We start from the raw sequence: 56084 nt of genomic DNA on the forward strand, positions 1-56084 counted from the left end.
CTGGTCCGGCAGAGGCCGGAACCTCCACCGGGATTGCTGCGGTGTCAGAGGCTCCGGCCTGCGCCGGAGCAGCGGCCAAAGGTGGGCTTACTTCATCACCGGGATGGAGAATTCGGCCCCATCCTTGATCCCCGACGGCCAGCGGGACGTCACCGTCTTGGTCTTGGTATAGAAGCGGAACGCGTCCGGCCCGTGCTGATTGAGATCGCCAAAGGCCGATTTCTTCCACCCGCCGAAGGTGTGATAGGCAAGCGGCACCGGGATCGGCACGTTGATCCCGACCATGCCGACATTCACTCGGTTGGCAAAATCACGCGCCGCGTCCCCGTCACGGGTGAAGATCGCGGTGCCGTTGCCATACTCATGATCCATTGCATAGCCGAGCGCCTCCTCATAAGTTTGCGCGCGCACGGTGGACAGGACAGGGCCAAAGATTTCCTGTGTGTAGATGTCCATATCGGTGGTCACATTGTCGAACAGGCACGGCCCGACATAGAACCCCTCCTCATAACCTTGCAGTTTGAAATCGCGACCATCGACGACGAGCTTTGCGCCCTCTTCGACCCCGCGATCAATCAGGCCGCGCACGCGACGCTCCGCATCGCCCGTCACAAGCGGGCCGTAATCCACATCATCGCCTGCGGTATAGGGGCCGACCTTGAGCGCCTCCACTTTCGGGATCAGCTTTTCGATCAGGCGGTCGGCGGTCTCATCCCCCACCGGCACGGCGACGGAAATGGCCATGCACCGCTCCCCGGCAGCGCCGTAGCCTGCCCCGATCAGCGCGTCTGCCGCCTGATCCAGATCGGCATCGGGCATGATGATCATGTGGTTTTTCGCGCCACCAAAGCACTGCACGCGCTTGCCGTTGGCACAGCCCCGCTCATAAATATAGGCGGCAATCGGGGTGGAGCCGACGAAACCGACCCCGGAGATATCCTCGTGATCGAGGATCGCATCGACCGATTCCTTGTCCCCATTCACGACCTGAAGGATGCCATCGGGCAGCCCGGCTTCCTGCATCAATTCAGCCAGCATCAGCGGTACGGACGGATCCCGCTCCGACGGTTTGAGGATAAAGGCATTGCCGCACACGATCGCCGGGCAGAATTTCCACATCGGGATCATCGCGGGGAAGTTGAACGGGGTGATCCCCGCCGCGATGCCTACGGGCTGCTTCATCGAATAGATGTCGATGCCCGGCCCCGCGCCATCGGTGTATTCCCCTTTGAGAAGATGCGGCGCGCCGATGCAGAATTCCGCGACCTCAAGGCCACGGATCACGTCGCCCTTCGCATCGGGGATCGTCTTTCCATGCTCACGCGAAAGCGCCTCTGCGAGTTTGTCCATATCCCGGTGCAACAGGCGGACGAATTCCATCAGCACCCGCGCGCGGCGCTGCGGGTTGGTCGCGGCCCATGCGGGCTGCGCGGCCTTCGCGCCAGCGACGGCTGCGTCCATCTCCGCAGCATTGGCGAGCGGCACTTGCGCCTGCACCTCCCCGGTTGCGGGGTTGTAGACATCCGCGAACCGGCCGGAAGTGCCCGCAACGCGCTTGCCGTCGATGAAATGCCAAAGCTGTTCCATGGAATGGTCTCCTCAACCTGAATTATGTTTGGCCGCATCCTACCCTTGCGCATTTGCAGAGTGGAGAGGTAATTTGCCAAAGTAATCCTGCATTTTTGCAAAGTGGAATGGCGATGCGCTGGGATGATCTGAGGGTGTTTCTGGAGGTCGCGCGGCAGGGTCAGCTTTTGTCCGCCGCACGCGCGCTTGGCATGGATGCGGCCACGGTCGGTCGGCGGATTGCGGCGCTGGAACAGGCGCTGGACGCAAAGCTGTTTGACCGCTCCCCCAAGGGCTATGCGCTGACGGAGGCCGGGCGGCGCCTGCTTGATCCGGCGAGCCATATGCAGACCGCCGCCCTGCGCGCCGGGCAATCCGTCGGCGGCAGTGATGAGCAATTGTCGGGCACGGTGCGGATCGGTGCGCCCGAAGGGGTCGCGACCTATATCCTTGCACAGGCCTGCGCCCGATTGGCGGAGAGCAATCCTGACCTGCGGATCGAATTGGTCGCCCTGCCGCGCGTGTTCTCCCTCAGCCAGCGGGAGGCGGATTTGGCCGTTTCCGTTTCGCCACCCAATGCGGGGCGGTTGCGGGTGCAGCGTGTGGCGGATTACGGATTGCACCTTTATGCCACGCCGGAGATTGCGGCCCGCATCCGCACCCTTGATGATCTGCGGCACGAGCGGATGGTCGGCTATATCTCTGACATGATTTTCGACAAGGAGTTGGACTATCTGCCGCTGATCGCGCCCGATCTGGTGCCGCAACTGACCTCAACCTCCATCGCCGTGCAGCAACGATGGGCGCTCGCGGGGGCGGGAGTTGGTGTTTTGCATGATTTTGCCGTGCGGGACGAGGCGCGGCTGGTGCGCGTGCTGCCCGAGCAGGTGAGCTTTACCCGCTCATTCTATCTGATCCGGCATGAGGACAATCTGCGGGTCCATCGGATCAGTCGTGCGGCGGATATCCTGACAGAAACCATTCGGCGGGAACTTCGCGGGAGGGACAGACTCTGAAGTGTTGGCCTGCTCGGTATGGGCCACCCATCCCAGCCTCACGCAGGGACCAACACTTCAGGGACGACTTTGTCGTGACGGGCTTTGCCCATCCTGTCCTGAACCGTTGGCACCTCCTGTGCCGGTTCGATTGGGCGACGCGGCCTCGCTTTATCCCACCTCGCGCCTCGCCCGATGCTGTTACAACGAGCCGTGTTTCAGATTGGTTCCGCGGTCCCGAATGAAAACGCAGCGCATGGTTAGCATCTGCTTAACGCGCTAGAAGAGGAAATCATCCGCGCCCCAATCCTCCAGCCGCAGCCGCTTGCCATCCCAACTGTCCACCACGAGCTTTTCTGCACCGATAAAGATATTCGCGCCGTCCCGGTTGGGCCGAATGTCGAGCGCGTCAAACCCGGCCAGCCCGTAATCGCGCAGGTCGATCCGGTCCAGCCCATCCTGAAAATCGGTGATCCGGTCCGTGGCATTGTCGCGATGAAAAATGAATGTATCGACCCCGTCACCGCCGGTCAGAATGTCCCGCGCGCGCCCATCGGTGAGGAAATCATCGCCCGCGCCCCCTTCAAGCACATCTCGCCCACCGCGCCCGTCGATCACATCGTTTTGCGCCCCGCCGGTGATCGTGTCTGGCGCGCGGTCCCCGACAAGCCGCGCATGAACCGGGCTGAGTTCCAACGTATAGACGCTCACCGCGCCTTCCACACGGTCAGTGACGGCGATGCGCAGCACCTCCCCCGGCATCAGCGCAATGGCGGACGGATCGGTGAGCGCAGTATCGTGGTCGTCCCAGATCACATCAAGCAGCGACAGACCCCCATCATGGTGCAATTCCAGAAGGGTCAGCCCATGATCCGCGCCCGCTGCCACCAAAACCGTGCGCCCGCCAATCACCGCCTGTTCCAGAACATCAATCCCGGCAAATCGCGTGTCGTGGGTGTCGGTCAGTGTTTCGCGATGCACCAGCCCGCCGCGCTCCCGCACCTCGAATACGCTGATCGTGTTGGAGCCGCTCGCGCCGACAATGACAAAATCCCGGCCATCGACCTCCGCCGTGGTCAAAACGGTGGGAAGCCACGCGGGAAAATCCCCACCCGGCGTTTCCACATCGCGCAAGCGCGCGTCGCCGTGATCCGTGACGTGATAGCTGACAATGCCACCATCCACGGCAGAAATGGCGAAGATCAGGGATTTGCGCGCGGTCTCCAGCGCGTCCAGCGCCACCACATCGCCAAGGGGCAAAAGCCCGCTATCCGCGATCCGGGCATGAAGGCCAAGCGCGGATCCGTCCCAGCGGTGCAGGGCAAGGCCGGATTGGCCGCTGGCCGCACTCACGACCCAATCGCCACCGATCGTGGCGGTGATCGCGGCCAGCCGCCCCTCGATCCCCATGTCGCGCAGCAGCGCGCCAGTGTCGATCAGCCCGGTGTCCCGCCCGAGGCTGACCTGCCCCAAACCGTCGACGCGCGTCAGCCCATCGACACCGCGCGCGAGCGGGTCCGCCGACCAGTCCGCATCCGCGATCTGCCCATCGGGCGACAGCGTGAGACGGCCAAAGCCTTCCTCCCCGCGTGAGGCGACCAGCAGGCTCAGCCCGCCGCCCGGTAATTCGGAAAACAACACACCCTCGGGCGCGGCGAGGAGCGTATCCTCACTGTCCCACAGGGTCCAAAGATGCGATAGCATCGGCCCACCCATTCGCTTCCCACGCGCGAATGGCCCTGCACGCACCCCTGCGCGCCAGCCCCCACCCGTGGCCATCATGCACCTCCCCAGGTGCACTTCGGCCAAATTGGCGCAGAGCCATTACCGGCGCGTTAACAGGCCGGACAGATTGCTTGGATGGTTAACAGGTGCTGTGGATCAATGACCGCCGCCCAGGCTCCCAGTCTTGACCGTGTAATTGACCGCGATGCCGTAATCCGGGTCATCGTCACTGTCCACGATAAGCTGACCGGCGCGGTTCAGCAGGCGGTGGCAATCATGGCTGAGATGGCGCAGTTGCAGCGCCTTTCCGGCGGTCTCATATTTCACCGCCAGCGCGTCAATGGCCTGCAAGGCAGACTGATCCGCAACACGGCTGTCCATGAAATCCACGATCACGAGAGAGGGATCATTTGCCGGATCAAAAATCTGGCTGAACCCTTCGGCTGACCCGAAAAAGAGCGGGCCCTCGATCTGATACACCTTGGCCCCTTCGGGCGTGGTGTAGCTTTTGGCGCGAATGCGCGTCGCGTTCTGCCACGCGTAAACAAGGGCTGAGACGATCACCCCCACGATAACGGCAATGGCAAGGTCGGTCAGGACCGTCACCACCGTGACCAACACGATAACAAAGGCATCCGCCTTAGGAATGCGGGTCATGATCCGCAGGGAGTTCCACGCAAATGTGCCGATCACGACCATGAACATCACGCCCACAAGGGCCGCGAGCGGGATCTGCTCAATCAGCGGCGACGCGACAAGGATGAAGGTCAGCAGGAACAGCGCGGCAGAAATGCCCGACAGGCGCGTCCGCCCGCCGGATTTCACGTTGATCATGGACTGGCCGATCATGGCACAGCCCCCCATGCCCCCGAAAAAGCCGGTGATGATGTTGGCGCCACCTTGGGCCATGCATTCCTGAGAGGCACCGCCCCGCTCCCCGGTGATCTCTCCCACAAGGTTGAGGGTCAACAGGCTCTCGATCAGGCCAATCGCGGCGAGGATGAGCGCGTAGGGCAGGATGATCTCCAGCGTCTCCAGTGTCAGCGGCACCATCGGGATATGGAACAGCGGCAGCCCCCCTTCGATGGACGCAAGATCACCGACACGCGGCACCGGGATGTCGAAAACGATCACGATGATCGCGACAATACCGATCCCGGCAAGCGGCGCCGGGATCGCCTTGGTCAACTTGGGCGCACCCCAGATGATCGCCATGGTCAGGCCAATAAGCGCCAGCATCGCATAGAGCGTCGTGCCGCTCATCCATTCCGGGCCGCCCTCGCCCGGCACCTTGAACTGGGTCAGCTGGGCCAGGAAAATCACGATGGCCAGCCCATTGACGAAGCCCAGCATCACTGGATGGGGAACCAGCCGCATGAACTTGCCGAGTTTGAAGATACCAGCGAGCACCTGAAAAATGCCCATCAGCACGACGGCGGCAAAAAGGTATTCCACACCATGCACCGAGACGAGCGACACCATCACCACGGCCAGCGCGCCAGTGGCACCCGAAATCATCCCCGGTCGCCCGCCGAAGACGGCTGTTACCAGCCCAACGATGAACGCCGCATATAGCCCAACAAGCGGGTGGACCCCCGCAACAAAAGCAAAGGCGACCGCTTCGGGCACAAGTGCCAGCGCGACGGTCAATCCGGCCAGCACTTCGATGCGGATGCGACCGGGGGAAAGCTTTGCGGAATTGATTGCATCGGAAAGGGGCTGCCCGCCGAGGGCGGCAAGCGTCGGCTTAATCACATCAGGCTCCATCGGGGAGAAGGTGGGGAGGGTTGCCCGCTAACTACACGCATGGTCTGTAATAGCAACCCCATGCAGGACGTCCCCGCCTGAGATGTTGCATTTCTGCAAGGGCGCGCTCCCGCACGTCGCTGACGCTCCCTTTGGGCCGGGCGCCGCGCCTTGCGGCGCGGCGGTGCCTCCGGCGGGGTATATTTGAAGAAAGTGAACCACTACCGACTGACGTCGGTAGCATCGGGGCTGTGCGCCGCAAGGTACTGAAGTATTAGGTCATTCGTGACATTCCCGCTGGTCGTGCAGAAATACCCGCGGGCCCAAAAATGCTTGCCCCAGTAGCGCTTCTTGAGCGCCGGGAACTCTTGCTGCAACCGCCGCGACGACCGCCTCTTGATCCGGCGCATCACATCCCGCGCGCGGACCCGAATGGCACCCTCCAGCACCTTGTAGCGATACTTGGTTGACCACACCACGTGATAGCGATGGTGGTACACGCCGTGAGCCTCGAAATCATAAGCGGTCATTGGTATCCTGGGGAAAAAGAGTCGCGCTGAAGCGCGGCTTCTTCGTCTAAAGACGAAGGCTTCAACCAAATAAGGAACAGTGAATTGGGACGAGCGGAGCAAGAGCAGCCCCCGCGATTCGGCCGTGGGTCAAGGTCCGAGGAACGAGCGGCCTTGACGCGCGGGCGAATCGTAAGCCCACAATCGGAAGCGTGATTTGAGGAACACTCCTGTTCCTCAAACGCTTCATGACAGGCGAAGCCCCAGCGCCGAAGGCGCTGCCGGGCCCAAGGGCTTTTGATGCATCTTTGATGCAGCACAAGCGTGCGGGAGTGCTTTCGGCTGGACCTTCCGCAAGGTGTGATTGAGACTGCTTCTTTCTGACAAGGAAGGAGACAAACATGCGAGCATGGAGTGATGTAGCAGCAGACCTCGTGGCCGTAGCCGCCGGACGGGCGCCCGCAGATACGGTGATCCGCAACGGCGCATGGGTCAATGTCCACAGCCGCGAGGTCATCCCCCACACCGATATCGCCATCAAAGCCGGGCGCTTTGCCTATTGCGGTGCGGATGCCAGCCATTGCATCGGGCCAGACACGCGGATCATAGATGCAGGCGGGCGCTATATGATCCCCGGCCTTTGCGACGGGCATATGCATATCGAAAGCGGCATGCTGACCGTCACCGAATTTGCCCGCGCCGTGATCCCGCATGGCACCACCTCCATGTTCGTCGATCCGCATGAGGTCGCCAATGTGCTCGGCCTGCGGGGGGTGCGGCTAATGCATGACGAGGCCATGGCCCAGCCGATCAATGTCTATGTTCAGATGCCGTCCTGCGCGCCGTCCGCTCCGGGATTGGAGACGACCGGCTTTGAAATTTCGCCCGAGGATGTGGCAGAGGCCATGGCGTGGCCCAACATCATCGGACTGGGGGAGATGATGAATTTCCCCGGCGTCGTGAATGGCGATCCAAAGATGCTGGCAGAGATTGCCGCCACCCAAATGGCGGGAAAAACCGTGGGCGGGCATTATGCCTCACCCGATCTGGGGCCCGCCTTTTCGGCCTATGTCGCGGGCGGCCCGGCGGATGATCATGAGGGCACGCGGGAGGAGGACGCGATTGCGCGGGTCCGGCAGGGGATGCGGGCGATGCTGCGGCTTGGCTCTGCATGGTATGACGTGGAAAGCCAGATCACCGCTGTCACCGAAAAAGGGCTCGATCCGCGCTCCTTTATCCTCTGCACCGATGACTGTCATTCCGGCACGCTCGTTAATGATGGGCATATGAACCGGGTGGTGCGACACGCGATTGCCTGCGGCTGCGATCCCCTGATCGCGCTGCAAATGGCGACGATCAACACCGCCACCCATTTCGGGCTGGAGCGGGAAATCGGGTCGATCACGCCGGGCCGCCGGGCGGACATGATCCTAACATCCGATCTGCGGAGTCTACCGATTGAGACAGTGATCGCCCGAGGGGAGGTCGTGGCCAAAGATGGCGACATCCTGTGTGACCGCCCCGATTTCAGATGGCCAGAGGACAGCCGTGGCACGGTAAACATGAAAGCCGATCTCACGGCAGAAGCATTCGATATCGCCGCACCGTCCGGGCGCAACTCCGTCCGCGCGCGTGTGATCGGCATGGTGGAGAACCAAGCCCCCACAAAAGCGTTGGAGGCCGACCTGCCGGTCGTCGATGGCTTGGTCGGCATGGACCGGGCCAAGGATGTCTGCCAGATCGCGCTGGTTGAGCGGCACCGCGCGACGGGGGGTGTGGTCAACGCGTTCGTCTCGGGCTTTGGCTATGATGTTGATTGCGCGGTTGCCTCCACCGTCGCGCATGACAGCCACCATATGATCGTGATCGGCACCAACAAGGCGGATATGGCCATCGCGGCAAACACGCTGCGCCGGGTGGGTGGCGGCATTGTGGTCATCAAGGACGGCAAGGAAATCGCGCTCGTCGAATTGCCCATCGCCGGGCTGATGTCCGATGCGCCCGCGCGGGATGTGGCCGCTGCCGCCGACCGGATGGTTGCTGCCATGGCGGAATGCGGCTGCACGCTCAACAATGCGTATATGCAGCATTCCCTTCTGGCGCTGGTGGTGATACCTGAACTGCGTATCTCAGACCTCGGATTGGTGGATGTCACGAAATTCGAGCGAACCGACCTTATCGTCGGATAAAACAAGAAAATAAGAGGTACGACCATGCGCCTGCCCGGCCCGCTTTCTGATCTGGAAATCCTGCATCCGGTGCATCACTCCGATGCATCATTCGACACGCCATCTCAGGCGGTGGATGAGATTTGCGCACGCTATGATGCGGCAACCGCGTTCCTGCGGGATCATTTCGCGGATGTCATGGCAACCGGAAAGGTCGCGGGGCGCTATCGCGCGTTCTACCCCAAGCTCACGGTGACAACGACCAGCTTTGCCAAGGTGGACAGCCGCCTTGCCTATGGTCACATGTCCGAGCCGGGCACCTATTCCACGACCATTAGCCGCCCCGACCTGTTTCGCAATTACCTGACGCAGCAGATCGGACTGATCGTGCAAAACCATGGCGTGAGCGTCACCGTTGGCACATCCGACACGCCAATTCCGCTGCATTTCGCGCTGCCCGAAGGCGCGCATGTGGAAGGCTCCATCGAGGAGCGCATCCAGCGCCCGTTGCGTGACGTGTTCGACGTGCCTGACCTTAACGTCACCAATGACGATATCGTCAATGGCACCGCTGGGATGGATGCAAACGGGGAGCGCGCACTGGCGCCCTTCACCGCTCAGCGGGTGGATTATTCCCTCGCGCGGCTCGCCCATTACACCGCCACCAGCCCGAGCTTTTTCCAGAACCATGTGCTGTTCACGAACTACCAGTTTTATATGGATGAATTCGTGGCCTTCGCCCATGCAGCCCTTGAGCGCGGGGAGTATGACAGCTTTGTCGAACCGGGAAACCGGATCACCACGCGGGAGGGAACGACCGGCACGCTGGCGGGCAAACTGCCCCAGATGCCGACCTATCACCTGACGCGCGCGGATGGGTCGGGCATCACGATGGTCAATATCGGGGTCGGACCGTCCAACGCCAAGACGATCACGGACCACATCGCGGTGCTGCGCCCCCATGCGTGGCTGATGCTTGGTCATTGCGCGGGGCTGCGGCACAGCCAGAGCCTTGGCGATTATGTGCTGGCCCATGCCTATGTCCGTGAGGATCACGTTCTGGATGACGACTTGCCCGTCTGGGTGCCGATCCCGGCGCTGGCGGAGGTGCAGGTCGCCCTTGAGGACGCGGTGGAGGAGATCACGGGCCTGCGCGGCTATGAGTTGAAGAAGATCATGCGCACCGGCACGGTCGTCACCATCGACAACCGCAACTGGGAATTGCGTGACCAGTCCGGCCCCGTCCAGCGGCTGAGCCAGTCGCGGGCCATTGGGCTTGATATGGAAAGTGCGACGATCGCGGCCAATGGGTTCCGGTTCCGCGTCCCATACGGCACGCTTTTATGCGTCTCGGACAAACCGCTGCATGGCGAATTGAAACTGCCCGGCATGGCGACCGATTTCTACAAGCGGCAAGTGGCGCAACATCTGCTCATCGGCATCCGCGCGATGGAGAAGTTGAGCGAGATGCCGCTGGAGCGTTTGCACTCGCGCAAACTGCGCAGCTTTGAAGAAACCGCGTTCCTCTAGGCGAATTCACGCAAAACAAACGGTTTTCCACAGCCACTTGCTTTCAAACCGCTAAAAATACGGAAAAAACCATTGTATGACCCGGGCAGTTAGGGTCAAGTATGGCAAGTCCGCTTAGGGGGCGGCGAGCATGACTACAAAAAGGACATAGACATGGCACAGAAACCGATGACGAAAACACAGCTGGTAGCGGCTCTCGCCGAAGCAATGGACAGCGACAAGGCCTCCGCCAACCGCTTCCTCGACAGCCTGTCTGAGATCGTCTCGAAAGAAGTTGCAGATGGCGGGGCAGTGACGCTGCCGAACCTCGGCAAATTCGCCTGCCGCGAGCGCCCGGAGCGCATGGTGCGCAACCCCGCGACCGGTGAGCAGATCAAGAAAGAAGCCGACCGCACGGTGAAATTCACCATCGCGAAGGCACTCAAGGACGTGATCAACGGCTAATCCCGGATCATATCTGACGGTAAGGGCCATCCTTCGGGATGGCCTTTTTCGTTTGGGGACCGGTGGCGGGCCGCGCTCAGGCCGGGTGTTTTGCGAACACCTCCGCCATGAGGGTTTCGAGCGCCTCTTGATCGTCCTTATCGAACGCGTCGGGCGTGTCGCTGTCCACATCGAGCACCGCAATCAGCGCGCCAGAGGCGTCAAAGACCGGCACCACAATCTCTGACCGGGTGGAGGAGGCGCAGGCGATATGACCGGGGAACGCATCCACATCCGGCACAAGCTGGGTGCGCTCCTCCCGCGCGGCCGCACCACACACACCGCGCGCAAACGGGATCACCAGGCAGCCATGCCCGCCCTGATAGGGGCCGATCTTCAACAGCCCCGGAGACACAACACGGTAAAACCCGGTCCAGTTGAAATGGTCAAAACTGTGGTGCAATTCGCAAGCAACCGTCGCCATCAGGGCAATCGGATCATCCTCCCCTTCACACAAGGACCGAATTGCGGCATGTACGTCGGCGTAGCGCGGATGCATGGAAGGCTCCCTTTCGTTTGGTCCGCAAAAGGATCATGAGGCCCGATCATGCACAAGCCCCTTTCACCCTCCTTGCCGACACCCCTGATCCGCAGCGCGGTGACCGCAGCATTGGCGGAGGATCTGGGCCGTGCGGGGGATATCACGACCCTTTCCACCATCGGGCCGGATGCCCGGGCGACCGCGGTGATGAACGCGCGAGAGGCCGGCGTGATCGCGGGGATGCCACTTGCGGCGGAGGCATTCGCGCAGGTGGGGGAGGGGCTGGTGTTTGCCCCGCTTGTGTCGGATGGGGACCGGGTGGAGGCTGGGCAGGACATCGCGCGGATCACTGGCCCCGCGCGTGCGCTTCTGAGCGGGGAGCGGGTGGCGCTCAATTACCTCATGCACCTGTCGGGCATCGCAACCCATACCGCGCGGTTCGTGGACCGGATCGCGGGCACCGGCGCGCGCATCTGCTGCACGCGCAAAACGACACCCGGCCTACGCGCGGTGGAGAAATACGCCGTGCGGTGCGGCGGCGGCGCGAACCACCGTTTCGGACTTGATGATGCGATCCTGATCAAGGACAACCACATCGCCGTCTGCGGCGGGATCGCCACGGCGCTTGAACGCGCGCGGGCCTATGCAGGGCACCTAGTGGCGGTGGAGATTGAGGTCGATACTCTCGATCAGTTGCAAGAGGCGCTTGACGCGGGCGCGGACGCCGTGCTGCTCGACAATATGGCGCCCGAAACCTTGCGCGAAGCCGTGGCGATGACCGCCGGGCGCGCGCGGCTGGAAGCCTCCGGCGGTGTGAATTTTGACAGCGTGCGCGCGATTGCGGAGACGGGCGTGGATTACATCTCCACCTCTCGGATCACGATGGCGGCAGGCACGCTCGACATTGGGCTCGACATTCGGATTGAGGAGTAAATTATGGATTTCAACGCGTTAAAACCACAAGCGACACTCACTGAGCTGTTTGATGCGGACCCGCAGCGGTTCAGTCGCTTCAGCGCACGGTTGGATGACATCCTGTTTGACTATTCTCGCACGACCCTGACCGACGACACACGCGCCGCGCTGCTTGCGCATCTGGAGGCGCAGGATTTCGGCTCCAAGCGGGAGGCGATGTTTGCAGGTGCCAAGATCAACACGACCGAGGATCGGCGCGTGCTCCATACCGCGCTGCGGATGCCGGAGGGCAGCACGCTCATCGCAGATGGCGAGGATATCGCAGCAGAAATCCTGTCGTCCCGCGCGGCCTGCTACGCTTTTGCCGAGGCGGTGCGCAGCGGGGCCTATGCCAATGGCGCGGGCGAGCCGTTTACCGATGTGGTCAATATCGGGATCGGCGGCTCCGACCTTGGGCCGCTTTTGGTCGCGGAGGCGCTGAAACTGCACATGACCGGACCGCGCCTACATTTCGTGTCGAATGTGGACGGCGCGGCGCTGACGGATGTGTTCAACACCTGTGATCCGACGCGCACGCTGTTCATCATCGCGTCCAAATCCTTCTCGACCATTGAGACGATGGAGACGGCGAAAGTGGCTCTTGCCCGGCTCAAGGGGATTGTCGCGGATGCGAGCGTGCATTTCGCGGCGCTCACGTCGAAACCCGAAGCCGCGAGCGCGCAATTTGGCATCCCGGCGGAGCGGTGCTTTGGCTTTGGCGATTATGTGGGCGGGCGGTATTCCGTCTGGTCCCCGATTGGCCTGCCGCTGATGATCGGGCTTGGATCGGATGTATTCGGGGATTTTCTGGCCGGTGGGCATGAGGCCGACAGCCATTTCCGCGAAGCGCCTTTGGCGGAGAATATCCCGGTTTTGATGGCGCTTGTCGGGGTTTGGCACCGCAATGTCTGCGATTATGCCAGCCGCTGCGTGGTGCCTTACGACCAGCGGCTCGCGCTGTTGCCGCAGTTTTTGCAGCAATTGGATATGGAGAGCAACGGAAAGCGGGTCACGGTGGAGGGCGCGCCGGTCGCCCATGCGACCTCTCCCGTGGTGTGGGGCAGCGCGGGCACGAACGCGCAGCACGCCTATTTCCAGATGCTGCACCAGTCGAACGACGTGCAGCCGGTGGAATTCATGGTCGCGGCAGAAAACCATTCCGAAGGATTGGACGGGCTGCAAAACATCCTTCTGGCAAATTGTCTGGCGCAAGCGCAGGCATTCGCCCGCGGGCGCAGCACGGATGAGGCAAAGGCGCTGATGATCGCGGATGGGATGGATGAGGCAACGGCGGATGCGCTGGCCCCGCACCGCACCTTCCCCGGCAATCGCCCCTCCACCCTGACGCTGTACCGCAAATTGACCCCGCGCACGCTGGGCCGATTGATCGCGATGGCGGAGAACCGGGCCTTCACCGAAGGTGTGTTCTGGGGCATCAACAGTTTTGATCAATGGGGTGTGGAGCTTGGCAAGGTGCTTGCCACCGCGATGCTGCCCCATGTGACGGGAGAGGCGGACGCACCCGATCCGATGATGGCCGGGGCGCTGGCACATCTGCGGGCATTGTAGAATTTCGCTCACGCGAAATGCCTCCGGCGGGAGGTATTTATGGAAAAAAGAAATCGGCAGGCGAGTCGGAGAAATGTGATCACAAGAAAAAATGTTGTGATCACATTGGTGCAAAATCCGCCCCTGCCCTGTGGAATCGCGACCTTCCGTCGCGATTTCGTACTGTCTTTGCGTGACGCGGCGGCATAGAACGGTATACAACCGCTTCAGTAGCTCATCGCAACAAAGAGGGACCTTCATGGCTGACGTGAACCGGGGCAATCGCCCGCTTTCCCCGCATCTTGGTATCTATCATTATTACATCACCATGATCGCCTCGATCACCAACCGGATCGCCGGGGTGGGACTTGCCGTTGGGGCATTGCTTGCGGTGTGGTGGCTTTTGGCGGCGGCAACGGATGCTGCCTATTTCGCGACCGTCGATGGGCTGGTGACCTCGATCATCGGGGATATCGTGATGCTGGGATCGCTGTTCGCGCTGTGGTGGCATTTCTTTGGCGGGTTGCGGCATCTGTATTGGGACACCAATCGCGGCTTTAACCTAGATGTGGCCAACAAGCTTTCACTCTATTCCATGATCGGGGCGGTGGTGATGACCATCATCAGCCTTCTGATCATTCTGTAAGCGGAGGGGATCATGGATTATCGCACGAACCGCAAACGGGCTGCTGGCCTTGGCTCCGCCAAGGATGGTGTTGAGCATTACTGGCAGATGAAGGTCACGAGCTATGCGCTGGTGTTCCTCACGCCCCTGTTCATTTTCACCTTTGGCCGTTTGCTGGGTGCCGAGCACGCGCAGGTCGTCGCGGCGTTTGGCAATCCGTTCAACGCGGTGGTCGCCATCCTGATGATCGGGGTGAGTTTCTACCATCTGAAACTCGGCTTGCAGGTTGTGATTGAGGACTATGTGCATGGGTCGGCGCGGATGCCGTCGCTTCTGGCCAACACGTTCTTTTGCTACGCGCTGGGTGCTGCCGGGATTTTCGCCGTGGCGAAGATCGCCTTTGGCGTCTGATCGGGGATACGGACTATGACTGCTTATACTTATGTTGATCACGAATATGATGTCGTCGTTGTCGGCGCGGGCGGGGCTGGCCTGCGCGCGACGCTCGGCATGGCGGAACAGGGGCTGCGGACAGCCTGTGTGACCAAGGTGTTCCCGACACGCTCCCACACCGTGGCTGCTCAGGGCGGGATCGCGGCGTCGCTGTCGAATATGGGCCCTGATAGCTGGCAGTGGCATATGTATGACACCGTCAAAGGCTCCGATTGGCTGGGTGATACGGATGCGATGGAATACCTCGCGCGTGAGGCCCCGAAGGCCGTTTATGAGCTGGAGCATTACGGCGTGCCGTTCTCCCGCACCGAAGATGGCAAGATTTACCAGCGCCCGTTCGGCGGCCACACCACCGAATATGGTGAAGGCCCCCCGGTGCAGCGCACCTGTGCTGCGGCAGACCGGACCGGCCACGCGATCCTGCACACGCTCTATGGTCAGAGCCTGAAGAACAACGCGGAATTCTTCATCGAGTATTTTGCGACCGACCTCATCATGTCCGAAGATGGCGTGTGTCAGGGTCTGATCGCGTGGAAACTGGATGACGGCACGATCCACCGGTTCAACGCAAAGATGGTCGTGCTGGCAACCGGCGGCTATGGCCGGGCGTATTTCTCCGCCACCTCCGCGCATACCTGCACGGGTGACGGTGGCGGGATGGTCGCGCGGCAGGGATTGCCGCTTCAGGACATGGAATTCGTGCAATTCCACCCGACCGGCATCTATGGCTCCGGCTGTTTGATCACCGAAGGCGCGCGGGGCGAAGGCGGCTATCTGACCAACTCCGAAGGTGAGCGGTTCATGGAGCGGTATGCCCCGACCTATAAAGACCTCGCCTCCCGCGATGTGGTGTCCCGCTGCATGACGATGGAAATCCGAGAAGGGCGCGGCGTGGGGCCGGATGGTGATCACATCCACCTACACCTTGACCACCTGCCGCCAGAGACGCTGAACCTGCGCCTGCCGGGTATCTCCGAAAGCGCGCGTATTTTCGCGGGTGTGGACCTGACGAAAGAGCCGATCCCGGTTCTGCCGACGGTGCATTACAACATGGGTGGCATCCCGACGAATTACTGGGGCGAAGTGCTGAACCCGACCGCCGATGATCCGGATCGTATCCAGCCGGGTCTGATGGCCGTGGGCGAGGCGGGCTGTGCGTCCGTCCATGGGGCGAACCGTTTGGGCTCGAACTCCCTCATCGACTTGGTGGTGTTTGGCCGGGCGGCCGCGATCCGGGCAGGTCAGGTCGTGGACCCGTCCACCCCGAACCGACCACTCAATGAGGCATCGGTGGAGAAGGCGATGGAGCGGTTCGACCGGTTCCGCAATGCGGCAGGCGCCAAACCGACCGCCGAAATCCGCCTCGACATGCAAAAGGCGATGCAGGCCGACGCCGCCGTGTTCCGCACCGACAAGACGCTCGCGGAAGGGGTCGAAAAGATGACGGCCATTGCCGGGCAAATGGCTGATGTGCAGGTCACCGACCGCTCCCTCATCTGGAACTCCGATCTGATGGAGACGCTGGAACTGGATAACCTGATGCCGAACGCGCTGTGCACCATCGTGTCCGCTGAGGCGCGCAAGGAAAGCCGTGGCGCACATGCGCATGAGGACTATCCCGACCGCGATGACGAGAACTGGCGCAAGCACTCCCTCGCCACGATGGACGGGGAGACCAAGGTCAACCTGACCTATCGCGGCGTGCATCTTGATCCGCTGACGCCACAGGATCAGGGCGGCATCGACATGAAGAAAATCGCGCCCAAGGCGCGGGTTTATTGAGGAGAGACGATCATGGTTGAATTCACGCTCCCCAAAAACTCCCGAGTCAAGGTCGGCAAAAGCTGGCCCAAGCCGGAGGGTGCCACTAATACCCGCGCGTTCAAGGTCTATCGTTTCGATCCCGATAGCGGAGAAAACCCGCGCGTCGATACCTATCACGTCGATCTCGACACCTGCGGGCCGATGGTTCTGGATGCGCTGATCAAGATCAAGTCAGAGATTGATCCGACGCTGACCTTCCGCCGGTCCTGTCGCGAAGGGATTTGCGGCTCTTGCGCGATGAATATCGGCGGGATCAACACGCTTGCCTGTATCCACGGGATTGACGAGGCCCCGAAAGGTGACATCGCGATCTATCCATTGCCGCATATGCCGGTCGTGAAGGATCTGATCCCGGATCTGACGCATTTCTACGCCCAGCACGCCAGCATCATGCCGTGGCTTGAGACGAAATCGAACACGCCCGCGAAAGAGTGGCGGCAGTCGATCGAGGATCGTGAAAAGCTCGATGGGCTGTATGAATGCGTGATGTGCGCATGCTGCTCCACCTCCTGCCCGTCCTATTGGTGGAACGGTGATCGGTATCTTGGCCCCGCGGCCCTGCTGCACGCCTATCGCTGGATCATCGACAGCCGCGATGAGGCAACAGGGGAGCGTCTGGACGAGTTGGAAGACCCGTTCAAGCTCTATCGCTGCCACACGATCATGAACTGCGCGCAGACCTGCCCGAAGGGACTGAACCCCGCCAAGGCAATCAGCGAGATCAAGAGCCTGATGGTCGAACGCCGGGTTTGATTTTGACTTGAGAAAGGGCGGTGCGGGGCATTCCCGACACCGCCCTTTTTGTGTCCGGCGGCGACATAAGCCTGTCCGTGCGGTCGCCCGAGGGGGCCGCAAGAACGGTTGTGTTACATGATTAATCCCTCACCCCCGAACGACCTACACGCCCTGCGGAGCGGTTGAGATGCGGCCGCCTGACGGCGGGCGGCCGCACGGACTGGCGCCTTCGGCGTGATTCCAGTCCGGTAAGTCGTCGTATCGCAGGCTCAGCCCTTCACGAACGCGCCCGACAGCGCGTCGTCGATCAGCTTGATGCTTTCGTCCATACCGTAAAGCGCCACAAACCCGCCAAAGCGCGGCCCTTGGGATGCACCCAACAGCACCTCATAGATCGCCTTGAACCACTCGCGCAGCGGCTCGAACCCGTGCTCTTTACCGACCGCGAACACGACCGTTTGAAGGGCCTCCGGCTCCACCTCGCCGTCATAGTTGGCCAAACGGTCACGCAGGTCACGCAGCGCGGCTTCCTCTTGCGCATCGGGCATCCGGTACACTTTCTCCGGCTTCACGAAATCCTGGAAATAACGCACGGCATAGCCTGCCGCCGCATCAAGGCCGGGATGGGTTTCGGCATTCGCCTCTGGCGCATAACGGCGGATAAAGCCCCAGAGCGTTTCCTTATCCTCAGCATTCGCGACACTCGCCAAATTCAGGAGCATGGCGAAGGACACGACCATATCGGACGCGGGCACATTGCCCGAATGGATATGGAACACCGGGTTCGCGACCTGCTGCGCGGGTGTCTGATCGGGGAAGGCGCGCAATTGCTGGTGATATTCGTCCACCGCCTTCGGGATCACGTCGAAATACATCCGCTTTGCCGTTTTCGGCTTTTGGTACATGAAATAAGACAGCGACTCGGTCGCGGCATAGGTCAGCCATTCGTCGATGGAGAGGCCGTTGCCCTTGGATTTGGAGATTTTCTCCCCGTTCTCATCAAGGAACAGTTCGTAGTTGAAATTCTCTGGCGGTCGGCCCCCAAGGACAGAACAGATGCCCGCATAAATCTTGGTGTTGGTGGAGTGATCCTTGCCATACATCTCGAAATCAACGCCGAGTGCTGCCCAGCGCGCGCCGAAATCGGGCTTCCATTGCAGTTTCACATTGCCACCCGTGACGGGAAGGGTCACGTCCTGCCCGTCCTCCTCATAGGTGATGGTGCCGTCCTTGGCATTCACCTCTTTCATCGGGACATAAAGCACCCGCCCCGTGGTGGGGGAGATCGGCAGGAAGCAGGAATAGGTCTGCTGGCGCTCTTCGCGCAGGGAGGCGAGCATGATCTTCATGATCGCGTCATACCGTTCTGCCGCGCGCAGGAGGATGTCGTCCATCTTGCCGGAGCGGTAATACTCCGTCGCGCTGATGAACTCATATTCGAACCCGAACGTGTCGAGGAACCGGCGCAGCATCGCGTTGTTATGATGGCCAAAGCTTTCATGAGTGCCGAACGGGTCCGGCACGTCCGTCAACGGGCGCTGAAGATGCTCATCTAGCTGGCGCGGGTTCGGCACGTTGTCCGGCACCTTGCGCATCCCGTCCATATCGTCTGAGAAACAGATCAGGCGGGTGGGGATATCCGACAGCATCTCAAAGGCGCGGCGCACCATCGTGGTGCGCGCCACTTCGCCAAAGGTGCCGATATGCGGCAGGCCCGAGGGGCCATACCCCGTCTCGAACAACACATAGCCTTTTTCGGGCGGCGCCTTTTCATAGCGTTTGAGCAGGCGACGTGCTTCTTCAAAAGGCCAGGCCTTCGATTGCATCGCTTCGTCGCGCAGGGTGCTCATTGTCTTGTGTCCTAATTGGTAAACGGATTGTGCATCGCACATGAGGCGCAGACCTATTGCGAGAGGCGGGCGCGGTCAATATACCCCGTGTGAAACACAAGGAGTGTCCCCATGGTTGAAAGCCCGATGAGCCCCGCAGACGCGCTGGTTGCCGTCATGATCGCGACATCTGCCGCGGATGAGCAACTGTCCGACAAGGAATTGCGCACCATCGAGCAGCTTGTCAGCGTGCTGCCCGCCTTCAAGGGCTATGATACCGAACGTATCCCGGTGGTGTTTCAGGTCGTGTTCGACATTTTTGACGATATCGACGGGATCGACGCGCTGATCGGGCTGGTCAAGCAATCCTTGCCCGCAAAGCTGAATGAGACAGCCTATGCGCTGGCCTGCGATATCGCGGCGGCGGATGGCAAATTGGAAGCCTCCGAATTGCGGCTGTTGCAGATGCTGCGACAGGATCTTGAGGTCGATCGGTTGACCGCCGCCGCGATTGAGCGGGGGGCAAGCGCCCGGCATCGGCGCATCCCCGAATAAGCCGCTCCGGTCCGTCCCGCGGGGTGGAGAGATGCGCGCTCGCCGCGCGGGCGAGGTATTTGTAGAAAAAAGAAGACGGGGCGTGGCGCGCGGGTGCCGCGCCCTATGTCATTTTGCGCCGGGTCACGGTGATGGACTGCGCGTTTCGGTATTTGTGGCGGCGGGCATACATATAGGCCCCGAACCGGGCCATGAGGCCACTGCGTATCCCTGCGTCGATAACGATCCGGTCGGTCCAGATCGCGCCCGGCCCGCCCGGCTCCACCGTCAGGGTATGGTCCCATCGTGTCACGCCCGCCCCGCGCTCCCGGCTTTGGATCAGGCGGTTTTCCCGGTCCACCGTTTCGACATGCATCCGGTAATCCTTATTCCTGATCACGCCCCAGATGGTGACATCAACGACAAGCGTTTCGCCCTGCTCAATGGGTCGTTCCGGCAGGCCGTCATAGGTGGCAAGCCCATTCATCGCATCGGCCATTTCCTGCGGGTTGAGGGCCGCGGCGAAGATATCATCCGGGTCACCGGGATAGATCGCTTTCACCGTGAGTTCGACAGGCATCGTCATTCCTTATTCAGGGGTCATGGGATGATCGCCCCAAGGCTCCACCATCCCCGCAAGGGCTGCCATCGCGCCGGGATGCAGTTCCAGCGCCAAAAGCCGGTCAGGGTTGGTGGGGGGCGGATATTCCAGTGCCGTGGCCAAGGACCGCTGAAAGCCGAACCGGCTGTAATAGGGCGCGTCGCCCACAAGGATCACGCGGCTCCACCCGGCATCGCGGGCACGCTCCAGCGTGTCGCGGATCAGGAGACCGCCCAGCCCCTCCCCCTGCCGGGTGGAGTGCACGGCAACCGGGCCAAGAAGGAGGGCGCCCTGCCCGCCGGCCCGCACGGGCCAATACCGGATCGCCCCCACCACCGCATCATATTCATCGCGCACCAGGCGGCTGAGATCCGCGACGGGCGGCCCCGCGCGCAAACGGTAACTGCTGAGCGCCTGCCGGCCAGGGGCAAAGCAACTGTCGTAGAGGTACTCGACCTCCTGATAATCAGAGGCGGTTTCGGGCAGGAAGCGGAACATAAGACGGGCTCTTTTCAGACATGGACAAATCGCGCGGTGCGGCGGATTTCCGTCGTCGCAAGTGATTTGCCATGGCCAAGCCTCTTTCCGTTCCGTGGTGGAAGCGGTAGCACGGGGCCATCCGATCCGCAAACCCTGACAACACGGGAGACGCCACTTGTTTTATCGCCCAGAGCACGGCCATGGCCTGCCGCATAATCCGTTCAACGCGATTGTCACCCCTCGCCCGATTGGCTGGATTTCCACACGCTCAAAGGACGGGCGCGAAAATCTGGCGCCGTATTCGTTTTTCAACGCAGTCGCCTATGTCCCGCCGCAGGTGATGTTTGCCTCCACCTCCGCCAAGGAGGATCGGCATATGGGCAAGGACAGTGTCGCCAATATTGATGAGACCGGCGTGTTCTGCGTCAACATCGTGGAATACGAGATGCGCGACAAGATGAACGTCTCAAGCGGGCCATATGATCAGGATACGGACGAATTCGCCCTTGCCGGGATTGAGCGGGTGGCCTGTGAGACGATTGACTGTTCGCGGGTCGCGGGTGCGCCTGCGTCGCTTGAATGCAAACTGACGCAGATCGTCAAACTGCCGGGGGAGGCGAATTACACCGTTTTTGGCGAAGTCACCGGTGTGCATATGCGCGATGACTGCCTGACCGATGGCATTTTTGACGTGCTCAAATTCAATCCCCTCGCGCGGATGGGGTATCGTGACTATACTGTCGTGCGTGAGCGGTTCAGCCTCACCCGACCCGGAGAGTAAATGCTGCGCGGCGTATTGTTTGATTGCGACGGCGTGCTCGTGGATAGCGAGCCCATCACCAACCGTGTTTTGCGCGACAGTCTGGCCCGCTATGGGCTGGACATGCCGCAGGCTGAGGTGGAGGCCCGCTTTATCGGCGGCACGATGAGCGGGGTCCGGGCGGAGGCGATACGACTGGGCGCCAACCTGCCCGACGACTGGGTACAGGACGTCTATGACGAGGCCTTCGCCTGTCTTGAGGCAGAGGTGGAACTGATCCCCGGTGTTCTGCCCATGCTGGCGCGATGTGAGGCGCTGGGGCTCGCAATGGGCGTCGCCTCCAATGGTCGCACGGTCAAGATGGAGATCACCCTGCGCCGTACCGGATTGGCAGAACGGTTCGCGGGCCGGACCTTCAGCGCGCCCGAAATCGGCAAGCCAAAGCCCGCGCCCGATGTGTACCTCGCCGCTGCGATGGCGCTGAACCTCTGCCCACAGGAAACGATCGTGGTGGAGGACAGCGCGACCGGTGTTGAGGCCGCGATTGCCGCCGGGATGCGCTGCTTTGCCTATGTGCCCGAAGGCGACGGCGCACGACAAGCCGCGGCAGGGGCCACCGTGTTCCGCAATATGGACGCCCTGCCCGCCCTGTTCCTATGACCAAGCTGCCGACCATTGCGGGGCTATGGGTCGGCTCTGATCTGACATGGCTTGAACAGCTTTGCCTGCAAAGTTTTCTCGATCATGGGCATCCCGTGATCCTCTACACCCTCGGGCCGGTTGGTGGCATTCCGGGGGGCGTTATCCAGCGCCCTGCTGAGGACGTCTATGGCCCGCCTCCCTTTGACATCAGCGACAATGACCGGCAGCGTGTGGCGGTCTATTCCGATCTGTTTCGTCTGCACCTTATGCGGGACACGGCCCATATCTGGGCTGATCTCGATGCGCTTTGCACCCGGGCGATTGATTTTGACACGACCTACCTTTTTGCGGAGCCGAATGGCCCGACGACACCGATTGGCATTCTGCGCCTGCCCTCTGCGTCGCCTGCCTTGGCCGGGATGTTGGACTATGTGCTCAGCCCCAACCCGACCCAGCCGTGGCGGGGCGCGAAGCGGCACAGGGCCAATGCCGAACGGATCGCGCGGGGGGAGAGATGGGGGATTGAATCCCTGCCATGGGGATGCGCAGGGCCGCGCGCGATGACCCATTTCCTGACCCAAACGGGGGAGGTCGCCCATGCGCTGCCCTCCCATGTGTTCTATCCGCTTGGGGTCGATCAGCTTTGGATGCTGCATGACCCCAACGTGATCGACCCTGAGGTGGAGCGGACGGGCAGCCATTCCGTCCATATCTATGGCCATCAGAAGAAGCTGTTGGCCAATCGTGCAGGCGGATTGCCGGTGCCCGGCTCATACCTCGACAGGAAATGCGCGGCCCATGGCATTGTGCCGACCGATGCGCCGATTGTGCCTCTCGTCTGGATGTGAGGTCAGACGGTGATCCCCTGATCCGCCAGCCATGCCATGACCGCCGGGCGCACGGATTGCGCGCCGCTGCACCGCGCCTCGTCTATGACGCGCCGCGCCTCTTCGATGCTGACGCGGCGGATGAGGTGTTTGACCGGGCCGATGCTCGCGGGGCGCATGGAAAGCGTGTTGATCCCCATCGCGGCGAGTGCCATGGCCTCCACCGGGCGGCCTGCATCCTCCCCACAAAAGCTGACGGGCGTGCCATGGGTGGCGGTCCGATCCGCGATCTGGCCAAGGAAGGTCAGATAGCTCACGTTCAGCGTGTCATAGCGGCGGCGGACACGCTCATTCTCCCGATCCGCGGCAAAGAAGAACTGCTTGAGGTCATTGCCCCCGATGGACAGGAAATCCGTCAGTTCGAAAAACGCATCGGGCGCGAAGGCAAGGCTGGGCGTTTCCAGCATCGCGCCAATCTCAAGGCTTTCGGGCACCGTATGGCCCAGATCCTGTTCGCGCGCGTATTCGTCGAGCACGATCTGACGGGCGGCGCGAAACTCATCGAATTGCGCGACCATGGGAAACATGACGCTCAGCGGGCGGCCATTGGCACCCCGCATCAGGCTTTGCACCTGCATCCGCATCACGCCGCGCCGGTCCAAGCCCAGCCGGATCGCGCGCCAACCCATCGCCGGGTTCGGCTCATCTTGGGGCTTGAGATAGGGCAGCACCTTATCCGACCCGATATCGAGCGTGCGAAACACGACGCGCTGGCCTTTGGCCGCATCCATGACACGCCCGTAAAGCTCGGCCTGCGCCCGGCGCCGGGGCACGGTGGAGCGGATCAGGAATTGCAACTCGGTTCGGTAAAGGCCAACGCCCTCCGCCCCCGATCCAACAAGCGACGGCAAATCCGCCATCAGGCCTGCGTTCATCATCAGCGTGACCCTGCGCCCGCAAGTGGCCAGCGCGGGCTGATCCCTGAGTGCGGCATAGGCGTGTTGCGCCTCCGCACGCATTGCGACCTTCTCATGGAACGCGTTGCGCACGGTTTCTTCGGGCCGGAGGTGGCACAGGCCCTCATCCCCATCGACGAGGATCGTATCCCCGTTGAGCGCCTGCCGCGTGATCTTGGCCGCTTGCAACACCAGCGGGATCGCCAGCGCGCGCGCCACGATCACGGCATGAGACCCGACAGAGCCTTCCTCCAGCACCACACCGGAGAGTTTCTTGCCATAATCCAGCAATTCCGCCGGGCCGATATTGCGCGCGACCAGAACCGCGTTTTTCGGCAATTCGGCCTGCGCGGTCTTTGCCTCCCCCGCCAACAGCCGCAAGAGCCGGTTCGACAGATCATCCAGATCATGCAGCCGATCCCGCAGATAGGCATCGGTCATCTTGGCCATGCGGGTGCGGGTCGCGGATTGCTCTTTCTCGACCGCGACTTCGGCGGCAAGGCCATTGTCGATTCCGGTCTCGATCCGCGCGATCCAACCCTTGTCCCGCGCGAACATCGCATAGGTTTCAAGCACTTCAAGCGCCTCTGACCCGCGCTCCACGCCATCGGCGGCCATCAGGCGGTCCACCTCGCCGCGCAACTGGTGGAGCGCGGTATGAAGCCGCCGCCGCTCGGCCTCCGGGTCATCGGCGACGGGGTTGGCGACAAGGATTTGCGGCTCATGCAGCACGACCGTGCCTTCGGTCACGCCCTCTTGCCCCACGACCCCGCGCACAAAGAATGGGAACCGGTGCGGCGCGGCCATCGCCATCGGCCCGTCGCCGACAAATGTGCCAAGCTCGGCCATTTCCGCGATCACCATCGCGATGATTTCCAGCCCGTGGACCTCATCCTCGGAAAAGGCGCGTTCCTCACTTGATTGCACGACCAACACGCCAAGGCTTTCGCCAAGCCGCTGGATCGGCACCCCGAGAAAGCTGGAAAACACCTCTTCGCCTGTTTCGGGCATGTAGCGGAAACCGGGCGTTTTGGGCGCGTTCGCGGTGTTGAGCGGGAGGCCGCGATCGGCCACTTGCCCGACAAGCCCCTGCCCGACGCGCAGCCGCGTCTGGTGCACCGCTTCGGCCTTCAGACCTTCGGTCGCGCATAATTCTAGCGTCCGCTCGTCGCGGCGCAGATAGACAGAGCACACCTGCGTTTCCATCGTCTCCGCAATCAGGGTGACGATGTGATCCAGCCGCTCCTGCCCGCCGCCTTTCGACGCCATGACATCTCGCAACTTGGAGAGGAGGAGCCGGGAACCGCCCCTTTTATCCGCAGGGGCGATCATCCGCTTTATCCCGCTTTGTCCAAATCAAACGTATCGTGGAGTGCCTGCACCGCAAGCTCAAGGTATTTGCGATCCACCAGAACGGACACCTTGATCTCACTCGTGGTGATGACCTGAATGTTCACGCCATGATCGCGCAGGGCGGAAAACATCTGGCTGGCCACACCGGCATGGGACCGCATCCCGATCCCGACGATGGACACTTTCGCCACATCGGTATCGGCCTTGAGTTCCTTATAGGCGATCTGACCCGTTTCGGTGGCCTGTTTGAGGGCGACGCGCGCGCGCTCCACCTCATCCACCGGGCAGGAGAAGGTCATGTCGGTCAGACCATCTTCTGAGATGTTCTGGATGATCATATCGACATTGATCCCCGCCGCCGCCAGTGGCCCGAAAATCGCGGCGGCCACACCGGGGCGGTCCTCCACGGCCAAGAGGGTCATCTTCGCCTCATCGCGGCTGAAGGCGACGCCGCTGACAACATTGGATTCCATGATATCCTCCTCGTCGCACACTAGGGTGCCGGATGCGTCTGTCACATCCTCAAAACTCGACAGCACGCGCAGGCGCACCTTATAGCGCATCGCCAATTCGACAGAGCGGGTTTGCAAGACCTTCGCGCCGAGCGATGCCAGTTCCAGCATCTCCTCATAGGCGATGCGGTTCAGCTTCCGCGCCTTGGGGGACACACGCGGATCGGTGGTATAGACGCCATCCACATCGGTGTAGATGTCACAGCGTTCCGCGTCGAACGCAGCGGCAAAGGCGACGGCGGTCGTGTCCGACCCGCCGCGTCCTAGCGTGGTGATCCGGCCCTCGGGGCTGATCCCCTGAAAGCCTGCCACAACGGCGACCCGCATCCCCTCATCAAACTTCTGATCAAGGTTGTCTGACGGAATTTCCTCAATCCGCGCGATCCCATGGGCGGAGGTCGTCTTGACCGGCACTTGCCAGCCCTGCCAACTGCGCGCATCGACGCCCATTTCCTGCAAGGTGAGCGCCATCAGACCGCTGGTCACCTGCTCCCCGCTGGCAACCACCGCGTCATATTCCCGCGCATCATACAGCGGGGAGATTTCGCGCACCCAACCGACAAGCTCGTTGGTCTTGCCCGACATGGCGGACACGATCACGATGACATCGTACCCGCGCTCGACTTCCGCGCGCACTTTTTCGGCGGCATTCTTGATGCGCGCCAGATCGGCCACAGAGGTGCCGCCGAATTTCATGACCAAACGGGGCATTGTGCCGTTCCTGTATCGTCAGTTCCCTTGAAATCACAGCGTCTTTACCCCGCCACCGGTGTCGCTGCAAGCGTCCGCCCCCAATGCGGGGCATAAACCCATTTCACTTTCTTCAAATATGCCCCGCCGGAGGCAAGAATACTCTTATTCCATGAGAAAACCCCCCGGCCTTGCGGCGCGGGGGGCTGACTTGTGGGGTTAAGCGAGCTTAACCAGTCTGTATCGGTTGGGTCTTAAAGAAGGCCCTCGCGCTGCAATTTCTTCCGAGCGAGCTTACGCTGACGCCGTACGGCCTCGGCGGACTCACGCGCTTTCTTTACAGAAGGCTTTTCATAATGCTGCCGGAGTTTCATTTCCCGGAACACACCTTCGCGCTGGAGCTTTTTCTTCAAGGCGCGGAGCGCCTGATCGACATTGTTGTCGCGAACCTGAACCTGCACTGACTTTCACCACCTTTCTAGGTTGGATGTTTCGCAATATTTGCGTGTGCGCTATGTAACGGGGTGTGGGGCACGAGTCCACCCCGCGCAGACGGATGGGAGCATGACATGACCGAACAGCACAAAACCGAAAGCGATCACATCGCTGAGGCGCGCGCCAAACTGTTGGACGCGGCACTGATCCATGTGGTGTTTGACGGCTGGTCCGATGCGACCTTGCGCGCCGCGATCTCTGACAGTGGAGTTGAGCCGGGGCTGGCGCGGATCGTGTTCCCGCGCGGCGGCGTCGATATGGCGCTTGCGTTCCACTATCAGGGCGACGCGCGGTTGCGCGACGATCTTGCGCAGGGCGCGCTGGAGGATATGGGCATGACCGCCAAGATCACCCATGCCGTGCGCCGCCGGCTTGAACTGGTTGAAGGCGACAAGGAAGCCGTGCGCCGGGGTGCGTCCCTCTTTGCGCTTCCGATCCATGCGGGCGACGGGACAAAGGCGCTGTGGCACACCGCAGACACGATCTGGTCAGCGCTGGGGGACACATCGACCGATTACAATTGGTACACCAAGCGGGCGACCCTCTCCGCCGTTTATTCCTCGACCGTACTGTATTGGCTGGGGGATGAAAGCATGGGTCAAGAGGCAACATGGGCGTTTCTGGATCGCCGCATCGCCAATGTCATGCAGATCGAAAAGGCAAAAGCCCAGTTCCGCAAAAGCCCCCTTGCAGGGATTTTCAACGCGGGACCGGGCCGTATTCTGGATCGGCTGAACAAGCCGGGCACGCGGGGCGATATGTCCCTGCCCGGCAAGCTGTCTTAGGAATTGAAGATCGCGAGAAAGATCAGCACGCCGATGGAAATCGCCGCAATGCGGATCACCCAAGCGATAAAGCCCTCGAACGTCTTTTCCTGAACGCTCGTGTCCATCGTGCCATGCACATGTTCCTGATCGGCCATGTCGATTCTCCCTTAATCCCGATTTGCCACTTCATAGCGTCAGGCTGTTGCCATTGCAAAGGGGCGTCGCGTCGCGGCAGCGCTAATCTGTGGCACAAGCCGGTTCAGGCGACCTCCCCCAAGAGAAGCAGCAAAATCGCCCCGACGATCATCAAAATGCCCGCGATCTGCCCACCCGTGACCTTCTCCCGAAAGAAGAACACGCTGGCCAGAAAGGTAAACAGCAACTCGACCTGCCCCAAGGCACGCACATAGGCCGCGTTCTGCAAGGTGAACGCCGTGAACCAGCAGACCGAACAGGCCATGCCCACGGCCCCAACCGGGGCCGCCTGCCGCCAATGGCGCAGCACGCGCATCAGCTCCGCCCGGTCAAATGCGACGAACCACGCGCCCATCATCACCGTTTGCAGCGCCAGAGCAACGGCCAGCGTATAGGCTGCCGCGATCACGAAATCCGGGTGATCCAGCGCCAAAACAGCGCCGCGATAAAACACCGACGATGCGCCCAGCAGCATGGCGCATAACAGCCCCACCAGCGTCACCCGCTCCGTCATGCCACGTAAAAGCGCACCAGGGGTCAGCCGCGCCTCCGTCATCGCCAAGAGCATTGTCCCCAGCGCCCCAATCCCGATCGCGACCAGCCCGATCGGCCCCACTGTATCACCCAAAAGCACCGCACCCAGCCCCGCGATCAGCACCACCTCCAACTTGGAAAAAGTCGTGCCGACGGCAAAACTGCGGAAATTGAACATCCACAACAGCACCACGGTGAACAGGATCTGAGACGCGCCACCCAGCGTGCAATACACAAGGAATGTGAGGTTCGGATCGGGCCGCACCCCGCCTGCGGCCTCCAGCCCCCAGACATAAAGCACCGCTAGGGGCAGCGCATAAACAAACCGCGCATAGGCCGCACCGGTGGTGGACAGCCGCCCCTTGATCGCCTTTTGCATAGCCGACCGCAGGTTTTGCAGGAAAGCGGCCATGATGGTGAGCGGGATCCACAGCGCCATGCTTTAGCTCCGCATCTGCCAGCGCCACGCGCCATCGGGGCCAAGCGTGCGGGTCGTCTCCCCTAATGCGTGCAGATGGTTCATATGCGCGACTGCTTCCACCAGCGCGAGGCCATAGCTGCCCTTGTCGATCTTGCGCCGGAACAGCAGCGTGAAACAGTCGGTCGCGCGGCGCGGCTCTGCCAGAAAGGCGCGCAGCCGGGCGATGCCCTGCACATGATTGTCGATCAACTGATCCAATCGCGCGGCCACGCCGGTGAAGGGTAGCTTGTGCCCCGGTAGCACCAGCTCCGTCCCGCTCACCAGCCCGCGCAGGCGCTCACAGCTTTCCATCCACTCGCCCACCGGATCGGCCTCCGGCTCAGTCGCGTAAACGCCAAGGTTGGGAGAGATGCCGGGCAGGATCTGATCCGCGCTCAGGATCAGGCCGTCCTCGGACCATAGCGTCGCCTGTTCGGGCGCGTGACCATGCCCGATCTCCACCCGCCAGTCGCGCGCGCCGATGCGCAGCAGGTCGCCCTGCTTTATCCGGGTAAAACCGACCGGAATGGGATGGACGACATCCGCGAAATTGAAGGGGCGCTCCGCCTTACGCTCGGCCAGCATCTCCTCCGGCATACCGGAGCGGCGGAAGAAGGTTTCGGCCTGCGCGGTCATCTGAGGCTGTTGATCTAGTGTTAGCATCCGCCCGAAAAGCCATGCCGTGCGCGTGGCCCAAATCTCCGCCCCCTGCTCGGCAAACCAGCCTGCAAGCCCGATATGATCGGGATGGTGATGCGTAAGGATCACTCGGCGCACGGGCTTCCCGGCCAAGGGGCCCGCCAGCAGCGCCTCCATCGCCGCACGACAGGCGCGGGTGTTGATCCCGGTGTCGATCAGGGTCCAGCCGTCGCCATCCTCCAGCGCATAGAGGTTCACATGATCAAGCGTCATCGGCAGCGGCAACCGCGCCCAAAGCACGCCCGGCGCCACCTCAATCACGCTCCCCGGTCCGGGCGCGGTGTCATAGGGAAAGCGGATCAGGTCATCGGGGGCGGGTGTCATCGGCGCGGTCCTTGTCATCTGACGTCAAGGTCATATCGGATTTCCGGCCCGTGTCGAGCCTTGGGCGCGGAAAGTGACATTAACGCCCGATCTCGGGCGGACAGGGCGTGCGGCGCGGGCTAATGTGACGGCATGTTGTTTGATTTGCCCGACGATGACACGCTTTATGCCGCGCTGGTGGCGCGCGATCCGTCCTATGACGGGCGTGCCTTTGTCTGTGTGCGCACCACGGGGATTTTTTGCCGCCTCACCTGCCCCGCGCGCAATCCCAAGCGGGAGAACTGCACGTTTCAGGAAACCGCCGGGGCGTGCATCGCGGCGGGCTATCGCGCGTGCAAACGCTGCCATCCGCTCGCCAATGCAGCACTCGCGGAGCCGCATGTCGCCGCCCTGCTCAAAGCATTGGAAGCGCGCCCGACCTATCGCTGGGGTGAGGGGGATGTGCAGCGGATGGGGTTTGACCCCTCCACCGTGCGGCGCGCGTTCAAGCGGCATTTCGGGATGACCTTCCTTGATATGGCGCGCCAAACCCGGCTGCGACATGGGTTTACGGCGATGGGGGAGGGCGCGCGAGTGATCGACGCGCAAATGGAGGCCGGGTTCGCCTCACCGAGCGCGTTTCGCGCGGCCTTTGGCAAGCTGATGGGCGTGGCCCCCGGCGCGTTCCGCGATGATGGGCTTTTGCGCGCAAGCTGGATCGACACGCCGCTGGGGCCGATGCTGGCGATTAGCGATGCGTGCGCGTTGCATCTGCTGGAATTCATGGATCGTAAGGCGCTGCCGGGTGAATTGCGCAAACTGACACAGGCGGCAAAAGGAGCCATCGGGATCGGGCGATTTGTCCCGACCGATCAGATAGAGCGCGAGTTGGAGGCGTATTTCGCCGGGCGCGATCCGCGCTTTACCGTGCCGCTGGCCATGGCGGCCTCTCCATTCACCCGGCAGGTCTGGACCGCGCTGTGCGATATTCCTGCTGGGCAGACGCGCAGCTATGGCGATCTGGCGCGCGAGATTGGCCGCCCCACCGCGACGCGCGCCGTCGCCCGCGCCAATGGGGCCAACCAGATTGCCATCGTCATTCCCTGTCACCGGGTGATCGGGCAGGATGGGACGCTCACCGGATATGGCGGTGGGCTATGGCGCAAACAGCGCCTTATCGAGATCGAACAGGACTACCGAACAGGAGAGTATTCATGACACAGGCCGAAAAAGCAGCCGCCTTCGCCGCCCTTCATGTGAAGGGCACGCCGCTTGTGCTCTACAATATCTGGGATGCTGGCAGCGCGCAGGCCTTGGCCAAAGCGGGGGCCAGGGCGATCGCGACGGGCAGCTGGTCGGTCGCGGCGGCGCAAGGGTTCGCGGATGGGCAGGCGCTCCCGATGGCGGACGCGCTGCGCACGGCGCGCCAGATCGTGACGGCGGTGGACCTGCCCGTCACGATTGATTTTGAGGGCGGTTATGCTGAGGCGCCGGTGGCGGTGGCCAATAACGTCTCTGCGCTGCTCGATACCGGTGCGGTCGGCCTCAATTTTGAGGATCAGCGCGTCGGCGGCGAGGGCCTGCACGACATGGCGGAGCAGGCCGCACGGATCACCGCGATCCGCGCCATGGCCGACGCGCGGGGTATCGCGCTGTTCATCAATGCCCGCACCGATCTGTTTTTAAAGGCCGACCGCGCGGATCACGCAGGGTTGATAGAGCAGGCCATCGCGCGCGGTCATGCCTATGCCGATGCGGGGGCCAGCGGGTTTTTCGTGCCGGGTTTGCAGGATATCGAGTTGATCGAACAGGTCTGCGCGGGCGTGTCCCTGCCCGTCAACGTGATGCACCTGCCGGATCTGCCGGATACATCAACGCTCGGCTCAGCAGGCGTCGCGCGGATCAGCCATGGGCCATTCCCCTACCGCGCCGCTATGGCTGCGCTGGGTTTGGCTGCCAAAGATGCCATGGGTGGCTAACCAACGGTCGCCGCAGCACGGGTGAAGGCCGCGATCAAATCCGCGTCCTTCACGCCGGGCGCGCTCTCAACCCCTGACGACACATCCACCTGCCGCGCGCCCGTCAGATTGCAGGCACGGGCCACATTGTCCGGCGTCAGCCCACCGGCCAGCATCCATGGCACAGGCCAGCGCCGCCCCTGCAACAACGTCCAGTCAAACGCGAGACCATTGCCGCCGGGCAGATCCGCACCGGGGGCAGGTTTCGCGTCGATCAATAGCTGGTCGGCGACCGTGGCATAGGCATCAACCGCCTCCAGATCATCGGCCACACGCACCCCGATCGCCTTCATCACCGGCAGACCATGCCGCGCGCGCAATTCGGCCACACGCTCTGGGCTTTCGCTGCCATGCAACTGAAGCATATCAAGCGGGACAGCGGCGAGGATCGCATCCAAAAACGCATCATCGGAGTTCACGAACAAGCCGACCTTGGCGACACCCAAGGGCACCTCAACGGCGAGCGCCCGCGCGGCCTCTATCGTCAGGTTGCGGGGCGATTTCTCAAAGAAGACAAAGCCGACATAGGCCGCTCCGGCATTGGCCGCAGCCATGACCCCTTCGGGCGTGGTCAGCCCGCAAATCTTGACACGCATGATGGCTTACTTCAGCAGCGCGAGGACATCATCCTCATCATCGCCGGTTTTCGCGCGGAGGGATTTGACTTCCTGCTCCAGCACTTTCGCCTCTTTCTTGGCGCGGCGGGCCTCAGACCGGATTTTCCACTCGCGGATATATTCAACGGAATAGCCCAGCGCGAACCCGCCCCCGGCCATCACGATCATCAGCACAAACAGCGGCACATCGCCCGTCACCTGGAAAATCCCGGCAAGCTGGTCTGGCATCAATTGGAGGGTCACAGTATCGCGGTTGGCCACGGCCAACAGGATCAGAAACAGCGCAAGCAGCGCGAGCAGGATCAGGCGAGCGAAACGAAACATCATTGTCCCCGTGCAGGCTGCGCGGGGTCAGTCAGCGTTCAGACGCTCGCGCAGCAGTTTACCCATCTTGAAGAATGGCACATATTTCTCTTCTACTTCAACTTGCTCACCCGAGCGAGGGTTCCGTCCGACGCGCGCATCGCGCTTTTTGACGCTGAACGCGCCAAAGCCGCGCAACTCAACCCGTTTTCCGTCGGCAAGAGCTTCGATGATTTCGTCAAAAACCGTGGCAACAATCCGCTCGACATCACGGTGATAGAGGTGCGGATTCTCATCGGCGATCTTTTGGATCAGTTCAGACTTAATCACGATGCAACTCCAAGTGGGTAAGATATACAAATTTTCACGAGAATTGGGCACCCGTCAATCCGTGGGGTCGTTACCGTAGGGTCGAAAACAGGCGAAAGCCCTCCCGCGCCCTTAAATCTCTATAAATTTCCGCGAAACCCGACAAATTTCCAACATAATCAAGCCAGCCCAAGTCTGGCTCAGGCAGGCTGACTACCCGGATCGGCAGACCGTCAAGCCGTGAGTCGCGCTGCTCCAGCCATGATTCGGCCTCCCGCAGGCCACCGATTTGGTCAACAAGATCAACATCCAGCGCCTGCCGCCCGGTAAAGGCGCGGCCATCCGCGACCATGTTGAGCGCATCGCCCTCAATCTGCCGCCGCGCCTCCACGAGGCCACGGAACCAGTTATGGGCGTCCGCGATCAATTCGCGCTGCGCGTCCAGTTCTTCCTCACTCGCCGGGCGGAGGGGGGACAGGCCGCCCTTTACATCGCTGGAGCGCACGGTCTGCACCTCAACCCCGATCCGATCCAAAAGACCCGACACATCCGGGTATTCAAGGATGACACCAATAGAGCCGGTGAGCGTATTGCCGCGCGCGATCACATGATCCGCCGCGATGGACGCGATATAGCCACCAGAGGCCGCGACCTCTCCCATCACTGCGACGACGGGTTTTTCTGCGGCCACATGGCGGATCGCGTCAAAAATGCCTTCGGCCCCCACGGTCGTGCCACCGGGGCTTTCTACATAGAGGATCAGCGCGCGGGCGTCGCGGTCTTCGGCCAGATCAGCGATCAACTGATCCCGGTCGGGGTCATTGAAAATCGTGCCAAGGACGTAATGCTTGGCGATATAGGGGCCGGTCGGTTCCTGATCACCAAAGGCAACGCCAAGCAGGATGCTCCCGCCAATGAGCACGCCAAGGGTCAGGCCAACGCCCTTCCAAAAGCCAAAACGGCGCCATTTCCGGCGCCGTTCCTCATAGATGTCAGAGTTCAGCGACAACGCTTACTCGTCGGTCTTTTTCAGCGCCGCGCCAAGGATATCACCCAAGGATGCGCCGGAATCGGAGGAGCCATACTGCTCAACCGCTTCTTTCTCTTCTGCGATCTCACGCGCCTTGATGGAGAACACCAGACGGCGGGATGCCTTGTCGATATTGGTGACGCGCGCGTCGACCTTATCGCCAACGGAGAACCGCTCAGGGCGCTGCTCGGCACGATCACGGCTGAGGTCGGACCGGCGGATGAAGGATTTCATACCGTCGTAATCCACTTCGATGCCGCCATCTTCGATCTTGGTCACTTCGACAGTGACAACATCGCCGCGCTTCACGCCGCTGACCGCATCCGCGAACGGATCACCGTCCATCGCCTTGATCGAGAGGGAGATACGCTCACGCTCAACATCCACCTCGGTGACCTTCGCCTTGACGATGTCGCCCTTGCGGAAGTCCTGGATCGCTTCCTCACCGGACCGCTCCCAATCGAGGTCGGACAGGTGCACCATGCCGTCGATATCGCCTTCAAGGCCAACGAACAGACCGAATTCGGTGATGTTCTTGACCTCACCTTCCACTTCGGTGCCGGTCGGGTACATCGCGGCGAAGTTCTCCCACGGGTTGCCTTGGGTCTGCTTGAGGCCAAGGGACACGCGGCGCTTGGAGGTGTCGATTTCCAGAACGATGACTTCCACTTCCTGAGAGGTGGAGACGATCTTGCCCGGATGGACGTTTTTCTTTGTCCAGGACATTTCGGAAACGTGCACGAGGCCCTCGACACCCGGCTCCAGCTCCACGAAGGCACCGTAATCGGTGATGTTCGTCACGCGGCCAGTCCACTTGGACTCGAGCGGGTACTTGGCTTCAACGCCTTCCCATGGATCGGCCTGAAGCTGCTTCATGCCAAGGCTGATACGCTGGGTGTCTTTGTTGATCTTGATGACCTGTACCTTGATCGTCTCACCAATGGCGAGGATCTCGGATGGGTGGTTCACACGGCGCCATGCCATGTCCGTGACGTGCAGAAGCCCGTCAACACCGCCCAGATCGACGAATGCGCCGTATTCGGTGATGTTCTTCACCACACCGTCAACCGCATCGCCCTCTTTGAGCTTGGCAACGATTTCGGCGCGCTGCTCGGCGCGGCTCTCTTCGAGCACGGCGCGGCGGGACACGACGATGTTGCCACGGCGGCGATCCATCTTGAGGATCTGGAACGGCTGCGCCAGACCCATCAGCGGGCCAGCATCGCGCACGGGGCGCACATCAACCTGAGAGCCGGGAAGGAACGCAACCGCGCCGCCCAGATCGACGGTGAAGCCACCCTTGACGCGGCCAAAGATCGCGCCTTCGACACGCTCTTCTTTTTCATAGGCCTGCTCAAGGCGGTCCCATGCTTCCTCACGGCGGGCTTTCTCGCGGCTGAGGGCGGCTTCGCCCCGCGCGTTCTCGACCCGTTCAAGGAACACTTCCACAGTGTCACCAACCGCGATTTCGGGTGGCTGACCGGGTTGTGCGAATTCTTTAAGATCGACGCGGCCTTCCATTTTGTAGCCGATGTCGATGATCGCCTGACCGGCTTCAATAGCGAGCACGGTGCCTTTGACGACGGACCCCTCATCGGGGGTCACCAGTTCGAAGCTGTCGTTCAGCAGCGCTTCGAATTCTTCCATAGATGCCTGAGCGGCCATATGGCAGTTCCTTTCAAATCGTGTTTTTACTGGCCGAGCGGTTGGTTCCGCCGGTCTTTCGTGAACATTAGCCTTCGGGGAGTGTTTGCACGAAAAGCGGCTGGCGCAGGGAAGTCCCTCCGATCCATCCGATTCTCACTATGCAGGCCATCGCCCCAGCGACGCTGGCTCTATACGCATAACCGACTGGATGGGCAAGGGTTTGGGCCTGTTTCGGACCGGAATTGCGGCGAAGGCGCTGCTCTGGCTCTCACCCGCCCATAAAGGGACCGCCAGAGCGGCTTCAGGTTTTGCTCAGCTTTGCCTCGATATGCGCGATGGCGCAGTCCAGCGCCTCTGCCGCGGTCAGGGATGTTGTGTCGAGTTGCAACGCATCCGCTGCCGCGATCATCGGGGCGGCATCGCGTGCAGCATCCCGCGCATCCCGCTCTGCCAGTTGCGCCGCGACATCCTCATAGGTCACGTCGTGGCCCGCGAGGTGCAATTCTTCATAGCGGCGCTGCGCGCGCACGGCATCAGACGCGGTGACAAACAGTTTCACATCCGCGTCCGGGCAGATCACGGTGCCGATATCACGCCCATCCAGCACCGCGCCGCCCTCCCGCCGGGCGAACCCGCGCTGCCAGTCGAGCAAGGCCGCGCGCACCGCAGGGATCGCGGCAACCCGGCTTGCGGCGGCTCCGGCTTCGGCCGTGCGCAAATCATCGCGGGCGAGGTCCGCCTCGGTCAGTGCTTTGGCCGCAGCGATCGCCTCAACCTCCCCCACCGCATCGGCGGCACCCGCCGCGATCAGCGCACGCCGCCCCGTCGCGCGATAGAGCAGCCCCGTGTCGAGATGCGCAAAGCCGAACCGTGCGGCCACTCCGCGCGAAATCGTGCCCTTTCCAGCCGCCGCCGGGCCATCAATCGCCACAGTAAAGCGCATCCCTTGCTCCTATTGGGTCGTCAGGTTCGGATCGTCTGCCGCCGCGGTCGGCAGGCCATCGGTGATCTCGTAATAGTCGCCCTTATCGGCGGTGAAGATATGCCCCGCCAGCGTCAACCCGGTCTTGCCCCGGATGGTTCCGGCAAAGATCGACATGTTCGCGCTCGTCTCCGTCTCCCAAAACAGGTTGGAGCCGCAGATGCCGCAAAATCCGCGCCGCACGCCGGTGGAGCTTTCGTACCATGTTACCTGCCCCGTGATCGTGATGTGCTCCCGCAGGGCAGCGGTGGCCGCAACGTGATGCCCGGAGGACACCCGGCATTGCGTGCAATGACAGGCGATGACAGGGCGCAGCGGGCCAGCGACGGTGTAGTGTACCGCTCCGCAGGCGCAGCCGCATTCGGCGCTCATGCCGCGCCTGCTTTCGCGGTGCGGTCTTTCCAGTGTTCGACCGCGATGCTCAGGACAAGGCAGGTCAACACAACGCCATAGGTGATGAATTTAAAGATCGTCACGGTGCTGGCAGCGGCGACCTGTTCGGGCGTGATGATCATCGCGCCGGACACGAGCATATCGGCCACGCGGGCATTCTCCAGCAGGTCAAACCCGGCCATCGCCACGGCCCCAAGAATGAACGCGCCCCGCGATCCCCAAGAGGCGATGTTGATCGACCGCAGCGTCAGCCCGATCACGAACAGGGCCATCAGCACCGGAAAAATCGTGTCGATCTGGCGTTGCGGACCAAGATAGACCCGCAGCCCATGCGGATCGAGCGCCTTGAGATAGGCGCGTGCCTCCTCATAGCTATAGCCAAACCGCGCATCGAAAATCCGCTGCCCTTCAGCGGCTTCCAGCAGGATCGGGCCGGTCACCAATTTCATGATGGCGATCATCACCAGAATGAGCGCACCCAGCACCCAAAGCGACGCGCGACGCGCGCTCATGATGCCACCCGTTCAACCTGCGCGCCCAGCCCGGTCATGAGCGCCTCGAAAATGGGAAATGACGTGGCAATCGCACCGCCATCGTCAATGCGCGCGGGCGTTTGCGACGCCATACCAAGGCACATGAAGCTCATCGCGATGCGGTGATCGAGATGGGTCGCCGCCATGCCGCCCCCTGGCACGCCGCCCGGCCCCATACCGTGCACGATGAGCGTATCCTCGTCCTCCTCGACGGTGACGCCCATCGCCTCCAGCCCACGGGCCATCGCATCGATCCGGTCGGATTCCTTGACGCGCAGTTCCTTGACGCCACGCATCACGGTTTTGCCATGGGAGAACGCAGCGACCACGGACAGGATCGGGTATTCGTCGATCATGCTCGGCGCGCGCTCCGGCGGCACGTCGATCCCTTGCATTTTATCCGAGAATCGCGCGCGTAGATCGGCGACAGGCTCCCCGCCCTCCAGCCGCTCATTTTCATAGGTCAGGTCGGCCCCCATCTCTCGCAAGGTGGTGTAAAGGCCCGCGCGCGTCGGGTTAAGGCCAATGCCCGGCACCAGCACATCCGATCCCTCGACGATCAGTGCGGCACAAACCGGGAAAGCGGCGCTGCTGGGATCGCGCGGCACGGCGATTGTCTGTGGGGTCAACTCCGGCTGGCCCGTGAGCGTGATCACCCGGCCCTCCTCCGTCTCCTCCGTCGTGATTGTGGCGCCGAAACCCGCGAGCATCCGCTCGGTATGATCGCGGGTCGCTTCCGCCTCGATCACCACGGTGTCGCCGGGCGTGTTGAGGCCCGCGAGCAGCACCGCCGATTTCACCTGCGCCGATGGCATCGGCGTGGTGTAGCGGACAGGCACGGGCGTCTCCGCTCCTACCAGCGTAAGCGGCAACCGCCCGCCGCTGCGCCCGACAGATTGCGCGCCAAACAGCGCAAGCGGATCGGTCACGCGCCCCATGGGCCGCTTGTTCAGGCTCGCATCGCCGGTGAAGGTCACGCTGATCGGATGGGTGGCGACAGCCCCCATGATGAGCCGCACGCCGGTGCCGGAATTGCCGCAATCAATCACCTGATCCGGCTCCGCAAACCCGCCGACGCCCACGCCATGCACGGACCACGCGCCGGGGCCATGCTGGATCACATCCGCGCCCAAGGCCTGCATCGCCTTGGCGGTATCGAGCACGTCCTGCCCTTCGAGAAGGCCCGTGATTTTCGTCTCCCCCACGGCCATCGCGCCGAAGATCAGCGCGCGGTGCGAAACGGACTTGTCCCCCGGCACATCGGCCACGCCCGAAAGCGCGCCGCCTTTGCGGGACATCATGGGAATGGGCGCACCGTGGCTCGACATGGGGTAGGCTCCTGCGGTCAGTCTTTAGAGACAGCGCATAGCATTGCGCTTGGCGAAAGGTCTATCCCGGAAACGGCAACAGAGGTCCAGCGGCCGCCCGAGGGGGCCGCCATGACGGTGGCGCAACTTGTTTTATGGCGTGGCCAACTCCGATCTATCCGCTTGTATCCAACGTCGAAAAGCGGCCGCCTTGGGGGCGGGCGGCCGCTGGACCGACGCGCTGCGCGCTTGATTCCGGTCCAATTGGATCACGCCGGCACCGCCGCCCTGTTCTCCCGGATGGGCAAATGGACCAGCGCGGAGAATGCCCCAACACCCACACCGACCCACCACACCAGCGTGTACGACCCATGCAGATCGTAGAGCGCGCCGCCCAGCCAGACGCCAAGGAAACTGCCCAACTGGTGGGAAAAGAACACGATGCCGTAGAGCGTGCCCATATAGCGCAACCCATAGATATGTGCGATCAGGCCAGAGGTCAGCGGCACCGTCGCGAGCCACAGCGACCCCATCGCGATGGAGAAAAGGATCACCGTCGTTGGCGTCATCGGCAGCAGGATGAACAGGGCTGCAATCACCGTCCGACCGGCATAGATCCCCGCCAGCAGGTATTTGCGCGGAAAGATATTGCCGAGCTTTCCCGCCACCAGTGTCCCCACGATATTGGTCAACCCGATCAGCCCGATGGACCACGCACCAAGTGTAAGCGTGTCGCTGACCCCCATCGTATCAAGGAACCCGCCCGGCGCGATTGGGCCGCAGACCTCTGCCACAAACGCAGGGAAATGGGCGGTGACGAAGGCCAACTGATAGCCACAGGAAAAGAAGCCGACAAAGATCAGCACATAGCTTGGATCCCGGAATGCCCGGCCAAGGATCTGACCCATCGTTTCCTCAACGACCGGGCCGGTCTCCGCCTTGGCCGGGGCGCGCATGAACGGAAGCGCGAAAAGCGCCACAAGAATGATGACCGCAAACACGGTGAACACCTGCATCCAGTCCATGTAGGCCAGCAATGCCGCCGCCACCGGGGGGCCAACAACCTGCCCGCCAGATCCTGCCGCCGTCGCCACGGCAAGCGCCATGGAGCGGTGCTCATCCGATGCCGCACGCCCCACCATGGCGAGGATCACGCCAAACCCGGTCCCGGCGACGCCAAACCCGATCAAAAGGTTCAGCCCCTGCATCCCGGCGGGTGTCATCGCATAGGCCGACAGCGCCAATCCCAGCGCATAGACTAGCGCGCCCAGTATTATCGCCTTTCTGTCCCCGAATTTTTCAGCAATCGCGGAAAAGATCGGCTGCCCGATCCCCCAAGCGAGGTTCTGAATCGCGATGGCGAGCGAAAATTCCGCCCGAAGCCAGCCGAAATCCTCCGCGATGGGGATCTGGAACACCCCGAAACTCGCCCGGATGCCGAAACTGATCAGCATGATGAAACAGCCACCGATCAGAACCGGGGTAAAGAGGGAGGGGCGAACGGCTGTGGCCATGGGTCATGTCCTTGTCAAACGGACGCCCACAATGGCTGCGGCGGTATCCCCCGTCAAAACAATATCATTGCGCCTTCAGTTCACAAAATTTGATGTGTGAGCGCCGCCATGGCTGCCAGCGGGGCTTTCCGGGGTGGTTTTTGACTGCTACCCCTTGGGGCCATGTCGGACGGACCCTTGGACATATACCGCGCCCGTGTGGCCAGCGGGGCGTTGCGCGATGATGATGCGCAGCGTGTCGCCGTGGAGAAGTTGCAGCTTTTGCACATCCGCCTGCGCGACCATGATCCCGTAAAGCCAAAGAAAGTGCGCATCGGCCTGTTCGGCTGGGGCCGCGAAAAAACGCAAGAGGCCGATATCCCCGGCCTTTACATGTATGGCGGCGTCGGGCGTGGCAAATCCATGCTGATGGACCTCTTTTTTGACGCAGCCCCGATCGCGGCCAAACGCCGGGTGCATTTCCATGCCTTTATGCAGGAGATGCACAATTCCATCGGCCTTGCCCGAAAAGAGGGCGTGAGCGACCCGATTGAACCTGTGGCCGTGCGGATCGCGCGACAGGCGCATCTTTTGTGTTTCGATGAGATGCAGATCACCGACATCACCGATGCAATGCTGGTCGGGCGGCTGTTTGAAAAGCTGTTCGCGCGCGGTGTGATCGTTGTGACGACCTCCAACAGGCACCCCGATGACCTTTATAAAGACGGGCTTAACCGCCATCTGTTCCTGCCCTTTATCGAGATGATCAAGGCGCGGCTTGAGGTGCATCAACTGGAGAGTGAGACCGATCATCGGCTCGACCGTTTGCGCGGGCAGGAGGTTTATTTCACGGGCGAGGATCGCGGCGCACAGATGGATACGATCTGGGCCGATTTGGCCGGTGGGGCGGGTGAAAAGCTGATCCTACGCCAAAAGGGCCGCGATGTGGTGATCCCTGCGTTTCGCAACGGCATCGGGCGGGGCGGTTTCCGCGCGTTTTGCGGCAGCCCGTTGGGGCCGGGGGATTACCTCGCGATGGCAGAGGCCGTATCGACCCTGATGATCGACGATATTCCGCGCCTCAACCGCGCGGCAAATAACGAGGCCAAACGGTTCGTCACGCTGATCGACGCGCTTTACGAGGCGCGGGTGCGGCTGATCGCGAGTGCGGAGGCGACGCCGGATCAACTGTATCAGGAGGGGGCAGGCGCGTTCGAATTTGAACGCACGGCCTCGCGCCTCTTTGAAATGCAATCTGCCGAATGGGGACAGTCATGAGCGACTTTCAGACCGACGTGCGCGTGGCCATGGCGCAGATGCGGGAGGCCTTTCCCGAAACACCGCTCCAGCGCAGCAGTTTCCTGTCGGACCGCTACGGCGCGGAGATTTGGCTCAAACGCGAGGATCTGACGGAGGTGCGCAGCTACAAACTGCGCGGCGCGTTTGCGTTCTTCACCCGTGCCTTGGCTGAAGGGCGCGCGACCCGGTTCGCCTGTGCGAGTGCGGGCAATCACGCGCAGGGCTTTGCATGGTGCTGCGCACGGATGGGGGTGACGGGCACCATCTTCATGCCGTCCACCACGCCGGGCCAGAAGGTGGAAAAGACGAAAGCCTTTGGCGGCGATGCGGTGGATATCCAGCTTGTCGGAGATTTCTTTGACGATTGCCTCGGGGCGGCAAAGGCGTTTGTCGCAGAAACCGGGGCATGTTTCGTGCCCCCCTTTGACGCGCCCGAAACGATCCTTGGTCAGGCGACGGTCACGGCGGAGATACTCGACCAGTTGGGCCATGCGCCCGACATGCTGGTCATGCCGGTGGGGGGCGGTGGGCTGTCCGCTGGGGCGCGGAAATATCTGCAGGCTGTCGGGGCGCCAACCGAACTCTTGCTGGTGGAGCCCGGCACCGCCCCGTCCCTCGCCAAGGCGCTGGAGCATGGCGCGCCGTTCCGCCTGCCCAAGATCAGCAATTTTGTCGATGGCGCGGCGGTGGCGGAAATCGGCTCTCACCCCTTTGCCGCGTTGAAAGGTATGCGGCGCGCGGATGTGTTCGCGGTGCCGGAGGATCGGCTTTGCGGAACGCTCGTCGAACTCCTCAACAGCGAAGGGATCGTATTGGAGCCCGCGGGCGCGCTGGCCATCGACGTGTTGCAGGATATCGAGCCAGAGCGGCTCGCGGGCAAAACGGTGGTCTGTGCGGCCTCGGGAGGCAATTTCGACTTCGAACGCCTGCCGGAGGTCAAGGAACGCGCGCTGCGCTATCGTGGGCTCAAAAAATACTACGTCATCCGCCTGCCCCAACGGCCCGGCGCGCTGAAGGACTTTTTGCTGATGCTGGGGCCAAAGGACGATATCTTCCGGTTTGAGTATCTGAAAAAGAGCGCCCGAAATTTCGGCTCGGTGCTGATCGGGATCGATACGGACAAGGCGGAGAATTTCGAGCGGCTTGTTACGCAGATGGACGCCTATGGCATCGGCTGGCGCGACATCACGGACAGCGCGGACCTTGTGGACCTGATCGTATAACGGCGCGCTCCCGCACGTCGCTGACGCTCCCTTTGGGCGGAGCCGCCCGCTGACGCGGGCGGATGCCTCCGGCGGGGTATATTTGAAGAAAGTGAATTGGACTTGGTGGAGCAAGAGCAGCCCCCCGCGATTCGGTCGTGGGTCAAGGTCCGAGGAACGAGCGGCCTTGACGCGCGGGCGAATCGTGGCACCTACAATTGAGCAGGTGATTTGAGGAACAGACCTGTTCCTCAAACACCTCAGCGCAATCTTTCTTCCTCGCGGCGCAGCCGGCCTTTCCCGGCGCTTCATTTCATTCCGCGCGTTCGGGCGCAAACGCTGCCCTGCAGCGTTTGTCTCTCGCCCTCACCCCAACGGGAGGAAGGAGCGTCAGCGACTGAACGACGGGCGGGAGGGCTGCCCTTTCAATTAGGACAGTTTAGTTGGTCAATATCCCGTCGCGCGGTCCACCACGTTGAGCAGAGCCGCCCCATTCAGATGACGGTGGATGTTTTCCATCACCGTTCTCGCCGCCGATACCGGACGGGTTTCGGAGGCAATATGGGGCGTGACCGTCACACACGGATGCTGCCAATAGGCATGCTCGGGCGGGAGCGGTTCGGCGCGAAATACGTCAAGCGTCGCGTGGCCGACCTGCCCCGTATCAAGCGCAGAAAGCAATGCCTCATCGTCAATCAGAGTACCGCGTCCCGGATTGATGATCACCGCCCCACGGGGCAGGAGGGCGAGGCTTTCAGCATTCAACGTGTTCTCCGTCTGGGGCGTTGCGGGCAGGAGCAGCACCACGATCTCCGCCTGTGACAGCACTTGGCGCAGTCCATCCTCCCCGGAATAGCAGGACACACCAGAGATATCCTTCGGCCGCCGGGACCAGCCTAGGGTGTTGAACTGCAACTGCGCCAACATCTGCGCGCAGGCCGACCCGAGCGCGCCAAGCCCCAGCACCGCCACCCTGCGGTCCCGCGCCAGCGGTGGCACCACATCATTGCGCCACACGCCATCCTGTCCCTGAATATGCGCATCCATGCCCAGATGGTGACGCAGCACATGGCCGGTGACCCATTCGACCATGCCCTCCGTCAGGCCCGGATCGACCATACGGCACAGCGGTACTTGCAAGGTTGTGTTGCCAACGATGCTTTCCACCCCGGCCCACAGGCTCAGCACCGCTTTCAGGCGGGTATAGGGGCGGAAATCCTGCACCGTGCTGGCAGGAGAATAGATCAGGTAATCCACCTCAGCAGGGTCCGCTTCCAGAACCAGATCAGCACTCACCCCGAGGTCAGCCATGGATTGGCGCAAGGGTGCCTCATAGGCCGCCCAATCGGCGCGTTTTGCCGCAAACAGGATCGTGGTCATTGGTAGCCTCGTCTGGGGCGGTGGACATGCGCGCATTGGATCAGGCCAAACGCGCCCAGCAGCACCAGCATCGCCGACCCGCCATAGCTGACCAGCGGCAGCGGCACGCCGACCACGGGTGCCAGCCCCATCACCATCGCCATATTCACCACGAAAAAGAAGAAGAACGTCGCCGTTAGCCCGCCCGTCAAGAGCGCGCCAAACCGATCCCGGTTGCGGTAGGCCGACACCGAACAGAACACGATGATCAGCGTGTAGAGCAACAGCAGCGACAGCCCCCCGATCAGGCCCAACTCCTCCGCCAGAATGGTGAAGATGAAATCGGTGTGCTTTTCGGGCAGGAAGTTAAGCCGGCTTTGCGTGCCTTCCATCAGCCCGCGCCCGGATATCCCGCCTGAGCCTGCCGCGATCTTGGCCTGCGTGATATGATAGCCGGAGCCAAGCGGATCGAGGGAGGGGTCGAGGAATGTCTCGATCCGGCGATACTGGTAATCCTTGAGGATTTGCCATTCCGTCCCGCGTGACGTCATCACGGCGGTAACCAACCCGACCGCCCCAAGGATCGCGGGCCCGAAATACCACCAACTGACACCCGCGAGGAACATCACCACCCCGCCCCCTGCCGCGAGCAGGATCGCTGTGCCGAGGTCAGGCTGGCTCAGGACCAGCGCGACCGGGATCGCGGTCAATGCAAGCGGCAACAGGACCCAGAACGGGCGCGAAACCTTCTCCGGCTCCAGCCACGCGTAATATTGCGCCAGCACCATCACGAGCGCGACCTTCATCACCTCGGATGGTTGTAACAGGATAAAGCCAAGGTCGATCCAGCGCTGCGCGCCCTTGCCCACTTCGCCCACGAATTCCACGGCGACAAGCAGGCCCAGCGCGCCCAGATAGGCGAAGATAGACATGCTTTTCCAGAAATTCAGCGGCGTCAGGGCCACGATGAACATAACAGTCAGGCCAATCGCGAAGCGCGTCATCTGCTGGCGCGCCCATGGATCAAGCGACCCGCCCGCCACGGAATAGAGCATCACAAACCCCATGCAGCACACCGCCACGACAAGCACCATCAGCGGCCAATGCATATAAAGGAGCTTGGCAAGGCCCGTCGGCGCGGGCTTGGCATTCATCTGTTCGTAATAGACCATGCTCAGGCCCGCCCTGATCCGGCGCTGCGGGGTGGCGCAGTGCTGCTGGCGGGGATGGAGCGGCGCTGCTCCTCAATCTCTTCGCGCAGGGCGGGGGGATAGGCCTCCAACGGGGGCAAGCCGCCATAAAGCGCGCGCATCAGGATGTCCCGCGCGATGGGGGCTGCGGCAGCCGACCCGCTGCCGCCATGCTCGACCACCACGGACACCGCGTATTTCGGATCGTCATAGGGCGCGTAGCCCACAAACAGCGCGTGATCGCGGCGGTTCCATGGCAGATCCTCGTTGCGGAACACGCCTGCGCGCCGCTCGGCCTCCGAAATGCGGCGGACTTGGCTGGTGCCTGTCTTGCCCGCGAGGATCATCTCCGCATCCGCGATGCGAGAGGAATAGGCGGTGCCGCGCCGCTCATTCGATACGGCAAACATCCCGTCGCGGACCGCGCGCAGCCCCCGTTCGGACACCTCAAGCGGTGGCGCGGGCTGGGGCTGGATCAACCGTCCATCAATGGAGCGCAACAGCGTCGCCTCCACCGCGCGGCCCGTCGCGAGACGCGCGGTCATGATCGCCAATTGCACGGGAGAGGCCAGCATGAAGCCCTGCCCGATCCCGGAATTGAGCGTGTCGCCGCCCTGCCATGCTTCCCCCCTGACGGCAGCTTTCCAGCCGCGCGTCGGGGTCAGACCAGCAGCCACCGCAGGCAAGGGCAGATCGGGCCGGATGCCCAGCCCGAATTTGTTGGCAAAGGCGGTCAGCCTGTCCATCCCGATACGCTGCGCGATGTCGTAGTAGTAGATGTCACAGGAATGCTTGATGCTGTCGCGCAGGTTCATATGACCATGCCCGCCCCGCCGCCAGCAGTGGAACCGCTGATTGCCCAGCATCATCGAGCCATTGCAGAAAATCTCCTCCTCCGGGTCCACAAGGCCAAGCTCAATCGCGGCAAGTGCCACGATCATCTTGAACGTGGAGCCGGGCGGATAGGCACCCGAAACGGTCTTGTTATACATCGGGCGATGATCGTCGCTGTTCAGCCGATCCCAATCGCGCTGCGAGATGCCAAAGACGAAATTATTGGGATCGAAACTGGGCGCGGAGGCAAGTGCGAGCAATTCGCCCGTATGCACATCCATCACGGTGGCAGCCGCACTTTCCTCCCCCATGCGGCTCAGTGCATAGGCTTGCAAACCGTAGTCGATGGTAAGCTGCATATCCGCGCCGCTGCGCCCTTCGGCACGGTCAAGCTCGCGGATCACCCGGCCCACGGCGTTGACCTCGATCCGGCTGGTGCCTGCCTGCCCGCGCAGGGTGTCCTCGTGCCGCCGCTCAACACCCGATTTGCCGATCTGGAAATCGGGGATCTGAAGCAGCGGATCCGGGTCTTCGATCTGGCTCAAATCCCAGTCCGACACTGGCCCGACATAGCCCACGAGATGCGCGAATTCCGGCCCGTGGGGGTAGTGGCGCGACAGGCCCACTTCCGGCGAAATGCCCGGCAACGCGGGCGCATTGGCCGAGACGCGGGCGAAATCCTCCCATGTCATATGCTCAAGCACCGCCACGGGCACAAACGCCGCGCGGGAGGCCACATCGCGCAGCACCCGTTCCCGCCGCTCCGGGCTGATCTCAACGATCTGAGCGAGACGATTGAGCACATCCTCCACATCGCGCGCCTGTTCGCGGACGATGACGATACGGTAATTCTGCTGATTGATGGCGAGCGGCTCACCGTTGCGGTCGAAAATGAGGCCGCGCGCGGGCGGGATCAGGCGCAGGTTGATGCGGTTTTCTTCGGCCAGAAGCCGGTATTTGTCGGCCTCGACCACCTGCAATTGTCGCATCCGCCAGGCGAGCGTGCCGACAAGCGCGAGTTGCAGGCCCAAAAGCAGCACACCCCGGCGCGAAAATCGCCGCTGGGTCGGTTCCGGCGTCTGTGTCTTTTTGCTCATTCGGTTTGCCTCCGACCACGCCCAATGCGCAGCGCCGCCCGCACCGCGCCCGCGAGCAACGGATAGCATAGCGCGGTCACGACCGCATTGATCAGCACCATCATCGTGTCAGGGCGCGCAGCGAAGGTGATCATCAGCACGCCCAGTTGCGCCAGACTGCCAAGGAGGATCAGGAGGCTCACAAACACCCATTCGAGAAGGAATGGCACGCCTGCAGGCTGACGGCGCAGCACCTCCGTGATCAGGAGGAGCGTCAGCGCGCCCAGCCCCACGGGCCGCCCGAGCATCAGATCGGCAATCAGACCAATGGCGAACATCAGGATCATCGGCGCGGATTGCGGATGGCGCAACGCCCAAGCGCAGGCAAGGCACAGCACCAGATCGGGCACCGCAAAGCCGCTCGTCGCCGGGCGCAGCGGCATCAGCGACACGGCCAGCAAGAGTGCAGCGAGCGTCGTCAGCACAACCGCCGCGAACGCATGCCGCAGGATGGGTGTGGTGTCACTCATTGACCACGCCCTCCTCCGTCGGGGACGCAGGCAGGGCCGCACCGATCAGGCCGCCCGGCCCTTCCACCGATTGCGGCGGGCGGAAGTTGAGGATCCGGACGAATTCGAGCCGGGCATACTCCGCCGCCGGGCGCACGCGCAGGCGGTTTTCGCTGTCGCGCACCACCACGCCGACCAAGAGATCGGGCGGCAACACCCGCCCGTCACCCGATGTCATCACCCGGTCGCCGGGGCGCACCCGCTCGGGCGCCTCCACGAACTGGACAAGGGGCATTCCGGTATTGTCGCCCGTCACCACCGCCCGCTGCCCGGTGCGCTGCAACACCACCGGCACGCGGCTGTTGATATCCGTGAGGTAGATGATGCGGCTCGTCTCCTCCCCCACACCGGACACCCGGCCCACAAGGCCAAGCCCGTCCATCGCGGCGGCACCGTCCTGCACCCCGTTGCGACGGCCCACATTCACAAGCCCGCTTTGACTGAACGGCCCGCCCGTGTCGGTCAGCACTTCCCCCGTGACAAACCGCATCTGCGGCGACAGGCGCACATTGTTGAGCGCGCGCAGGCGGGCATTGCGCTGCTCCAACTGGATCGCGGCCTCCCGCCAGCCGCGCAGATCCTGCACCTCCCGGCGCAATTCCTGATTTTCCTCATAGACCCGGACATAGGATTCGAAATCCTCCGCCATCCGGGTCAGCGTGGCGGCGGGGCGGCTTGTCCAGTCAAACGCCGGGAACACCGCGTCGGCCACCGCCATGCGCAACCGCTCCACCCGTGGATTGTCGATCCGCCACAGGGCAAACAGGGCGACAGACAGGATGATCAGCAGGCCAAGGATGACCTGCCGCGTCATACGCCATACGTCCTGATCGCTTTGCGATTGCGCCAAAATGGCCTCCGATCCGCATCACTGCCAGGGGGAGGCAGTGCGTGTCAGTTGCTTGTGCCGTAGTCGATAACGTGTTGCAGGCGGCGCTCGAACTCAAGGCTCTTGCCAGTGCCAAGGGCCACACAATTCAGCGCGTCATCCGCCACGGAAATGGCAAGCCCCGTCTGCTCCCGCAGGGCAAGGTCAAGATCACCCAAAAGCGCGCCACCCCCGGTGAGCATCACGCCCCGGTCCACGATATCCGCCGCAAGGTCCGGCGGGGTCGCTTCAAGCGCGGTCATCACCGCCTCACAGATTTGCTGCACCGGCTCGGCGAGCGCCTCTGCCACTTGCGCTTGCGTGATCTCCGTCTCTTTCGGGACGCCGTTCAGCAGATCGCGGCCCCGGATTTCCATCGCCTGACCGCGCCCATCGGCAGGCACGCGGGCGGAGCCGATGGTGGTCTTGATCCGCTCGGCGGTGGCCTCCCCGACCAGAAGGTTATGCTGGCGGCGCAGATAGCTTATAATCGCCTCATCCATCCGGTCCCCACCCACACGGACGGACCGCGCATAAACGATATCACCGAGCGAGAGCACCGCGACCTCGGTCGTGCCGCCGCCAATATCCACGATCATGGAGCCGGTCGGATCGGTGATCGGCAGGCCCGCGCCAATCGCGGCGGCAATCGGCTCTGCAATCAGGCCCGCTTTGCGCGCACCGGCGGCAAGCACGGATTCGCGGATGGCCTTCTTTTCAACCGGGGTTGCGCCATAGGGCACGCAGACGATGATCTTGGGCTTGCCGCGTTTGTTTACCTTGCGGATGAAGTGTTTGATCATGGCCTCGGCCACATCGAAATCCGCGATCACCCCGTCGCGCATCGGGCGGATCGCCTCAATGCTGCCGGGCGTGCGGCCCAGCATCAGCTTGGCGTCCTCACCGACTTCGAGCACCTGTTTCTTGCCGTCGCGCACGTGATAGGCCACGACCGATGGCTCGTTCAGGACGATGCCCTTGCCCTTCACATAAATCAGCGTGTTCGCGGTGCCCAAATCAATCGCCATGTCTGACGAGAACACACCGGAAATTGCACTCAGCATATTGAACTGCCCCTGTTCATCCGCCCGATCCACATATCACGCTCACCGGGGATTTCGCCTGTTTGACAAGCGTTATACGTCCGCGCAGGACAGCAGGTAAAGGGCATGCTGCACCGCAATGGGTTTGAAACGTGGCGTTTTGTCGATTTGCCGGTGGTTGTTCGGAATTTGGCGCGGCCTTCGGCGTCTTTGCTCCGAAAAACCGGGGCTGCCTGATTTCAGACACCCCCGGTGGTGATCATTGGTCTTAGGCCGTGCTGACTGCGTTTGGCACGACTTTCTCACGCCGCACGACCAGCTTGTTTAGCGCCCCGATATAGGCGCGGGCGGAGGCCACGACCGTGTCGGTATCTGCGGATTGGCCCGTGACGATCGCGCCGCCTTCCTCCATCCGCACGGACACGGTGGCCTGCGCGTCGGTGCCTTCGGTCACGGCGTGCACTTGATAGAGTTGCAAGCGCGCCTCATGCGGGAACATCGCCTTGATCGCATTAAAGGTCGCATCGACGGGGCCGTCGCCCGTTGCGGTGGTCGAATGCTCCTGCCCGTCGATGTTGAGAGTCATTTCCGCCTGTTGCGGGCCAGTGGTGCCGCACTGCACGGACATGGACACAAGCCGGATATGCTCTTGTCCAGCGGAAGCGTCGGTATCCGACATCAGCGCGATCAGATCGTCGTCATAGACCTCCTTCTTGCGGTCGGCCAATTCCTTGAACCGTACGAAAATATCCTTGAGCTGGTTGTCGCCCACCTCATAGCCCAGATCCTTGAGCTTTGAGCGCAGGGCCGCGCGGCCCGAATGCTTGCCCATGACGATATTCGTCTCTGAGAGGCCGATATCTTCGGGGCGCATGATCTCGAACGTCTCGGCGTTCTTGAGCATACCGTCCTGATGGATGCCGGATTCGTGGGCAAAGGCGTTCTTACCGACGATTGCCTTGTTATACTGCACGGCAAAGCCGGACACGGCGGCGACACGGCGCGAAATCCCGATAATCTTGGTCGTGTCGATCCCGGTGCTGTAGGGCATGATGTCATTGCGCACCTTGAGCGCCATGACGACTTCCTCCAGCGCGGTGTTGCCCGCGCGCTCCCCCAGACCATTGATCGTGCATTCGATCTGCCGCGCACCCGCCTCGACCGCGGCCAAAGCATTCGCCGTGGCCATGCCCAGATCGTTGTGACAATGGGTGGCGAAGGTGATCTCATCCGCGCCGGGCACCTCTTCGATCAGCATCCGGATCAGATCGGCGCTTTCGCGGGGCGCAGTATAGCCCACCGTGTCGGGGATGTTGATCGTGGTGGCCCCGGCCTTGATCGCGATTTCCACGACACGGCGCAGATAGTCATGCTCCGTCCGGGTGGCGTCCATCGGGGACCATTGCACGTTGTCACAAAGATTGCGCGCGTGGCTGACCGTGTCGTGAATGAGGTCCGCCATCTGATCCTGATCCAAATTCGGGATCGCCCGGTGCAGGGGCGAGGTGCCGATAAAGGTGTGGATGCGCGGGCGGGCGGCGTGTTTCACGGCCTCCCAACAGCGGTCGATATCCTTGAAATTCGCGCGGCTGAGCCCGCAGATCACGGAGTTTTTCGACCGGCGGGCGATCTCGCTCACTGCCTGAAAATCCCCTTCGGAGGCGATGGGAAAGCCTGCCTCGATGATATCGACGCCCATCTCATCCAGCATGGAGGCGATCTCCAGCTTTTCGGTATGGGTCATGGTGGCACCGGGCGATTGTTCGCCGTCGCGCAGGGTCGTGTCGAAAATCAGGACGCGGTCCTGTTCGGATGTGGTGGTCATTGGAATGGTCCTTAGTCTGTCAGAATGTCCGGTGTGTTTCGGCGCGGCCCGGTGATCCCCTGAGCGTGCGCGCCGATATCCCCGGCACGCTCAGAGGCTGCTAAGGAGGAGAAGCGCATCGCGACCAATCATGGTCTGGGCAGGGATATGTGCGGTTCTGATCATGGGCGGCACTATTGCGCGGCTGCGCGCGGGATGGAACCCCGAAAATGCACTGGACGCGCGGGCATGATGCGCCATGTAGGGGGCCATGAGTATTCAAGGTGACTTTGATGCCCGCTTTCGAGGTGGGCGCGCGTTGGTGATCGGCTCGACCGGGGCGATCGGATCGGCGCTGATTGATCGGTTCAAGCGGGTGATGGCGGTGGATGCCCTGTCACGCCGGGAGAACGGGTTTGACGTAACCGAGGAATCGAGTGTGGAGGCTTGGGCCAAGCGCCTGCCGGAGCAATACCAGATCATCTTCAACGCCACCGGCGCGCTGGAGATTGACAACCATGGCCCCGAAAAGACGATCCGCGCGATTGATCCGGAGGCGATGGCCGCGCAATTTGCGCTCAATGCAATCGGGCCTGCGCTGATCCTGAAACACCTTTCGCCCCTGTTGGCGGATGGGGGCGTGTTTGCGTCGATGTCAGCACGGGTCGGCTCCATCGGGGATAATGGCTTGGGCGGGTGGATCAGCTATCGCGCGGCTAAGGCGGCGCAAAACCAGATCGTGCATACAGCCGCCATTGAGATTGCCCGCAAAAAACCCAAAGCGGCGGTCGTGGCGCTGCATCCCGGTACGGTCGAATCGGAATTGACCCGCAAATACCTCGGGCGGCACGGATCGGTGACGCCGGATGAGGCCGCTGACAACCTTGCCCGCGTGATTGCGGGGCTGGGACCGGAGCAAAATGGCGGATTCTTCGACTGGAAAGGGGAGGTCATCGCGTGGTGAGGCGCTCCCGCACGTCATGCGCGGTGCAAGCACCGCTTTTCCCTTTGGGCCGGGCGGCGCTGCGCGCCGGAGCCGCGCATGGCTGATCCACGCTTGATCCTTGTTCTGGGGGATCAACTGTCCCTTGGTCTGTCCGCGCTGCGCGAGGGGGTGAAAAGCCGCGATATCGTGGTGATGGCGGAGGTGCGGGAGGAAGGCACCTATGTCGCCCATCACGCAAAGAAAATCGCGCTGATCCTGTCGGCCATGCGCCATTTCGCGAAGGAATTGCGCGCGGATGGCTGGACGGTCGCCTACACGGCCCTTGATGACGCGGAGAACACCCACTCGATCGGCGGGGAGGTGTTGCGGCGGGCGGAGGAGCATGGCGCGGATGAGGTGATCGCCACCGTCCCAGGCGAATGGCGCCTGCGCCAAAAGCTCGACCATCTGCCGATCAAGACGACGCAGCTCCCCGATGACCGTTTCATCGCCAGCGAGGGGGAGTTCGCAAACTGGGCTGAGGGGCGCAAATCCCTGCGGATGGAGTATTTCTATCGCGAAATGCGGCGCATGACGGGCATCCTGATGGACGGGAAAGACCCTGAAGGCGGCAAGTGGAACTACGATTCGGAGAACCGCAAACCGGCCTCTGGTGATCTGTTCATGCCTGAGCCATTGCGCGTCACGCCCGATGGAGTAACGGAGGATGTACTGGCCCTCGTCGCGGCGGAATACCCCGATACGTTTGGGCAGCTAGAACCGTTTTGGTTCGGCACGCGCCGGGCGGATGCGGAAAAGGCCGCCGATCACTTCTTCAAGGAGGCGCTGCCGGGGTTTGGCGATTATCAGGACGCGATGCTGGAGGGGGAGCGGTTCCTCTATCATTCGGTGCTGTCGATCTACCTCAATATCGGGCTGCTCGACCCACTTGATCTGTGCCAGCGGGCGGAGGCGGAGTATCGCGCGGGGCGCGCGCCGCTCAATGCAGTGGAAGGCTATATCCGCCAAATCCTTGGCTGGCGGGAGTTTATCCGGGGGATCTATTTCCTTGATGGGCCGGATTACACGAAACACAACAAACTGCGCGCCCAGCGCAAATTGCCCGATTTCTATTGGACGGGGGAGACGGATATGGCCTGCATCCGCGCCGCCGTCACCCAAACGATTGAGGAAGCCTATGCCCACCATATCCAGCGGCTGATGGTGACCGGCAATTTCGCGCTGATCGCGGGGATCAATCCGGCGGAGGTGCATGAATGGTATCTTGCCGTTTATGCCGATGCGTTTGAATGGGTGGAGGCACCCAACACTATCGGCATGGTGCTGCACGCCGATGGCGGTATGGTTGGCTCAAAACCCTATGCGGCGTCGGGCGCCTATATCGACCGGATGTCGGATCATTGCGCCGCCTGCCACTACAACGTGAAGGTCAAGCATGGGGAGGGCGCGTGCCCGTTCAACCCGCTTTACTGGGATTTCCTGCTGCGCAATCGCGAGCGTTTTGAGGGCAATCCGCGCATGGCGCAGATGTACCGCACATGGGACCGGATGAAGCCCGAAAACCAGCGCGCCAGTCAGGACAGCGCCGCCGCGATCCTCAAAGATCTATCGAATGGAAAGCGGATTTAGCGCTCACCGCACATGCGCTGACATCATAAAGGCCTCTTGCGCTGCCGCAATCACGCGCTGCTGCATCGCGATTTCGGATGCGGAGGCCGCATCGGGGCGGGCATGGGTCACCGGCCAACTGGCGTAAAGGGAGGCCTGCCCGCTATGGGTGGCGACACCGCTGCCTTGTGGGATCGCGGCAAAAACGGATGTGCCAATCAGCAGCCCGAGCAGCCCCGAAAGCCAAGCATGATTGCGCTGTTTTTGCATTTTGACACCCATCGGACACTTACAACGGAACATGCCCAATATGTCATATGTTGCCCGATGGCTGGCGTGAAACCTCCGTCAATTTGTGGGCAGGCCGCGTGAATTCTGGGCCATGAGCCGGTCCGCGCCAGCAATCTCCGCCGCGAGGATCACGAGAAGCCGCATCCTTGCCTCCGTCGGGGAGAGCTGCCGGTTTGGCAGGCTGTCCGGGTTCGGCCATGTCTGAACCGTGGTGATGGCTGGTGTCGTGCCTCTCATGTCGGGCTGTGTCACATCCGCCTGCGCGGCACCTGCCGCGCCGATCACAATGGCGCAAAGAAAATATCTGATCATCCTGAGTTCCCCCCTCAATTGGAAGCGCCCCCCGGCGCATGGCTCTTTTTTGCCGCGGTGGGGTTAACGGATGGTTAGGGCGAAGGGGCTGTTTACGGTGGATTTGACGCAAATCCGCGCGGGGTCTCGTCAGAGGATGAAAGCCGATGGTAGGCTGCCCCAGATGACAGACCCGTCCGAATACACCTTCCGCAAGGTCACTTTGGCCGATGCCGATCTGTTGCAGCGATGGCGCGCAGCGCCCCATGTGCGCGCGTGGTGGGCACCCTCCCCGCCCTACAGCGCGGCGCAATTGGACGATCCGGATGTTGATCGCTGGATCGTCTCGATGGGGGACCGGCCCTTTGGCTTCATGCAGGATTATACCGTTCATGGCGCGGCGGAGCATCATTTCGCGCATCTGCCCGCCGGGGCGCGGGGCATTGATCAGTTTATCGGAGAGGCCGAGTTATTGGGTCAGGGACACGGTCCCGGTTTCATCCGCGCGCGGATGATGGCGCTCTTTGACGCGGGCACCCCCGTCATCGCCACGGACCCGCACCCGGACAATCACCGGGCGATCGCGGCCTATCGGAAACTGGGGTTCCGGGTCACCGGGCCTGCACAGGAAACCCAATGGGGGCTGATCCTGCCCATGATGGCCACAGCGGGAGAGGTGCGATGATCACGACCGAATTCGTCCAGACCATGGCGCGGTATAACCGCTGGCAAAACCGCTCCCTGATTGAGGCGGCAAGCACGCTGTCCGATCAGGATCGATGGCGCGATTGCGGGGCCGTCTTTCGCTCCATTGCCGAAACGCTGAACCACATTCTGTGGGATGATCGTGTCTGGTTGGCCCGTCTTAGAGGCGATGCGGCCCGTGCCGCTGAGATCGGAGCGCGGCACCCCTATACGGACACGCCGCGAGATTGGCTGGACTTCATGCGGCAAAGGGCGGCGCTGGATGACGAGATCATGGTTTTCGCGGATGGCCTGACCGCGGATGATCTGTCGCGAACGGTCCAATGGACCCGTGGCGATGAGGAGGTAGAGACCACCGTCGCCTTTAACCTTGTGCATATGGTGAACC

56 protein-coding genes (1 of these 56 only partly in view) are annotated in these 56084 nt (G+C 62.2%); 23 read left to right on the forward strand and 33 right to left on the reverse strand.

Features of this window, described 5'->3' with window-relative positions; genetic code table 11:
* Positions 1 to 87: 87 nt before the first annotated feature.
* Entirely contained in the window at positions 88 to 1587 is a 1500-nt protein-coding gene (locus tag FHS89_RS13490) for a CoA-acylating methylmalonate-semialdehyde dehydrogenase (protein WP_184012536.1), read from the reverse strand.
* A gap of 113 nt (positions 1588 to 1700) precedes the next feature.
* Here FHS89_RS13490 and FHS89_RS13495 point away from each other — a divergent pair, with 113 nt between their 5' ends.
* Complete coding sequence (locus tag FHS89_RS13495) at positions 1701 to 2582, forward strand: LysR family transcriptional regulator (RefSeq protein WP_184012694.1); 882 nt, start codon at positions 1701 to 1703, stop codon at positions 2580 to 2582.
* A gap of 258 nt (positions 2583 to 2840) precedes the next feature.
* On the opposite strand, the gene FHS89_RS13500 is transcribed toward FHS89_RS13495, so the two are convergent.
* The 3 genes from FHS89_RS13500 to tnpA form a co-directional block, all read right to left on the reverse strand.
* Positions 2841 to 4265, reverse strand: coding sequence for a calcium-binding protein (locus tag FHS89_RS13500; protein WP_184012538.1), 1425 nt, complete (start codon positions 4263 to 4265; stop codon positions 2841 to 2843).
* Positions 4266 to 4442: 177 nt separating this feature from the next.
* Entirely contained in the window at positions 4443 to 5990 is a 1548-nt protein-coding gene (locus FHS89_RS13505; protein WP_343051494.1) for a SulP family inorganic anion transporter, read from the reverse strand.
* 263 nt (positions 5991 to 6253) lie between these two features.
* Positions 6254 to 6562, reverse strand: coding sequence for an IS200/IS605 family transposase (gene tnpA / locus FHS89_RS13510; protein WP_184012542.1), 309 nt, complete (start codon positions 6560 to 6562; stop codon positions 6254 to 6256).
* A 380-nt stretch (positions 6563 to 6942) separates the two neighbouring features.
* Here tnpA and ade point away from each other — a divergent pair, with 380 nt between their 5' ends.
* The 3 genes from ade (at position 6943) to FHS89_RS13525 (ending at position 10683) form a co-directional block, all read left to right on the forward strand.
* Complete coding sequence (ade, locus tag FHS89_RS13515) at positions 6943 to 8730, forward strand: adenine deaminase (RefSeq protein ID WP_184012544.1); 1788 nt, start codon at positions 6943 to 6945, stop codon at positions 8728 to 8730.
* 24 nt (positions 8731 to 8754) lie between these two features.
* Positions 8755 to 10239, forward strand: coding sequence for an AMP nucleosidase (locus FHS89_RS13520; protein WP_184012546.1), 1485 nt, complete (start codon positions 8755 to 8757; stop codon positions 10237 to 10239).
* A gap of 153 nt (positions 10240 to 10392) precedes the next feature.
* A complete protein-coding gene (locus tag FHS89_RS13525; RefSeq protein WP_184012548.1) occupies positions 10393 to 10683 on the forward strand; it encodes an HU family DNA-binding protein in 291 nt (96 codons plus the stop codon).
* A 76-nt stretch (positions 10684 to 10759) separates the two neighbouring features.
* Here the strand turns inward: FHS89_RS13525 and FHS89_RS13530 are convergent, their stop codons facing one another.
* Positions 10760 to 11221, reverse strand: a complete 462-nt coding sequence (locus tag FHS89_RS13530; protein ID WP_184012550.1) for a GAF domain-containing protein — start codon at positions 11219 to 11221, stop codon at positions 10760 to 10762.
* Between the two features lie 48 nt (positions 11222 to 11269).
* Here FHS89_RS13530 and nadC point away from each other — a divergent pair, with 48 nt between their 5' ends.
* The 6 genes from nadC (at position 11270) to FHS89_RS13560 (ending at position 17360) form a co-directional block, all read left to right on the forward strand.
* The gene (gene nadC / locus FHS89_RS13535) at positions 11270 to 12136 is read left to right on the forward strand and encodes a carboxylating nicotinate-nucleotide diphosphorylase (protein ID WP_184012552.1); all 867 of its coding nucleotides are present in this window, start codon (positions 11270 to 11272) and stop codon (positions 12134 to 12136) included.
* 3 nt (positions 12137 to 12139) lie between these two features.
* Positions 12140 to 13726: a glucose-6-phosphate isomerase gene (gene pgi / locus FHS89_RS13540; RefSeq protein WP_184012554.1), complete on the forward strand. Its 1587-nt coding sequence runs from the start codon at positions 12140 to 12142 to the stop codon at positions 13724 to 13726.
* Positions 13727 to 13964: 238 nt separating this feature from the next.
* The gene (gene sdhC, locus FHS89_RS13545) at positions 13965 to 14351 is read left to right on the forward strand and encodes a succinate dehydrogenase, cytochrome b556 subunit (protein ID WP_184012556.1); all 387 of its coding nucleotides are present in this window, start codon (positions 13965 to 13967) and stop codon (positions 14349 to 14351) included.
* Between the two features lie 12 nt (positions 14352 to 14363).
* A complete protein-coding gene (sdhD, locus tag FHS89_RS13550) occupies positions 14364 to 14741 on the forward strand; it encodes a succinate dehydrogenase, hydrophobic membrane anchor protein (RefSeq protein WP_184012558.1) in 378 nt (125 codons plus the stop codon).
* Positions 14742 to 14756: 15 nt separating this feature from the next.
* Complete coding sequence (gene sdhA / locus FHS89_RS13555) at positions 14757 to 16565, forward strand: succinate dehydrogenase flavoprotein subunit (RefSeq protein WP_184012560.1); 1809 nt, start codon at positions 14757 to 14759, stop codon at positions 16563 to 16565.
* A 12-nt stretch (positions 16566 to 16577) separates the two neighbouring features.
* On the forward strand, positions 16578 to 17360 hold the full coding sequence (locus tag FHS89_RS13560) for a succinate dehydrogenase iron-sulfur subunit (protein WP_184012562.1): 783 nt from the start codon (positions 16578 to 16580) through the stop codon (positions 17358 to 17360).
* A gap of 251 nt (positions 17361 to 17611) precedes the next feature.
* Here the strand turns inward: FHS89_RS13560 and FHS89_RS13565 are convergent, their stop codons facing one another.
* Positions 17612 to 19192: a lysine--tRNA ligase gene (locus tag FHS89_RS13565; RefSeq protein WP_184012564.1), complete on the reverse strand. Its 1581-nt coding sequence runs from the start codon at positions 19190 to 19192 to the stop codon at positions 17612 to 17614.
* A gap of 111 nt (positions 19193 to 19303) precedes the next feature.
* Here FHS89_RS13565 and FHS89_RS13570 point away from each other — a divergent pair, with 111 nt between their 5' ends.
* Positions 19304 to 19726, forward strand: coding sequence for a tellurite resistance TerB family protein (locus tag FHS89_RS13570; protein ID WP_184012566.1), 423 nt, complete (start codon positions 19304 to 19306; stop codon positions 19724 to 19726).
* Positions 19727 to 19829: 103 nt separating this feature from the next.
* On the opposite strand, the gene FHS89_RS13575 is transcribed toward FHS89_RS13570, so the two are convergent.
* Complete coding sequence (locus tag FHS89_RS13575; RefSeq protein ID WP_184012568.1) at positions 19830 to 20285, reverse strand: SRPBCC family protein; 456 nt, start codon at positions 20283 to 20285, stop codon at positions 19830 to 19832.
* 9 nt (positions 20286 to 20294) lie between these two features.
* Complete coding sequence (locus FHS89_RS13580; protein ID WP_184012570.1) at positions 20295 to 20804, reverse strand: GNAT family N-acetyltransferase; 510 nt, start codon at positions 20802 to 20804, stop codon at positions 20295 to 20297.
* 157 nt (positions 20805 to 20961) lie between these two features.
* Here FHS89_RS13580 and FHS89_RS13585 point away from each other — a divergent pair, with 157 nt between their 5' ends.
* From FHS89_RS13585 to FHS89_RS13595, 3 genes are read left to right on the forward strand one after another with little or no spacing between them, the layout of a single operon-like run.
* Entirely contained in the window at positions 20962 to 21567 is a 606-nt protein-coding gene (locus tag FHS89_RS13585) for a flavin reductase family protein (protein ID WP_184012572.1), read from the forward strand.
* Positions 21568 to 22206: an HAD family hydrolase gene (locus FHS89_RS13590; RefSeq protein WP_184012574.1), complete on the forward strand. Its 639-nt coding sequence runs from the start codon at positions 21568 to 21570 to the stop codon at positions 22204 to 22206. It abuts the gene before it with no gap.
* On the forward strand, positions 22203 to 23036 hold the full coding sequence (locus tag FHS89_RS13595; RefSeq protein ID WP_184012576.1) for a hypothetical protein: 834 nt from the start codon (positions 22203 to 22205) through the stop codon (positions 23034 to 23036). The genes FHS89_RS13590 and FHS89_RS13595 overlap by 4 nt, the downstream gene beginning before the upstream one ends.
* A 2-nt stretch (positions 23037 to 23038) precedes the next feature.
* Here FHS89_RS13595 and ptsP read toward each other — a convergent pair whose 3' ends face one another.
* The 3 genes from ptsP to rpsU all read right to left on the reverse strand — a co-directional run bounded on the left by ptsP (position 23039) and on the right by rpsU (position 26987).
* Positions 23039 to 25240 (reverse strand): phosphoenolpyruvate--protein phosphotransferase, encoded by a 2202-nt coding sequence (gene ptsP, locus FHS89_RS13600; RefSeq protein ID WP_246413902.1) that lies wholly within the window; start codon positions 25238 to 25240, stop codon positions 23039 to 23041.
* Positions 25241 to 25308: 68 nt separating this feature from the next.
* The gene (locus FHS89_RS13605; protein ID WP_184012580.1) at positions 25309 to 26547 is read right to left on the reverse strand and encodes an aspartate kinase; all 1239 of its coding nucleotides are present in this window, start codon (positions 26545 to 26547) and stop codon (positions 25309 to 25311) included.
* A gap of 233 nt (positions 26548 to 26780) precedes the next feature.
* Positions 26781 to 26987, reverse strand: a complete 207-nt coding sequence (gene rpsU, locus FHS89_RS13610) for a 30S ribosomal protein S21 (protein WP_184012582.1) — start codon at positions 26985 to 26987, stop codon at positions 26781 to 26783.
* A 108-nt stretch (positions 26988 to 27095) separates the two neighbouring features.
* On the opposite strand from rpsU, the gene FHS89_RS13615 reads away from it, so the two are divergent.
* Positions 27096 to 27806 carry a COQ9 family protein gene (locus FHS89_RS13615; protein ID WP_184012584.1) on the forward strand — a complete coding sequence of 237 codons (711 nt, stop codon included), beginning with the start codon at positions 27096 to 27098 and terminating at the stop codon, positions 27804 to 27806.
* Here FHS89_RS13615 and FHS89_RS13620 read toward each other — a convergent pair.
* From FHS89_RS13620 to FHS89_RS13630, 3 genes are all read right to left on the reverse strand, one after another.
* Positions 27803 to 27943 (reverse strand): aa3-type cytochrome c oxidase subunit IV, encoded by a 141-nt coding sequence (locus tag FHS89_RS13620; RefSeq protein WP_184012586.1) that lies wholly within the window; start codon positions 27941 to 27943, stop codon positions 27803 to 27805. The genes FHS89_RS13615 and FHS89_RS13620 overlap by 4 nt on opposite strands.
* A gap of 104 nt (positions 27944 to 28047) precedes the next feature.
* Positions 28048 to 28956, reverse strand: coding sequence for a DMT family transporter (locus FHS89_RS13625; protein WP_184012588.1), 909 nt, complete (start codon positions 28954 to 28956; stop codon positions 28048 to 28050).
* A gap of 3 nt (positions 28957 to 28959) precedes the next feature.
* Entirely contained in the window at positions 28960 to 30000 is a 1041-nt protein-coding gene (locus FHS89_RS13630; protein WP_184012590.1) for an MBL fold metallo-hydrolase, read from the reverse strand.
* A 132-nt stretch (positions 30001 to 30132) separates the two neighbouring features.
* Between FHS89_RS13630 and FHS89_RS13635 the strand changes: the two genes are divergently transcribed.
* Positions 30133 to 31197: a bifunctional transcriptional activator/DNA repair enzyme AdaA gene (locus FHS89_RS13635; protein WP_184012592.1), complete on the forward strand. Its 1065-nt coding sequence runs from the start codon at positions 30133 to 30135 to the stop codon at positions 31195 to 31197.
* Positions 31194 to 31958: an isocitrate lyase/PEP mutase family protein gene (locus FHS89_RS13640; RefSeq protein ID WP_184012594.1), complete on the forward strand. Its 765-nt coding sequence runs from the start codon at positions 31194 to 31196 to the stop codon at positions 31956 to 31958. The genes FHS89_RS13635 and FHS89_RS13640 overlap by 4 nt, the downstream gene beginning before the upstream one ends.
* Here FHS89_RS13640 and FHS89_RS13645 read toward each other — a convergent pair.
* The 10 genes from FHS89_RS13645 to FHS89_RS13690 all read right to left on the reverse strand — a co-directional run bounded on the left by FHS89_RS13645 (position 31955) and on the right by FHS89_RS13690 (position 40632).
* The gene (locus FHS89_RS13645) at positions 31955 to 32593 is read right to left on the reverse strand and encodes a phosphoribosylanthranilate isomerase (protein ID WP_184012596.1); all 639 of its coding nucleotides are present in this window, start codon (positions 32591 to 32593) and stop codon (positions 31955 to 31957) included. The two genes, FHS89_RS13640 and FHS89_RS13645, sit on opposite strands and share 4 nt — an antisense overlap.
* A 6-nt stretch (positions 32594 to 32599) precedes the next feature.
* Entirely contained in the window at positions 32600 to 32938 is a 339-nt protein-coding gene (locus tag FHS89_RS13650; protein WP_184012598.1) for a LapA family protein, read from the reverse strand.
* Positions 32939 to 32965: 27 nt separating this feature from the next.
* The gene (gene ihfB, locus FHS89_RS13655; RefSeq protein ID WP_184012600.1) at positions 32966 to 33247 is read right to left on the reverse strand and encodes an integration host factor subunit beta; all 282 of its coding nucleotides are present in this window, start codon (positions 33245 to 33247) and stop codon (positions 32966 to 32968) included.
* Positions 33248 to 33317: 70 nt separating this feature from the next.
* The gene (gene sppA, locus FHS89_RS13660; RefSeq protein WP_184012602.1) at positions 33318 to 34235 is read right to left on the reverse strand and encodes a signal peptide peptidase SppA; all 918 of its coding nucleotides are present in this window, start codon (positions 34233 to 34235) and stop codon (positions 33318 to 33320) included.
* Between the two features lie 3 nt (positions 34236 to 34238).
* The gene (gene rpsA, locus FHS89_RS13665) at positions 34239 to 35921 is read right to left on the reverse strand and encodes a 30S ribosomal protein S1 (protein WP_184012604.1); all 1683 of its coding nucleotides are present in this window, start codon (positions 35919 to 35921) and stop codon (positions 34239 to 34241) included.
* 283 nt (positions 35922 to 36204) lie between these two features.
* Positions 36205 to 36846, reverse strand: a complete 642-nt coding sequence (cmk, locus tag FHS89_RS13670; protein ID WP_184012606.1) for a (d)CMP kinase — start codon at positions 36844 to 36846, stop codon at positions 36205 to 36207.
* Between the two features lie 9 nt (positions 36847 to 36855).
* Positions 36856 to 37257 carry a GFA family protein gene (locus FHS89_RS13675; RefSeq protein WP_184012608.1) on the reverse strand — a complete coding sequence of 134 codons (402 nt, stop codon included), beginning with the start codon at positions 37255 to 37257 and terminating at the stop codon, positions 36856 to 36858.
* The gene (locus tag FHS89_RS13680; RefSeq protein WP_184012610.1) at positions 37254 to 37790 is read right to left on the reverse strand and encodes a hypothetical protein; all 537 of its coding nucleotides are present in this window, start codon (positions 37788 to 37790) and stop codon (positions 37254 to 37256) included. Before FHS89_RS13680 ends, FHS89_RS13675 begins: the two co-directional genes overlap by 4 nt.
* Positions 37787 to 39139: a 3-phosphoshikimate 1-carboxyvinyltransferase gene (gene aroA, locus FHS89_RS13685; protein WP_184012612.1), complete on the reverse strand. Its 1353-nt coding sequence runs from the start codon at positions 39137 to 39139 to the stop codon at positions 37787 to 37789. The genes FHS89_RS13680 and aroA overlap by 4 nt, the downstream gene beginning before the upstream one ends.
* Positions 39140 to 39387: 248 nt before the next feature.
* Entirely contained in the window at positions 39388 to 40632 is a 1245-nt protein-coding gene (locus FHS89_RS13690) for an MFS transporter (RefSeq protein WP_184012614.1), read from the reverse strand.
* A gap of 162 nt (positions 40633 to 40794) precedes the next feature.
* Between FHS89_RS13690 and zapE the strand changes: the two genes are divergently transcribed.
* Both zapE and ilvA read left to right on the forward strand, forming a co-directional pair.
* Positions 40795 to 41889, forward strand: a complete 1095-nt coding sequence (gene zapE / locus FHS89_RS13695) for a cell division protein ZapE (protein WP_184012616.1) — start codon at positions 40795 to 40797, stop codon at positions 41887 to 41889.
* Positions 41886 to 43133 (forward strand): threonine ammonia-lyase IlvA, encoded by a 1248-nt coding sequence (ilvA, locus tag FHS89_RS13700; protein ID WP_184012618.1) that lies wholly within the window; start codon positions 41886 to 41888, stop codon positions 43131 to 43133. The genes zapE and ilvA overlap by 4 nt, the downstream gene beginning before the upstream one ends.
* Positions 43134 to 43559: 426 nt before the next feature.
* Here the strand turns inward: ilvA and FHS89_RS13705 are convergent, their stop codons facing one another.
* The 7 genes from FHS89_RS13705 to FHS89_RS13735 all read right to left on the reverse strand — a co-directional run bounded on the left by FHS89_RS13705 (position 43560) and on the right by FHS89_RS13735 (position 51876).
* Positions 43560 to 44492 (reverse strand): 2-hydroxyacid dehydrogenase, encoded by a 933-nt coding sequence (locus FHS89_RS13705; protein ID WP_184012620.1) that lies wholly within the window; start codon positions 44490 to 44492, stop codon positions 43560 to 43562.
* Positions 44489 to 45643 carry a rod shape-determining protein RodA gene (rodA, locus tag FHS89_RS13710; RefSeq protein WP_246413905.1) on the reverse strand — a complete coding sequence of 385 codons (1155 nt, stop codon included), beginning with the start codon at positions 45641 to 45643 and terminating at the stop codon, positions 44489 to 44491. Before rodA ends, FHS89_RS13705 begins: the two co-directional genes overlap by 4 nt.
* A gap of 2 nt (positions 45644 to 45645) precedes the next feature.
* Positions 45646 to 47592 carry a penicillin-binding protein 2 gene (gene mrdA, locus FHS89_RS13715; protein ID WP_184012622.1) on the reverse strand — a complete coding sequence of 649 codons (1947 nt, stop codon included), beginning with the start codon at positions 47590 to 47592 and terminating at the stop codon, positions 45646 to 45648.
* The gene (gene mreD, locus FHS89_RS13720; RefSeq protein WP_184012624.1) at positions 47589 to 48101 is read right to left on the reverse strand and encodes a rod shape-determining protein MreD; all 513 of its coding nucleotides are present in this window, start codon (positions 48099 to 48101) and stop codon (positions 47589 to 47591) included. Before mreD ends, mrdA begins: the two co-directional genes overlap by 4 nt.
* The gene (gene mreC / locus FHS89_RS13725) at positions 48094 to 48954 is read right to left on the reverse strand and encodes a rod shape-determining protein MreC (RefSeq protein ID WP_246413908.1); all 861 of its coding nucleotides are present in this window, start codon (positions 48952 to 48954) and stop codon (positions 48094 to 48096) included. Before mreC ends, mreD begins: the two co-directional genes overlap by 8 nt.
* Positions 48955 to 49034: 80 nt before the next feature.
* A complete protein-coding gene (locus FHS89_RS13730; protein WP_184012698.1) occupies positions 49035 to 50072 on the reverse strand; it encodes a rod shape-determining protein in 1038 nt (345 codons plus the stop codon).
* 247 nt (positions 50073 to 50319) lie between these two features.
* Positions 50320 to 51876, reverse strand: a complete 1557-nt coding sequence (locus FHS89_RS13735) for a 2-isopropylmalate synthase (protein WP_184012628.1) — start codon at positions 51874 to 51876, stop codon at positions 50320 to 50322.
* Positions 51877 to 52126: 250 nt separating this feature from the next.
* On the opposite strand from FHS89_RS13735, the gene FHS89_RS13740 reads away from it, so the two are divergent.
* Both FHS89_RS13740 and FHS89_RS13745 read left to right on the forward strand, forming a co-directional pair.
* On the forward strand, positions 52127 to 52819 hold the full coding sequence (locus FHS89_RS13740; RefSeq protein WP_184012630.1) for an SDR family oxidoreductase: 693 nt from the start codon (positions 52127 to 52129) through the stop codon (positions 52817 to 52819).
* 78 nt (positions 52820 to 52897) lie between these two features.
* Complete coding sequence (locus FHS89_RS13745; RefSeq protein WP_184012632.1) at positions 52898 to 54430, forward strand: cryptochrome/photolyase family protein; 1533 nt, start codon at positions 52898 to 52900, stop codon at positions 54428 to 54430.
* Positions 54431 to 54433: 3 nt separating this feature from the next.
* On the opposite strand, the gene FHS89_RS13750 is transcribed toward FHS89_RS13745, so the two are convergent.
* Complete coding sequence (locus tag FHS89_RS13750) at positions 54434 to 54691, reverse strand: hypothetical protein (protein ID WP_184012634.1); 258 nt, start codon at positions 54689 to 54691, stop codon at positions 54434 to 54436.
* A 66-nt stretch (positions 54692 to 54757) separates the two neighbouring features.
* Complete coding sequence (locus FHS89_RS13755; RefSeq protein ID WP_184012636.1) at positions 54758 to 55012, reverse strand: hypothetical protein; 255 nt, start codon at positions 55010 to 55012, stop codon at positions 54758 to 54760.
* A 163-nt stretch (positions 55013 to 55175) separates the two neighbouring features.
* On the opposite strand from FHS89_RS13755, the gene FHS89_RS13760 reads away from it, so the two are divergent.
* Together FHS89_RS13760 and FHS89_RS13765 are read left to right on the forward strand one after the other, a co-directional pair.
* Entirely contained in the window at positions 55176 to 55676 is a 501-nt protein-coding gene (locus FHS89_RS13760; protein WP_184012638.1) for a GNAT family N-acetyltransferase, read from the forward strand.
* Positions 55673 to 56084 carry the 5' portion of a DinB family protein gene (locus FHS89_RS13765; protein WP_184012640.1) on the forward strand. The gene runs 107 nt beyond the window's last position, so only the first 412 of its 519 coding nucleotides appear in the window; its start codon is at positions 55673 to 55675; the stop codon falls past the right edge of the window. Before FHS89_RS13760 ends, FHS89_RS13765 begins: the two co-directional genes overlap by 4 nt.

Source organism: Rubricella aquisinus, assembly GCF_014199445.1.
Lineage (GTDB): Bacteria > Pseudomonadota > Alphaproteobacteria > Rhodobacterales > Rhodobacteraceae > Rubricella > Rubricella aquisinus.

What these genes read in the sequence shown, in the direction of transcription:
- FHS89_RS13490 (WP_184012536.1), bottom strand. Translation starts at nt 1,587, where the DNA reads ATGGAACAGCTTTGGCATTTCATCGACGGCAAGCGCGTTGCGGGCACT.
- FHS89_RS13495 (WP_184012694.1), top strand. Translation starts at nt 1,701, where the DNA reads ATGCGCTGGGATGATCTGAGGGTGTTTCTGGAGGTCGCGCGGCAGGGT.
- FHS89_RS13500 (WP_184012538.1), bottom strand. Translation starts at nt 4,265, where the DNA reads ATGCTATCGCATCTTTGGACCCTGTGGGACAGTGAGGATACGCTCCTC.
- tnpA (WP_184012542.1), bottom strand. Translation starts at nt 6,562, where the DNA reads ATGACCGCTTATGATTTCGAGGCTCACGGCGTGTACCACCATCGCTAT.
- ade (WP_184012544.1), top strand. Translation starts at nt 6,943, where the DNA reads ATGCGAGCATGGAGTGATGTAGCAGCAGACCTCGTGGCCGTAGCCGCC.
- FHS89_RS13520 (WP_184012546.1), top strand. Translation starts at nt 8,755, where the DNA reads ATGCGCCTGCCCGGCCCGCTTTCTGATCTGGAAATCCTGCATCCGGTG.
- FHS89_RS13525 (WP_184012548.1), top strand. Translation starts at nt 10,393, where the DNA reads ATGGCACAGAAACCGATGACGAAAACACAGCTGGTAGCGGCTCTCGCC.
- FHS89_RS13530 (WP_184012550.1), bottom strand. Translation starts at nt 11,221, where the DNA reads ATGCATCCGCGCTACGCCGACGTACATGCCGCAATTCGGTCCTTGTGT.
- nadC (WP_184012552.1), top strand. Translation starts at nt 11,270, where the DNA reads ATGCACAAGCCCCTTTCACCCTCCTTGCCGACACCCCTGATCCGCAGC.
- pgi (WP_184012554.1), top strand. Translation starts at nt 12,140, where the DNA reads ATGGATTTCAACGCGTTAAAACCACAAGCGACACTCACTGAGCTGTTT.
- sdhC (WP_184012556.1), top strand. Translation starts at nt 13,965, where the DNA reads ATGGCTGACGTGAACCGGGGCAATCGCCCGCTTTCCCCGCATCTTGGT.
- sdhD (WP_184012558.1), top strand. Translation starts at nt 14,364, where the DNA reads ATGGATTATCGCACGAACCGCAAACGGGCTGCTGGCCTTGGCTCCGCC.
- sdhA (WP_184012560.1), top strand. Translation starts at nt 14,757, where the DNA reads ATGACTGCTTATACTTATGTTGATCACGAATATGATGTCGTCGTTGTC.
- FHS89_RS13560 (WP_184012562.1), top strand. Translation starts at nt 16,578, where the DNA reads ATGGTTGAATTCACGCTCCCCAAAAACTCCCGAGTCAAGGTCGGCAAA.
- FHS89_RS13565 (WP_184012564.1), bottom strand. Translation starts at nt 19,192, where the DNA reads ATGAGCACCCTGCGCGACGAAGCGATGCAATCGAAGGCCTGGCCTTTT.
- FHS89_RS13570 (WP_184012566.1), top strand. Translation starts at nt 19,304, where the DNA reads ATGGTTGAAAGCCCGATGAGCCCCGCAGACGCGCTGGTTGCCGTCATG.
- FHS89_RS13575 (WP_184012568.1), bottom strand. Translation starts at nt 20,285, where the DNA reads ATGCCTGTCGAACTCACGGTGAAAGCGATCTATCCCGGTGACCCGGAT.
- FHS89_RS13580 (WP_184012570.1), bottom strand. Translation starts at nt 20,804, where the DNA reads ATGTTCCGCTTCCTGCCCGAAACCGCCTCTGATTATCAGGAGGTCGAG.
- FHS89_RS13590 (WP_184012574.1), top strand. Translation starts at nt 21,568, where the DNA reads ATGCTGCGCGGCGTATTGTTTGATTGCGACGGCGTGCTCGTGGATAGC.
- FHS89_RS13595 (WP_184012576.1), top strand. Translation starts at nt 22,203, where the DNA reads ATGACCAAGCTGCCGACCATTGCGGGGCTATGGGTCGGCTCTGATCTG.
- ptsP (WP_246413902.1), bottom strand. Translation starts at nt 25,240, where the DNA reads ATGGCGTCGAAAGGCGGCGGGCAGGAGCGGCTGGATCACATCGTCACC.
- FHS89_RS13605 (WP_184012580.1), bottom strand. Translation starts at nt 26,547, where the DNA reads ATGCCCCGTTTGGTCATGAAATTCGGCGGCACCTCTGTGGCCGATCTG.
- FHS89_RS13615 (WP_184012584.1), top strand. Translation starts at nt 27,096, where the DNA reads ATGACCGAACAGCACAAAACCGAAAGCGATCACATCGCTGAGGCGCGC.
- FHS89_RS13620 (WP_184012586.1), bottom strand. Translation starts at nt 27,943, where the DNA reads ATGGCCGATCAGGAACATGTGCATGGCACGATGGACACGAGCGTTCAG.
- FHS89_RS13625 (WP_184012588.1), bottom strand. Translation starts at nt 28,956, where the DNA reads ATGGCGCTGTGGATCCCGCTCACCATCATGGCCGCTTTCCTGCAAAAC.
- FHS89_RS13630 (WP_184012590.1), bottom strand. Translation starts at nt 30,000, where the DNA reads ATGACACCCGCCCCCGATGACCTGATCCGCTTTCCCTATGACACCGCG.
- FHS89_RS13635 (WP_184012592.1), top strand. Translation starts at nt 30,133, where the DNA reads ATGTTGTTTGATTTGCCCGACGATGACACGCTTTATGCCGCGCTGGTG.
- FHS89_RS13640 (WP_184012594.1), top strand. Translation starts at nt 31,194, where the DNA reads ATGACACAGGCCGAAAAAGCAGCCGCCTTCGCCGCCCTTCATGTGAAG.
- FHS89_RS13645 (WP_184012596.1), bottom strand. Translation starts at nt 32,593, where the DNA reads ATGCGTGTCAAGATTTGCGGGCTGACCACGCCCGAAGGGGTCATGGCT.
- FHS89_RS13650 (WP_184012598.1), bottom strand. Translation starts at nt 32,938, where the DNA reads ATGTTTCGTTTCGCTCGCCTGATCCTGCTCGCGCTGCTTGCGCTGTTT.
- rpsA (WP_184012604.1), bottom strand. Translation starts at nt 35,921, where the DNA reads ATGGCCGCTCAGGCATCTATGGAAGAATTCGAAGCGCTGCTGAACGAC.
- cmk (WP_184012606.1), bottom strand. Translation starts at nt 36,846, where the DNA reads ATGCGCTTTACTGTGGCGATTGATGGCCCGGCGGCGGCTGGAAAGGGC.
- FHS89_RS13675 (WP_184012608.1), bottom strand. Translation starts at nt 37,257, where the DNA reads ATGAGCGCCGAATGCGGCTGCGCCTGCGGAGCGGTACACTACACCGTC.
- FHS89_RS13680 (WP_184012610.1), bottom strand. Translation starts at nt 37,790, where the DNA reads ATGAGCGCGCGTCGCGCGTCGCTTTGGGTGCTGGGTGCGCTCATTCTG.
- aroA (WP_184012612.1), bottom strand. Translation starts at nt 39,139, where the DNA reads ATGTCGAGCCACGGTGCGCCCATTCCCATGATGTCCCGCAAAGGCGGC.
- FHS89_RS13690 (WP_184012614.1), bottom strand. Translation starts at nt 40,632, where the DNA reads ATGGCCACAGCCGTTCGCCCCTCCCTCTTTACCCCGGTTCTGATCGGT.
- zapE (WP_184012616.1), top strand. Translation starts at nt 40,795, where the DNA reads ATGTCGGACGGACCCTTGGACATATACCGCGCCCGTGTGGCCAGCGGG.
- ilvA (WP_184012618.1), top strand. Translation starts at nt 41,886, where the DNA reads ATGAGCGACTTTCAGACCGACGTGCGCGTGGCCATGGCGCAGATGCGG.
- FHS89_RS13705 (WP_184012620.1), bottom strand. Translation starts at nt 44,492, where the DNA reads ATGACCACGATCCTGTTTGCGGCAAAACGCGCCGATTGGGCGGCCTAT.
- rodA (WP_246413905.1), bottom strand. Translation starts at nt 45,643, where the DNA reads ATGGTCTATTACGAACAGATGAATGCCAAGCCCGCGCCGACGGGCCTT.
- mrdA (WP_184012622.1), bottom strand. Translation starts at nt 47,592, where the DNA reads ATGAGCAAAAAGACACAGACGCCGGAACCGACCCAGCGGCGATTTTCG.
- mreD (WP_184012624.1), bottom strand. Translation starts at nt 48,101, where the DNA reads ATGAGTGACACCACACCCATCCTGCGGCATGCGTTCGCGGCGGTTGTG.
- mreC (WP_246413908.1), bottom strand. Translation starts at nt 48,954, where the DNA reads ATGACGCGGCAGGTCATCCTTGGCCTGCTGATCATCCTGTCTGTCGCC.
- FHS89_RS13730 (WP_184012698.1), bottom strand. Translation starts at nt 50,072, where the DNA reads ATGCTGAGTGCAATTTCCGGTGTGTTCTCGTCAGACATGGCGATTGAT.
- FHS89_RS13735 (WP_184012628.1), bottom strand. Translation starts at nt 51,876, where the DNA reads ATGACCACCACATCCGAACAGGACCGCGTCCTGATTTTCGACACGACC.
- FHS89_RS13740 (WP_184012630.1), top strand. Translation starts at nt 52,127, where the DNA reads ATGAGTATTCAAGGTGACTTTGATGCCCGCTTTCGAGGTGGGCGCGCG.
- FHS89_RS13745 (WP_184012632.1), top strand. Translation starts at nt 52,898, where the DNA reads ATGGCTGATCCACGCTTGATCCTTGTTCTGGGGGATCAACTGTCCCTT.
- FHS89_RS13750 (WP_184012634.1), bottom strand. Translation starts at nt 54,691, where the DNA reads ATGGGTGTCAAAATGCAAAAACAGCGCAATCATGCTTGGCTTTCGGGG.
- FHS89_RS13755 (WP_184012636.1), bottom strand. Translation starts at nt 55,012, where the DNA reads ATGATCAGATATTTTCTTTGCGCCATTGTGATCGGCGCGGCAGGTGCC.
- FHS89_RS13760 (WP_184012638.1), top strand. Translation starts at nt 55,176, where the DNA reads ATGACAGACCCGTCCGAATACACCTTCCGCAAGGTCACTTTGGCCGAT.